At 46.0% G+C, this 57,671-nt stretch carries 36 protein-coding genes and 14 pseudogenes (1 of these 50 running past the window's edge); 12 read left to right on the top strand and 38 right to left on the bottom strand.

From position 1 onward, the window contains the following. The 11 genes and pseudogenes from Xind_RS13995 to Xind_RS13945 all read right to left on the bottom strand — a co-directional run. Window positions 1-376: the 5' end (the start) of a beta-ketoacyl-[acyl-carrier-protein] synthase family protein gene (locus tag Xind_RS13995; protein ID WP_047685771.1), read on the bottom strand. The gene continues 917 nt to the left of window position 1, outside the view; only the first 376 of its 1,293 coding nucleotides appear in the window; its start codon is at window positions 374-376; the stop codon falls past the left edge of the window. After that, complete coding sequence (locus Xind_RS13990) at window positions 373-1,467, bottom strand: beta-ketoacyl-[acyl-carrier-protein] synthase family protein (RefSeq protein ID WP_047685769.1); 1,095 nt, start codon at window positions 1,465-1,467, stop codon at window positions 373-375. Before Xind_RS13990 ends, Xind_RS13995 begins: the two co-directional genes overlap by 4 nt. A 3-nt stretch (window positions 1,468-1,470) precedes the next feature. Next, window positions 1,471-2,733 carry a beta-ketoacyl-[acyl-carrier-protein] synthase family protein gene (locus tag Xind_RS13985; protein WP_052189802.1) on the bottom strand — a complete coding sequence of 421 codons (1,263 nt, stop codon included), beginning with the start codon at window positions 2,731-2,733 and terminating at the stop codon, window positions 1,471-1,473. A 112-nt stretch (window positions 2,734-2,845) separates the two neighbouring features. Next, entirely contained in the window at window positions 2,846-3,310 is a 465-nt protein-coding gene (locus Xind_RS13980; RefSeq protein ID WP_047685767.1) for an acyl carrier protein, read from the bottom strand. A gap of 581 nt (window positions 3,311-3,891) precedes the next feature. Further along, a pseudogene (locus tag Xind_RS13975) lies at window positions 3,892-4,023 on the bottom strand (IS110 family transposase); the annotation flags it as partial. 11 nt (window positions 4,024-4,034) lie between these two features. Further along, window positions 4,035-4,172 (bottom strand): annotated as a pseudogene (locus Xind_RS13970) (transposase); the annotation flags it as partial. Between the two features lie 70 nt (window positions 4,173-4,242). Further along, window positions 4,243-5,991, bottom strand: a pseudogene (locus Xind_RS13965) (conjugative transfer ATPase); the annotation flags it as partial. A 59-nt stretch (window positions 5,992-6,050) separates the two neighbouring features. Next, window positions 6,051-6,452 carry a TIGR03751 family conjugal transfer lipoprotein gene (locus tag Xind_RS13960; protein WP_187650288.1) on the bottom strand — a complete coding sequence of 134 codons (402 nt, stop codon included), beginning with the start codon at window positions 6,450-6,452 and terminating at the stop codon, window positions 6,051-6,053. Beyond that, window positions 6,440-6,796, bottom strand: coding sequence for a hypothetical protein (locus Xind_RS13955; RefSeq protein WP_187650287.1), 357 nt, complete (start codon window positions 6,794-6,796; stop codon window positions 6,440-6,442). The genes Xind_RS13960 and Xind_RS13955 overlap by 13 nt, the downstream gene beginning before the upstream one ends. Further along, window positions 6,796-8,204: pseudogene (locus tag Xind_RS13950) on the bottom strand (TIGR03752 family integrating conjugative element protein). The gene Xind_RS13955 and the pseudogene Xind_RS13950 overlap by 1 nt, the downstream one beginning before the upstream one ends. Next, window positions 8,194-8,759 (bottom strand): annotated as a pseudogene (locus tag Xind_RS13945) (TIGR03749 family integrating conjugative element protein); the annotation flags it as partial. The pseudogenes Xind_RS13945 and Xind_RS13950, both read right to left, overlap by 11 nt. On the opposite strand from Xind_RS13945, the gene Xind_RS13940 reads away from it, so the two are divergent. The 3 genes from Xind_RS13940 to cspE all read left to right on the top strand — a co-directional run bounded on the left by Xind_RS13940 (window position 8,760) and on the right by cspE (window position 10,381). Further along, entirely contained in the window at window positions 8,760-9,329 is a 570-nt protein-coding gene (locus Xind_RS13940) for a condensation domain-containing protein (RefSeq protein ID WP_187650286.1), read from the top strand. After that, the gene (locus Xind_RS13935) at window positions 9,220-9,738 is read left to right on the top strand and encodes a condensation domain-containing protein (protein ID WP_187650285.1); all 519 of its coding nucleotides are present in this window, start codon (window positions 9,220-9,222) and stop codon (window positions 9,736-9,738) included. The genes Xind_RS13940 and Xind_RS13935 overlap by 110 nt, the downstream gene beginning before the upstream one ends. A 430-nt stretch (window positions 9,739-10,168) precedes the next feature. Beyond that, window positions 10,169-10,381 (top strand): transcription antiterminator/RNA stability regulator CspE, encoded by a 213-nt coding sequence (cspE, locus tag Xind_RS13930; protein WP_047769059.1) that lies wholly within the window; start codon window positions 10,169-10,171, stop codon window positions 10,379-10,381. Window positions 10,382-10,685: 304 nt separating this feature from the next. Here cspE and Xind_RS13925 read toward each other — a convergent pair. Continuing rightward, a pseudogene (locus Xind_RS13925) lies at window positions 10,686-11,015 on the bottom strand (integrase domain-containing protein); the annotation flags it as partial. A 1,291-nt stretch (window positions 11,016-12,306) separates the two neighbouring features. On the opposite strand from Xind_RS13925, the gene Xind_RS13920 reads away from it, so the two are divergent. The 3 genes and pseudogenes from Xind_RS13920 to queF all read left to right on the top strand — a co-directional run bounded on the left by Xind_RS13920 (window position 12,307) and on the right by queF (window position 14,682). Further along, complete coding sequence (locus Xind_RS13920) at window positions 12,307-12,957, top strand: helix-turn-helix domain-containing protein (RefSeq protein WP_246432551.1); 651 nt, start codon at window positions 12,307-12,309, stop codon at window positions 12,955-12,957. 17 nt (window positions 12,958-12,974) lie between these two features. Continuing rightward, window positions 12,975-13,832 carry a queuosine precursor transporter gene (locus Xind_RS13915; protein ID WP_187650284.1) on the top strand — a complete coding sequence of 286 codons (858 nt, stop codon included), beginning with the start codon at window positions 12,975-12,977 and terminating at the stop codon, window positions 13,830-13,832. A gap of 13 nt (window positions 13,833-13,845) precedes the next feature. Then, window positions 13,846-14,682 (top strand): annotated as a pseudogene (queF, locus tag Xind_RS13910) (NADPH-dependent 7-cyano-7-deazaguanine reductase QueF). Between the two features lie 50 nt (window positions 14,683-14,732). Here queF and Xind_RS13905 read toward each other — a convergent pair. Further along, complete coding sequence (locus Xind_RS13905) at window positions 14,733-14,948, bottom strand: hypothetical protein (RefSeq protein WP_187650283.1); 216 nt, start codon at window positions 14,946-14,948, stop codon at window positions 14,733-14,735. Window positions 14,949-15,084: 136 nt separating this feature from the next. Continuing rightward, a complete protein-coding gene (locus tag Xind_RS13900) occupies window positions 15,085-15,507 on the bottom strand; it encodes a hypothetical protein (protein ID WP_187650282.1) in 423 nt (140 codons plus the stop codon). A gap of 521 nt (window positions 15,508-16,028) precedes the next feature. On the opposite strand from Xind_RS13900, the pseudogene Xind_RS13895 reads away from it, so the two are divergent. Then, a pseudogene (locus Xind_RS13895) lies at window positions 16,029-16,199 on the top strand (IS66 family transposase); the annotation flags it as partial. Window positions 16,200-16,213: 14 nt separating this feature from the next. On the opposite strand, the pseudogene tnpC reads toward Xind_RS13895, so the two are convergent. Together tnpC and Xind_RS13885 are read right to left on the bottom strand one after the other, a co-directional pair. Further along, a pseudogene (gene tnpC, locus Xind_RS13890) lies at window positions 16,214-17,453 on the bottom strand (IS66 family transposase); the annotation flags it as partial. Further along, window positions 17,377-17,580, bottom strand: a complete 204-nt coding sequence (locus Xind_RS13885) for a hypothetical protein (RefSeq protein ID WP_187650312.1) — start codon at window positions 17,578-17,580, stop codon at window positions 17,377-17,379. The pseudogene tnpC and the gene Xind_RS13885, both read right to left, overlap by 77 nt. A gap of 422 nt (window positions 17,581-18,002) precedes the next feature. Between Xind_RS13885 and Xind_RS13880 the strand changes: the two genes are divergently transcribed. Continuing rightward, window positions 18,003-19,007 (top strand): IS110 family RNA-guided transposase, encoded by a 1,005-nt coding sequence (locus Xind_RS13880; protein WP_187650281.1) that lies wholly within the window; start codon window positions 18,003-18,005, stop codon window positions 19,005-19,007. Window positions 19,008-19,160: 153 nt separating this feature from the next. On the opposite strand, the gene Xind_RS13875 is transcribed toward Xind_RS13880, so the two are convergent. The 16 genes from Xind_RS13875 to Xind_RS13800 all read right to left on the bottom strand — a co-directional run bounded on the left by Xind_RS13875 (window position 19,161) and on the right by Xind_RS13800 (window position 49,276). Then, complete coding sequence (locus Xind_RS13875) at window positions 19,161-19,376, bottom strand: hypothetical protein (protein ID WP_156115342.1); 216 nt, start codon at window positions 19,374-19,376, stop codon at window positions 19,161-19,163. 270 nt (window positions 19,377-19,646) lie between these two features. Then, window positions 19,647-20,105, bottom strand: a complete 459-nt coding sequence (locus tag Xind_RS13870; protein ID WP_047680486.1) for a GyrI-like domain-containing protein — start codon at window positions 20,103-20,105, stop codon at window positions 19,647-19,649. A 15-nt stretch (window positions 20,106-20,120) separates the two neighbouring features. After that, the gene (locus Xind_RS13865) at window positions 20,121-20,732 is read right to left on the bottom strand and encodes a hypothetical protein (protein WP_047680481.1); all 612 of its coding nucleotides are present in this window, start codon (window positions 20,730-20,732) and stop codon (window positions 20,121-20,123) included. 21 nt (window positions 20,733-20,753) lie between these two features. Continuing rightward, window positions 20,754-21,788, bottom strand: coding sequence for a cupin domain-containing protein (locus tag Xind_RS13860; RefSeq protein ID WP_047680476.1), 1,035 nt, complete (start codon window positions 21,786-21,788; stop codon window positions 20,754-20,756). 9 nt (window positions 21,789-21,797) lie between these two features. After that, the gene (fabD, locus tag Xind_RS13855) at window positions 21,798-22,658 is read right to left on the bottom strand and encodes an ACP S-malonyltransferase (protein WP_052189461.1); all 861 of its coding nucleotides are present in this window, start codon (window positions 22,656-22,658) and stop codon (window positions 21,798-21,800) included. Between the two features lie 17 nt (window positions 22,659-22,675). After that, window positions 22,676-23,443 carry a thioesterase II family protein gene (locus Xind_RS13850; RefSeq protein ID WP_187650280.1) on the bottom strand — a complete coding sequence of 256 codons (768 nt, stop codon included), beginning with the start codon at window positions 23,441-23,443 and terminating at the stop codon, window positions 22,676-22,678. Window positions 23,444-23,511: 68 nt separating this feature from the next. Beyond that, window positions 23,512-24,735, bottom strand: coding sequence for a 3-dehydroquinate synthase II domain-containing protein (locus Xind_RS13845; RefSeq protein ID WP_187650279.1), 1,224 nt, complete (start codon window positions 24,733-24,735; stop codon window positions 23,512-23,514). Between the two features lie 30 nt (window positions 24,736-24,765). Next, window positions 24,766-25,131 carry a hypothetical protein gene (locus tag Xind_RS13840; protein ID WP_047680473.1) on the bottom strand — a complete coding sequence of 122 codons (366 nt, stop codon included), beginning with the start codon at window positions 25,129-25,131 and terminating at the stop codon, window positions 24,766-24,768. A gap of 14 nt (window positions 25,132-25,145) precedes the next feature. Next, on the bottom strand, window positions 25,146-26,489 hold the full coding sequence (locus tag Xind_RS13835) for an MATE family efflux transporter (RefSeq protein WP_047680471.1): 1,344 nt from the start codon (window positions 26,487-26,489) through the stop codon (window positions 25,146-25,148). A gap of 78 nt (window positions 26,490-26,567) precedes the next feature. Then, window positions 26,568-28,052: a 4-hydroxyphenylacetate 3-hydroxylase family protein gene (locus Xind_RS13830; RefSeq protein ID WP_052189457.1), complete on the bottom strand. Its 1,485-nt coding sequence runs from the start codon at window positions 28,050-28,052 to the stop codon at window positions 26,568-26,570. Continuing rightward, window positions 28,039-34,062, bottom strand: coding sequence for an alpha/beta fold hydrolase (locus tag Xind_RS13825; RefSeq protein ID WP_187650278.1), 6,024 nt, complete (start codon window positions 34,060-34,062; stop codon window positions 28,039-28,041). The genes Xind_RS13830 and Xind_RS13825 overlap by 14 nt, the downstream gene beginning before the upstream one ends. An 18-nt stretch (window positions 34,063-34,080) precedes the next feature. Continuing rightward, window positions 34,081-38,385 (bottom strand): SDR family NAD(P)-dependent oxidoreductase, encoded by a 4,305-nt coding sequence (locus tag Xind_RS13820; protein WP_047680469.1) that lies wholly within the window; start codon window positions 38,383-38,385, stop codon window positions 34,081-34,083. Between the two features lie 14 nt (window positions 38,386-38,399). Continuing rightward, window positions 38,400-46,238 (bottom strand): non-ribosomal peptide synthetase, encoded by a 7,839-nt coding sequence (locus tag Xind_RS13815; protein WP_187650277.1) that lies wholly within the window; start codon window positions 46,236-46,238, stop codon window positions 38,400-38,402. Window positions 46,239-46,363: 125 nt separating this feature from the next. Further along, complete coding sequence (locus Xind_RS13810) at window positions 46,364-46,792, bottom strand: OsmC family protein (protein WP_047680465.1); 429 nt, start codon at window positions 46,790-46,792, stop codon at window positions 46,364-46,366. A gap of 20 nt (window positions 46,793-46,812) precedes the next feature. Continuing rightward, on the bottom strand, window positions 46,813-48,471 hold the full coding sequence (locus Xind_RS13805) for a class I adenylate-forming enzyme family protein (RefSeq protein ID WP_187650276.1): 1,659 nt from the start codon (window positions 48,469-48,471) through the stop codon (window positions 46,813-46,815). 10 nt (window positions 48,472-48,481) lie between these two features. Beyond that, the gene (locus Xind_RS13800; RefSeq protein ID WP_047680461.1) at window positions 48,482-49,276 is read right to left on the bottom strand and encodes a class I fructose-bisphosphate aldolase; all 795 of its coding nucleotides are present in this window, start codon (window positions 49,274-49,276) and stop codon (window positions 48,482-48,484) included. 330 nt (window positions 49,277-49,606) lie between these two features. Here Xind_RS13800 and Xind_RS13795 point away from each other — a divergent pair, with 330 nt between their 5' ends. Continuing rightward, window positions 49,607-50,344 carry a DNA -binding domain-containing protein gene (locus Xind_RS13795; protein WP_047680459.1) on the top strand — a complete coding sequence of 246 codons (738 nt, stop codon included), beginning with the start codon at window positions 49,607-49,609 and terminating at the stop codon, window positions 50,342-50,344. Window positions 50,345-50,550: 206 nt separating this feature from the next. Here the strand turns inward: Xind_RS13795 and Xind_RS13790 are convergent. From Xind_RS13790 to Xind_RS13775, 4 pseudogenes are all read right to left on the bottom strand, one after another. Then, a pseudogene (locus tag Xind_RS13790) lies at window positions 50,551-51,575 on the bottom strand (conjugal transfer protein TraG N-terminal domain-containing protein); the annotation flags it as partial. Between the two features lie 9 nt (window positions 51,576-51,584). Then, window positions 51,585-52,160, bottom strand: a pseudogene (locus Xind_RS13785) (phosphoenolpyruvate hydrolase family protein); the annotation flags it as partial. A 169-nt stretch (window positions 52,161-52,329) separates the two neighbouring features. Further along, window positions 52,330-52,596 (bottom strand): annotated as a pseudogene (locus tag Xind_RS13780) (phosphoenolpyruvate hydrolase family protein); the annotation flags it as partial. Window positions 52,597-52,612: 16 nt separating this feature from the next. Next, window positions 52,613-53,819 (bottom strand): annotated as a pseudogene (locus Xind_RS13775) (Tm-1-like ATP-binding domain-containing protein). Window positions 53,820-53,821: 2 nt separating this feature from the next. On the opposite strand from Xind_RS13775, the gene Xind_RS13770 reads away from it, so the two are divergent. Then, window positions 53,822-54,142 carry a hypothetical protein gene (locus Xind_RS13770; protein ID WP_246432550.1) on the top strand — a complete coding sequence of 107 codons (321 nt, stop codon included), beginning with the start codon at window positions 53,822-53,824 and terminating at the stop codon, window positions 54,140-54,142. Between the two features lie 494 nt (window positions 54,143-54,636). Here the strand turns inward: Xind_RS13770 and Xind_RS13765 are convergent. Then, window positions 54,637-55,676: pseudogene (locus tag Xind_RS13765) on the bottom strand (IS256 family transposase). A 307-nt stretch (window positions 55,677-55,983) separates the two neighbouring features. Between Xind_RS13765 and Xind_RS13760 the strand changes: the two are divergent. Both Xind_RS13760 and Xind_RS13755 read left to right on the top strand, forming a co-directional pair. After that, on the top strand, window positions 55,984-56,943 hold the full coding sequence (locus Xind_RS13760) for an Ig-like domain-containing protein (protein WP_187650275.1): 960 nt from the start codon (window positions 55,984-55,986) through the stop codon (window positions 56,941-56,943). Window positions 56,944-56,956: 13 nt separating this feature from the next. Continuing rightward, entirely contained in the window at window positions 56,957-57,355 is a 399-nt protein-coding gene (locus Xind_RS13755) for a hypothetical protein (RefSeq protein WP_187650274.1), read from the top strand. 99 nt (window positions 57,356-57,454) lie between these two features. Here Xind_RS13755 and Xind_RS13750 read toward each other — a convergent pair. After that, the coding region (locus Xind_RS13750) for an autotransporter outer membrane beta-barrel domain-containing protein (RefSeq protein WP_187650273.1) at window positions 57,455-57,671 on the bottom strand (217 nt) is incomplete at its 5' end.

Below are 57,671 nucleotides of genomic sequence, written 5' to 3'. Positions count from 1 at the left end.
CACGCCATAACTGTCTATCATTCTCCGAAATTTCACTGACACCACTACATCCATAAATACCAATATGCTGTTCATTGATGTGTGGCAGTGCCAGTAATCCCGCATCCTCTAATGCCTTAAACGCTGAAATAAATCCCATGACTCCCCGCCGATCGGTAAGACCGGATGCGGGTAGGTAAGCTGAATTTTCAGCCAGTAGGGTATTGAAATCGATTCGGGCAGCATATTTGATTGGCAGGGTTCCGTTATCCTCAAATGTCAGAGGGCTGATAGCGGATTCACCTGCACAGAGTTTTTTCCAGACAGTATCAAGCTGAGTTCCGAAAGCACTCACAACGCCCATACCGGTCACAACAACACGACGATTGGATATCATGATAATTCTCTCCCGGGCATGTTCATATCGAGCAAAACAGCAATGCACTGTTTTTCCAGACCATGAACCAGTATCAGCACCTTTGGCGACGCTTGCTGACAGGTCAATCGGGTTTGGATGTGAGTATGGGTGTTATCTAGTACCAATGATTTTTGGTGCAATTCGATGGCAAGATTACTTGCAATAAAAACAGCCGCTGGCCCGGTGTATCCGATGGCTTTATCAAGATGAAACTGAACAGCCTCAGGAAAAATTGCGTATGTCAGCGGAATAGCGTCATGCTCTAGCCTGCCGACATGAATAATTTGATAGGGTGACCCGGCATTCAGTGCTTGCGACAGAAAATGCTGATAGTGATGACTGCTATGAATAATCGTGCGGTTAACATAGACCAACTCGCTATCCGCATTCCGGTCATCATGATGTAACGCAGTAAACGAAGCAGCTTCCGCAGGTAACCACGGCGTGTTCCCGATTAACCGCTCATAAGCAAGATAGTACCACGCTGAAATTTTCTGGGCGTTGCCACCACAAAGCACAAACTGGCTTCGTTTTTCTTTGATGCTGTAATAACCTTCCAGCAGAGCATGGCCTCCCGCATCAACTTGCGGGGAAAAGAAGGCATTATCACCCATTATGTTCAGATGTTGTGACAAATGGCTGGCTGTTGACGTATTCAATAACATCAACCCCATCAATGGTGGTCTTTCGACTAACGATCTGGAGACATAATCCCCATCATTTTTTGCATCAGAAGCAATAAAGTAAGCATTGTTATCCGCATCCGTAGTGCCTAAGCCAAGAAATAATCCCCGTTGTTCAGGAGGAAAATGCTCTCCGATACCCTTTTCCCAAGTTTTAATTCCCGTATAGAGTACCCACTGGCTTTGCGGATGGCTGGCTCGCCGGATTATCTTATCGACAGCAGGCATAACAAAATCCCCTTCTCTAATGAATCTTTCCCCTATAATCTGAGGCAAATGTGGTGTATTGCCGGATAAAACAGCACCTTTAATATTTCCATCAATAATATTGCTCATGCTCAGATTATCAGGCAATAAGGTGCAACCGCCGGTGATATAAATCGCCATGTGTTACCCCTCTGCACGTTTTAAGATCAGGCTGCTATTTTCTCCGCCAAAACCAAAAGAATTACTGAGAATATGGTTAGCATGTATGGCTCTTGCCGTTTTGTTGACATTGATAAGGCCATCCGTTTTCCCCGACTCAGAAAAGTTAAGGCTGGGGAGCAGTTGATAATTATTCAGCGTTTCGATGGTGAGTATGGCTTCCAATAATCCACTGGTTGCCAGCGAATGACCGATTGCTGATTTTGTGGAAATAACGGGAGGCTTATGTGGAAACAGGTCGTGAATCGCTTTACTTTCCGCCAGATCATTACTGACCGTTGAAGTACCATGCGCATTGATATGATCTATATCTTCAGGGCATAATTCAGCATCTTCCAGCGCCGCAGACATAGAGTTGAGATAATATTGCCCCGATAAATCCGTTGATGTCATTTTGTAGCCTTCAGACTGACGGGACATTCCGGCAATCTCAGCTAATATCGTGGCGTTGCGAGCAAGAGCATGAGAATAATTTTCAACCACAAGAAATGCGGAAGCATCTGCTAAAACACAGCCTGAGCGGTCTTTATCAAATGCCCGTGATGATTGATTTAATTCAGTAAATTCACCGTTATAAAGAGCTTTGACTTTTTTAAATAATGCCTGTGTGACAGGATGGGTAGCTTCTTCAGAAGCACCAACCAGAGCGATCTGACTTCGGCCGCTTTTAATTGTCCGATATGCAGAATAGAGTGCGGCCATACCTGCGGTACAGGCATCACCGTATACTCTTGTCTGCCCCGATAAATGGAAATGCTTAATCAATTCTTCAGAAATTTCATACGGACGGATCAGTGAGGCTATATTTTCAATATCAACGGACTCTGACAAAGACTGCTCTTTATTGAGATATTGACTCAGTGTATTACCATCAATAAGTATTTTATTATTGGCAAAAAATAATTCACATTGATATTGCATCAGTTCTTCACGGCTTAACCCTGCCATTTTCAAACTGTTTTTGCTGGCACAATATGCCATCAGAAAAACAAGGTTATTGGCAAAATTATCTGTTGAACTAAATTGATTACGCAGTTGGTTTATGTCTTCGGAAGTTAATTTTGCACTTGGAATATGACTTATTCCATTCTCTTTTAACAACTCATCTTCACAGATAAGTGATTTACCCTCCATTAATGAATGGAATAAAGTATGTGGGCAATTATGATTACGAACAATTAAACCATAACCGGTTACAACCACTCTTTCTGTCGTGATACCAGCCATTTTTACTACCACCTTAGTAAAAATATCAGATTTGACTTAAATTAAAAAAAATCAAATCATTAACGGAGAGTTAACGAAAAATTAGTATAACATTTAAATGGCTGTCATAAATTTATGATTTGGTTTTCATATTATGACAATATTGTTCAATTTCATCTAAAATGATCTTATCTGCATTTTTACTCTCTGATTCAAAAACGCTTTTACATAACGAAGCCCAGTTATGAATGTTCGTCTCACCAAATAAATCCCCTAGTGTATGGATAGCATCCAATTGTTTTTGTGTGTATTTATAACAACCAAAAGCAAGTAACCCTTTACCCTCTTCAGTCAGTACATCGCCAATAACTAGGTTATTGATAATATCTTCAGGCGCAGTTTCCATCACATGAGTGAATACACTCTTGGTAGGCATAGTAATTTTAAATTTTTTACCCAGATTAAAAGTAAGATCAATAATATCTAAAGAATCCGCACCTAATTCATTAATTAATGAAGAATCTTCATTAATCATATTTTTATCAGTAAGAGTAATAGAAGAGACTTCATCACATACCGCAGAAATATATTTTTCCATAAGCAAATCCTCAGCAATTTAATATAAAATATAGTTTTCATGGATGATGAAAAATCAAAAACGCTGTACTTTTTATCAGTAAATACGCATAAAAACCAGTGCAATATAATTATGATGATTAATAAAATAAATCACATAAATAAAAATAATGACGTAAATAAAACATAGAAGTTGAATATAAAATAATCAGAACATTTCAATTATTAGAATATTTGATCGGATATGATGAGTTATTTCAACTCAAAACTGATATGTAAGAGGATATCTACTGCCAGATTTGCAGGATTTGGTCCGACAGATTTAGCAAGACGGAGTGCTTTCAGAGCTTCATTATTCATCACACTGTTGCCGGAGAACTGAGTAGCTCTGACAACGGTGATCGAACCGTCGTCCTACAAAGTACAGTTAAGCCATTGTCGGCTATCCAGGCATAGTTAGAGTCGGCTGGAAGAACTCAGCCTGTTTTACATCTTCCTGTCATGATGAAGTAGCGGCCAGTATGACAGAAAGCACTTTGAATATTAGGAAAATTATCAAGTTTATAACGTCCGGTTCACGTCCTGAGACATTCGACAAGCTTTTTATTCTTTAAGCAAAGACGAATTTCGATCTTTGGGTGCCAGTAAGTATTTTGCTTCGTCGTAACAGGTTCTGGTTTTCCAACAACGGTAAATGATCCTGATCCATTTAAACGCCAGTGCTCGGATAGCGGATTAATGAGACTTAACTGGCGAACCCAAGATTCCATTGCCGATTTACTCACATTCATCGCCTTCGCGGCTTCTCTTATGCTGTAATGCTGGTCAAGGACTAGCTGGGCAGATTCCAGTTTAAATTCGGGGCTGAAACGTCTTTTCATCATGTCACCTATTTGCGTGTTGAAGTGAGAATATCACTTCTATAACGGTGACCAAAATCATTGGACCACATCAAATTTCCATTTCCCCTAGAATATCGCGCTGTTCATCGCCGTCTTCCTGTGCTGCATCGGTCTCCGGAATATCGGTTTCATGAATACGTAATTGTTTGGGACTGAGTTGCAGCAGTTGATGCGCATCGGCAAACAAAGCCAGACTGACGCCACAACCCGGTTTGATACCGATTTTATTCACGGTCAGCCCCAGACTGGCGTAATAGCCTGCCAACAGCCCAAAACTGTTCCCCGCTTCGACAATAAACAGGCGCGGTCGGTGGATCGCCATCAATTGTACCAGCGAGGCGCACAATGTAGCGGATTTGCCTGCGCCGGTCGGGCCAAACAGCAATAAGTGGGCATTCTGGGTGCGATCCTGTTTGTTCATCGGATCAAAGGTCAGTGGCGCTCCGCCGCGATTAAAGAAGCTGAAGCCCGGATGTCCGGTGCCGGTTGAACGCCCGGCGACCGGCATAAGTCCTGCCAGATGCTGTACCCACATCAGGCGACTGTACCCGTGTTTTTTGTCTTTCTGCGGGTTAAAGCACATTGGCAACGCCCGTAAATAGGCATTCAGCGGAGACACACTGAATTCCGGTCGCACAGGCTGTAATCCGGCACTCAGTAGTGTCGAAGATAACTGATGCACCCGCTGGTTCAGATTACCCAAATCCTTACCGCGCACCAGAAAGGTCAGTGCACTGCGGTACAGTTTATGCCGTCGCCCCAGTAATTCCTTCACCTCCTGTACATCCTGCCGGACACGCAGCGATTCGGTATTTTCTCCCACCGCGTTTTTTGCCAGCCGGGTAAAGCTCTCTTCCAGTGTATCCTGAGCCTGTGCCACAATGGTCAGCATGACCACGGTGCCTTCCGGCATCATATCCATCAGGGCATTGATATTGTCACCCCGTTTCACTTCCCCTGTCAGGGTGCCCGGCTCTGGCGGACGCCGCAGGCGTTCAACCGGAACGGCTTTATGTGGCAAGCCGTCAAACCACCAGAGACCGTTGTCGGGATCAGACACCGGCGGGGTAAACCACAGGCTTTCGGCAAAATCATTGTTAACCGGGAGATCGGACGATGCGGGCGGTTCATAACTTACCGTGCGGTAAAAATCGGCTTTTGCCATGCCCCAATCCGGTGCGGGATTAAAATGACGCAGTAACCAACTGTGGATCTACTCACCCTGTTGCCGGATTGCCACAATACCGGCTGATGCCAGTGAGGAAACCAGTCGTTCACAGACCTGATTGAGTGCCGCCACCGATGATTCCGTTTGGTGGTGAACCTTCGATTTATGCGCAGGCAACCAGCGGTAAACGACCATGCGGGTCTGGCGCTGCTGCCCCCGCCACGGCTGACCAGTAATCAGAGAATCCTGAAATATTCCGTCAGGCTGGGCGATATTGTTCAGGTGACGTTCTGATTCCGCCAGAAAAGCCTCGGTAAAGTCTGTACCCTGTGCCCACGGTTTCACGTAGTCCCGCAAGGTATTGAGATAATCGGCAGGATCATCGTCATCCTGACAAAAGAACTGCACCACCCACGGCGAAATATCATCCTCGTCCAGACTGTCCTGAACCGCATCTTCCAGTTGATCGCGAATTTCAATCAACCGTTTAGCTGGACGCCCTTCGGTAGCGACCGGTTCAATTTGATAAACTGCCCCCACGGACACGCCATTATCCAGCAACAGACACTGCCCGTCTTCCAGATATTCCACCCAAGGCAGGTAGTCGATAATGGACGGATTTACCCGGTAAATCGCCGCTTCATCCGATTAACGCAGTTTGCCGGGGCGCTGCAATGCGTTAGGATTGGTCATTACCGTGCCTCCGTGCGTTCACCCGGCAGGGCATACTGCACCTGCTGATAAAACGGGAACACCGTGTTGTAACCCGGTATCGGGGTCTTACCAGCAACCAGATGCGGATAGACATACATCACCATATCGGGGTTGGGTAAGAGGGGAAACTGCTGACTGATTTCATGTTCAGCCGAACGGCTGTAGCTGTCAGGCTCACTCAATGCCCGACTCCGTTCGGCCGGGGTTAAGGCCCGGCGCAAAATTTGCCTTGCCGAGGTTGTGCTATGCCCCGCGTTGCTTACCTGCCACATCGCCAGTACCGTCTGTTCTCCGGCCGGGAGCAACGTCTCTTTCGACGTCGAACAGCCTGCCATCAGCCCCGTCAGGCCTAATACGATAGCGCAGGTTATTTTTCGCATCCCTGAGCCTCCGTGCCACTAATAAGGGTAAACGTGGAAAATTCCGGGTGTACCGCCAGTTCCGATAAGGTAAAGGGCAGACGTTCCCACTGTTCAGGTGCTGGCGTGGCGTGACTTTCCACGACAGTCTGCCACTGGGTGTCGGTCAGACGAAAGACGGTAAAATCACCGTCATTCAGCAATCGGCTCTCATTGCTGCTAAAGAGAGTCAATTGACTGCCTTTGGTACGGGCAGAGCGCCAGTCAAGTTGAACCAATGTCGGTTCAGCCTGTTCCGTGATATTGATTTGCAGGCAATAGGGCGGGCTGGCACAAAACAGCCATGGAGAAGAAGTTGTTTCCATTAATCTAAGGCTTCCTGATGATGACGTTGAACTGGCTCACTAAAACCGTAACGCACCTTACGGCCTGTCGTTTCATAATCAATCGCCAGACGTTGTGTGATATGCACCACTAACTTAGCGCCGGGCGGGACGTAAACCGTATCGAACGTCTGGCTGTAACGCTGCTTGAGCCATTCGCTCATCTCATTCATGCCACCGGCCACAGCTTTGCCTAGGGTTGCTTGTCCGGCATTGTCGGTTAATGCGGACGTGATGCCGCCGGTACCGTTGGTTTGTGCGGTTCGCTGGCTTTCGTTCAGGGCATCGCCGGCAGAATTGGCGGACAGGGCAAACAACGTCGGCAGATAGGTGCTGGCATTGGATTTGCGCTCACCGCTGATACAGGGAATGCCGTTTTCATCAGACAGCTAGCCGATACCCTGCTGATGTTGCCCGCTGCCCGGCAACGTGCGCACAGTGCCATCCTGAAAAACAAAAGTGATGGAATTGGCCTGACCCCCGCACGCAGGACAGTGTCCAGTCACCACTGGCAGAGCCCGACACCACCGCTCCTTCCACCTCCGGCAGCTCGATACCGTTAGCCGTCAGGTTGTCTTTGCCGATAAGAATTTTGAACGGATACGGGTCAGTGACGGTGCCATTAATCGGCACGCGACCTAATAACGCGGTCATCGCCTGACTGCCTACCAACGTGGCATTTTCCGGCAGGGTATAAACCGGTTTTTCATGCTTTTCCTTTAGCGCCGGGGCATTCTGTACTTTTTGCCCGGCGGTGGATTTTTCGCTTAAAAATGAAGTCGGAAATGGCGGCGGGGTTTTGCTATTGCCGGCCGTTTGCATATCCGGGACTTTTTCATCGGCAGGGATGACCCAGATAAGCTCATCCTGCCCTCTGCCTGTTCCGGACGAATAGGAACTACCAGCCAGCCCGATGCCCAGCGGTATCGGATTATCCGGCGCAGACACAGGCGTTGAATGTAATCGCTCTGTCAGCAAATCAATCTGTGCCAGTAATCCCCGTTGGTCGTCCTGTAACTCGCGCTGGCGCTGTTCATCGTCCTGACGGATGGCAGCCACGGCTGCGTCTATCTGGCCTGCCACATCCTGACTCTGATTTTTTAACTGGTCATTTTCTTTCAGAATATCGGCGTTCTGCTGACTCAGCTGTTTCTGCTCTGCCCGCACTTTATTGAGTGTGCCCACCAACGTGCGCAGGGTATCTTCCGACGTGTCGCCACCCCCCCAGCGCCTGCAATTCCTCCGGGGACAGTGATGCCAGTGCATTATTCTGGGGCGTGTCGGGCGCGGTATTGTCTGTTGAGCTGCAACTTTTAATCCCGATAAACCCGCCAATCACCAATACGGTCGGCACCAGAATTTTCACCAGACTGTTGGATTTAATCTGCATCGCGGCCTCCCGGTTTTACCGAGACCGGCTCAGGAATAAACGCATTATCCGGCTGCCCTTGCGTGACGAGATACAGCACCATGGTATCTTCCGCTGTTCCGGCTTTTCCCAGCCAGCGATGCTGGAACGTTGCGGTGACAAAGTGTCCCTGCAAGGCGCGTGGGTCAAGCGTGATAGTGCGTCTGGCGGTATTGCGCAGTTTCAGGGCCATCACTGTGTGTGATGACCCAGTCGCCAGCCGGCCAGCGGCGTCACGTCAATCGGCTCTGACGGATAGAGGGTAGTGATGGATGAAGCCAGATGCAGGTTCACCGGCTAAATGCCGATAACCCGTTCGACGGTACGTAACGGGGCATACAACTGCTGGGCGGCATAACGGGTTAGCGCTACCGGCACGGGTGCAGATAACTGGGATTTGTTCTGGGATTGTGGTTCTTTAGTTGAATCGGTTGATTTTTCATTGGGATAAATAATCCGCACTGGCTCAGTGGCATCGGTTTTTCCCGCTGTGACATCCAGTAAGATAATTTTGCCGTTTTCACTGTCCTGCAATTGATGAGCGAAAATCCGTGGCTGTACCAAATCTATTTCGCTATTGATATCCATGGCAGCATGAATGAAAGCGTTGTTAACCATAGCGTGTCACGTATCCTTGAACAAAACTCAATGTTACGCACTCAGTTTGATCTTGATAGCAATCCGGTTTGTAGCCGAATTGTACCCGCATCAACGGTAAATATTCCTCTTCTGAATGCGGTATTGCCTGAAGAGCGCCCTTTACGTGACAGCGTGTTGCTTGAGATTGCGTGCCGTGAGTTAGCGAACTTTGAACAATTATCATTAGTAAATTTCTGGCTGCTTGAGAACACTCCGGATCATCATGTCCTCTTGTGCAGAATACATCACACCCTTTTCGATCATGATGCTATCACGCCTTTCTTTCAGCAGTTTGTCAGCTATTATCAAGCGTTCCTAGCTGGCGATGTCATGTATAGTATTAAAGCAGGCTGGCAATATGCCGACTATTCAACCAATTGGTATCCCGACTACAGATCGTGTCTCACAAGAGGATGCAGATACTCTTGGCTGTTTCGTCAATATGACCAGTTTCTTTATCGGTATTAATAGTGAAGAGCCTTTTAGCTATTTATTATCTCGTTGCAAAAAGCATGTGTTCTCATTGCTGGAAAACCGACAGTTATCTTATCAGGACATAGTTAATGCATTGCGGCATTCTCCTGATGAGTGCCTTTTGTATTTTTCGGTAGGATTTAATTATTTAACGACACTTCCCGAAATAAAACATATCAATAACTGTCAGTTAAGCATCATTGATATATATAGCCATTATTCTAAGCTGGATTTAACTTTACTTATCCAAGACGCCGAAAGCTTTACGCTGTGTTTTAATTATAATCCGCAGATATTCTATGAAAGTAATCTCAAAGCATTATCCAAAGAATATCTTGCGTTGCTGTTAAGGATAGGGAATTGGCTAGCAGATCGTGCAGAGGATCGTTGTAGTGACGTTTGAAATTAAGATAGGTTTTTAGGCGACCACACAGTAATGCCAGTAACGTCCATTCCTCGCGCATATCGGAAGACCTCTAAAATTGAATGGGCCGGTTTTGCAGGATACTTATAATATCTGTCGATCCCTGGGAGATTAGTGTCTGATATTGTCATGATCTGCAGCTAATGGACATCAGCTGCAGGGTGTTTAAGTAGTTTAATTGGTTAAAATAAAAAATATAAACGTTGCTAAAATAATTTATCTATGTCTTAATGTCGCCATCGGTTTGGAATACAGACCTTATGAAAGCAGTTTTAGTAAAGCAGTCCTCAGTTCAGGTGTTATCTACAGATATCCTTCTTCATGAGCCTCCTCCTAAGTGCCAAATAAGTAACTCGAATTACAGGCCATCATCGCCACTCTTAGTGGCTTATCAATAAAGGAAGTATCTATGTCTAATAAAATGACTGGTTTAGTAAAATGGTTTAACGCAGATAAAGGTTTTGGCTTTATCACTCCTAACGACGGCAGCAAGGATGTATTCGTACATTTCTCTGCTATCCAGAGTGACAACTACAAAACGCTTGATGAAGGTCAGCAGGTCTCCTTCACTATTGAAAATGGCGCTAAAGGCCCTGCAGCTGGAAACGTCACCGCGCTGTAAGCGTCGCTAATTATTAGCGACACTTACAATAGCGATGAAGGCAATAGTCTGAGCAGCTAAGCTCTGCTGATAATAAAATGAACCCGCCTTGTGCGGGTTTTTTATTACATTAATTTCGCGTGATAAATGTCCTCTTTTATTGCTGTCGACTTGGACGCGGGACATTTCAGAGTTAATAGTTGAATCACTACTGGTAACGTAGACACTTTGGACTTACACCATGTCCGCTTTTCGCTCATAGCTGACGGTCAAGTAGAATAGTAATTAATTCCGATAATTTACCTTTTATCAGGGAAAAATAGTGTTATTCTGCCTCATCTATCTGGTAATACACCTGTTTGATGTAGCGCCCGCGTCCATCACCATGCCCCAAATCCATTGATGCCAATGCCAGTGCTTCCCGCTCACTGAATCCCTGCGCTTTGTAATATTCACCGGACTGCAGGGCAAAATGGTAGCGCATACTGTGCGGGGCATTCTTACCCGCCAGTCCAGAGCTTCTGACAATATATCGGTAGCGGTCTATGGCCTGCGTGATCGTCAGTTTATCAATCAGTTTTCCACCCCGCTCTGCCTGCTCTCGCTCGGCATAAGCAATGGCATGTTGCAGCGCTGCCCGATCCAATATGGTCGTAAAGGCAGACCGAATGCGTTCTGGACGCTGACGCCCGGCGACGTCACTTGGTAATCGCTGCGCTTTAACGCAAGTGACGCCGCGCCATTTTCGGGACGTTTATCGTGATGAATTCAAAACGCAGATGAATGTTGTACCGATGAAAACGGTATCGTTTAACGTAAGACAGAGCATGTCCTGCTCGGTTATGTGGATAGTCGGTGGGAATCACACCGGGAGACTTTCATCATCAGACGGAGGGTTAGGTGTCCGAGGATATCTGCTTCCAAAAGTGCGCAGATTTACCGCAATGCTTGCACTCCCTTTCAGGCTACGGGAGTTTTGTTTCGCCGCTTAACGCTGATCCTTGCAGACGACAGATCATGAGTAACAGTTAAATACCTTATCGGTTGGACTGAGAAAGGTCAAACTTTTGTTCGATATTAAGGTGAGAAAGACCGTACCATTCTTTTTCTTGATGAACATAATTTCTCGTCTATTCATCCCCTTGATTAGGCTCTGTGATATATCCCGAGTGATGGCTCCACGACAAACCCGATAATCAGTTAGCGATCCTCTTAAAGAAAGATTTAACTCAAGCATAAGAAAATAATCATCATAATCGTGACAATACTCTCAAAATCAAACTGTTGTGATAGTCATGTCGAGTGCTTTAAATTATTAATAGACTATCTTTACGGGTATTACTCACACTTGAAATTAAATACTCAAAAAGGTAACCGCGCCGTACTACATATTTATCTAAATCCACACTTAGATATATAAATCACCACAGATACCAACTTAATAAATGTTAAGTTGGTATTTCCCGACATCTGATACTAAAAAAACATTCTGTCAGCAATAAAGTTTCCCTGATGAATATAAAATAACTCATTTTCATTTAGTTCATTAGTAAAGAACTAAAAATAAATAGATTATTCTCAATTTAAAACACTTGGATTCAACATTGCAGCATCACTCAAACTTAATGGTGTAAATCCCATCATAAAGAGTAAACCCATATAAATATCTCTCCTGAAATAATAGCCTGGTGTGGCTTCGCTAATAATTTTATATTGTAATTATTTTATTCATATAATACTTAATATTTTTAGTCTGTCAGATACTACTGCGAGTAATTAAGCATGTATCACTCAATAAGGTCAACATAAAAATGGTCAAAAAGTGCATGATATTGTACATTCTTTGCATACTGTCATGTTTTTTATGTTAAAAAAGATTGTTACAGACTATTCTTATAAAGCCACATATCGAAAAATATTATGGAAAGTAACAAGTTAATCATGTAATGTCCGAAAAAAAACTAACAACATTATTATTTTCCGAAATGAAAACATCAGGAATAAAAAGAAAATCTAATATTATTAGTAACATTGAGTACATGATGAGAAAAAACGGTGAGAATAAATCTTCACTGGCTATGCGCTCAGGTGTTACAAGAACAACGCTCTATAAAATTCTTGATGGCCAAATAAACAAAGTCCAACATTCAACTATCACCCGGATTGCCGATTTTTTCGGTGTCAGGTGCGATGTGATAGAACATTGCAACATCGAAGAACTGGATCGTATAGACAGTACCCTCTCTGTTGAAGGTAACAAAAACCCATCGGCTATTCCGCTTATTCCCCAGTCAGATGTGTTAGCCAGTATGGAGGATCGTATTGGTCAGCTTGTCATGAAATACCCCGTTATCTGGGCCTTTGAAGAAGGAACAAATCTGATTGGACTGACGGTAGAAACTGAAATTGATAAAATTTTTTTCCCTGGCGATACATTAATCATTAAGCGCTATGCCGCATCTGTAAAAAACCAGCCATCGCTAATATATGCACCCGAAAAAGGATTTTATCTCCACGATGTGTCTGATTGCACAAAAAAAGTGTCAATCATCAACGAGCAATTAATTGGAACCATCATTGAAGAACGCATTTCGTAAGCAAAGGAGCATTAGCTGTGTCAGGTAATCAAAAATATAAACTACTGGGTTTCAGTCGCTCTTCCGACGCGATAAGGGCAAATCTCATGATCCTGTCTACGGGGAAAAGCCTCAGTATCCCGTTAAAAGAATTGGAAAGCAGCCAAATCTCAGAGGATCTCAACAGGAATGAACTCAGGGAGCTCTATCGCCGAATTTATGGCAGTGAAGATACGGTAACCGCCTATGATCTTACAGATCGACATGAACGTTCCTGGTTTGCCTATCTGGTCATTGCGCTTTCCCTGGCCGTTATTTATATTTTTTGCACTGTGACAGGGATAAAACCCATCAGCATTCCCTATATTAATATGGTGATACCTGCGGCAATCTTTTTTTATCCCCTCACATTCATCCTCGTTGATATACTTAATGAATTTTACGGCCTTCGTCTGGCCAGAAAGGCAATTCTTTTTTCGTTTATTACCAATATCCTGTTTGTTCTCGGCCTGATGATCACAGTAGTACTGCCTGGCCTTAAAGAGTGGGGGCTGGCAGAAGCTTATACTGAGATTGTCCAGAGTATTACTGCTGTCCTTGTCGCCTCTTCAGTGGCTTATATTGTCTCTGAGAATGTCAATTCATGGCTGTTATGTAAAATTAAAGAACTGACCAATTCCCGTTATCTTTTTATTCGTATCATAACCAGCACAACAATAGCGGCCGCACTGGACAGTGTTATTTTTTGTACGCTGGCATTTTACAACACGCTTGACACTGACACGATTAAAACCATTATCTTTTCCCAGTTTATTATCAAAATGACCTACGCTATTGTCGGTGTTGGACCTATCTATGCTACCCGGGCTCTATTCAGAAAATATATAAATTCATAGGAGAGAAGCAATAATGGATATTCAAAAATCAATAACCCATCTTGGAACAAAAACCGATTATAGATGAAATTACTCTCCTGAATTACTTGAAACACTTCCGCGATCACTTGCGCGTGATGTTATCAATATCAGTGCTGATTCATTGCCATTTCAGGGTCTTGATCTTTGGACCGCGTGGGAACTTTCCTGGCTGAACAGTAAAAGAAAGCCGGTCGTTGCAATCGGTGAATTTATCATCCCAGCAACCAGCCCGGGACTGATTGAATCTAAATCATTTAAGCTTTATCTCAACAGTTTCAACCAGACTAAATTTGAAACAACGGATGATGTGATCCAGGCCATGAAAAAAGACCTGTCTCAGACAGCCGGCCAAACCGTGGAAGTGAAACTGTATCCTCACCTTGAAGGATACGGCCATAAAATCAACCAATTCTCAGGCCAGTCACTGGATGACCTGGATATCGAAATAGACGGGTATGACTTTGATGCGACAATACTGGCAAATTCCGTTTCGACAGAAGCGGGTAGGGTCTCCGAAACATTACACTCAAATCTCTTAAAATCAAACTGTCTGGTCACAAACCAACCTGACTGGGGCAGCGTTGTGATTCGTTATGAGGGTGTAAAAATTAATCATGAAAAACTGCTGCGCTACCTTATCTCATTCCGAACACATAACGAGTTCCATGAACAATGTGTCGAACGTATTTATAACGATATCATGCATTATTGTGGACCGGAGAAATTAACCGTATTTGCCCGTTATACAAGGCGTGGCGGTTTAGATATTAACCCTTTCAGAAGTCATTATGAAAGTGCTCCACAGACGGGACGGCTAATCCGCCAGTAAGCAGTGTCATTCAGAGTGAGACGTTACTTGCCTCACTCTGTTTCCCTCTGTCAGGATAGCAGTGATATCCTGCCCTCCCCCACATGCTGGCTGACTGTCGGCAATACCCTGCGCTTTGGTTCATTCAAACCCCAGACCAGTGCGTCCAGCCAGATCACCGACAACGCAATAAACAACGTTCCCATCACCAGCCACGTAATTAAATCGTCCGGGGCATTCTGACAGCCGGCTGGATTCAACAGACTGTGGGTTTCTGAACCGGACAAAGCGGCCAGCAGAAAGCTGTTTTGCCGGCGAACTACGCTCCATCAAAAGGTGAGAAAATTCAGCGAAAAAGTCTCAACGTCAGGGTAAATACGGTCTTCAACTCATAGTCCGTAACCTGCCAGGAATACCATTCCCTTATACTTTAATCTCTAAAGGATGTTTATATTTAATGCCGGTTAATTCTGACAAATCGACCTCTTTTCCTGTCGTGAGAAAAAGGTTTCTGCGCCTCAGGTTGTACAGGTGAAGGCAATGCTCACACATATCAGCCACATTCGCCGGATTTTTGATTGCTTTGAGTGTCCTGACTGCGTATTTACCACACCGGCACCGCACGGCATAAATGGCACTGTTTTTATGGTTACCCCGTTGCGATAAAGGACGACCCCCTAACACGGTAAAAAAGCCATATTCATAACCCTGGACCTGCATCAGTATGTTGATTAAATTGAGTTCTCTTTTATTTAAACGCAAATCATACGTCGTTTTGTAAGGAATAAAATGACTGGATCGTTTTTGAATTTTCTTTCTCTTATCATTTTTATCGGTATCACTCATCACTTTTCCTGATCCATTTGAGAATAGATTAAAGTTTTTTCAATTTAACTCTTTTTATTATTAATTCAATAGCGAAAAAACTAAATGTAATAGGCAGATCAGATCCAGAGCTGTGTATTCTCATCACCATAAACGGCGAAGCCTCAATGGCTTCGACCATTGAGGCTTCTATAAATTGTCTACTACCATAAACAAGAGAGTTTAATATAATAGAACATGACAAGTATAACACTTTTAGTGTAAGTCACCTTGAGTGAAATGGCATTAAGTCATTTAGCTTTTTGTGATACAGCTCATTAATATTAAGCTAATGCAATTCCAACATGAAATATAAAAAGACAGAAAAGGGATATAACCCCACCCTGAATTAATAAAAATCATAAATTAATTCAATAATACATTTTCGTTAAATAACTCACTTATCCACACCGTCAAGAATATTTATCTTATCTTTAATTACCGAAACAATGACAAACAGATCAAATAGGTTAAAAGGTAAACTTAATCGGCAAATTGGGTTAAGCCATACCCCGCGCGGTGCGCAGGCGAGTGCGATCCTCTACAGCGTCATTGATACGGCAAAAGCCAATGGGTTGATCTCCTTCTATTATGTCATGACCTGCCTGGATGAGTTATGCCAGCCCGCTCCGTATCGTAAACGTCCGGTGATCTCACCTTGCTTTATCAGATAAAAACAAAGTGGGATTTAGCTAAACGGGTTCTCAGGCCAGGGCAGGAGTTCATTCAACCGATTGTGCGGCCAGGTGGGTAACCGACGGAGGACATCACGTAACCAGACCCCGGGTTCATGGCTATTCGCGTGGGCCGTTTCCAGCAAACTCATCACCATGGCGGCCCGCTGCCCGGCGGCTAATGAGCCCGCAAACAGCCAGTTTTTTCGCCCCACAGCCACACCCCGGATCGCATTTTCCGCCCGGTTGTTGTCTATCGGCACGTGGCCATCATTCAGGTAGCACACCAGCGCCGCCCAGCGTTTCAGCGTATAGGTTATCGCCCTGTGTAATCCCGAGTGGGGCGCGGTTTTGGCCTGATAGGTTTGCAGCCAGGGGCGGAACTCATCCAGCCAGGGGCGCGCATAACGCTGCCGCCATTGACGCCGTTTATCCGGGGGCCGCAGTCGGATTTTTCGCTCTAGTTTATACAGCTCCCGAATACCGTCCAGCGCCTGTTTCGCCACCGGGCTTTGGCTGGCCTGGTAATAGTCAAAAAACTTGCGCCGGGCATGCAGGGCGTTGTAGCCGGCATAATCATCCGTGACCAGTGTGCCCTCGGGCCTGTTTTTCAGGCAAGACTCGGCATAACGCCCGCTGCGGCCGGGATGCAACTCATAGTACACCACGGCGGGGGCGTGATCGCGTCCACTCACATACGTCCACAGATAAGCCCGCTGTGTCTGTCCTTTCCCCGGCAGCAGAACCGGCAGCGGGGTTTCATCGGCATGCAGAATCGGCGACATCAGTAAGGCCTGTTTCAGCGCGTCGGCCAACGGTTACAGGGCCAGTGCCACTTGTCCCTCCCAGTCTGACAGCGTGCTGCGCGCCAGGGTCACTCCACTTGCGGGCATAGATTTGCTGCTGGCGGTAAAGGGACAGATGATCCCGGTATTTGGCGACCACCACCTGGGCCAATAAGCCCGGTTCTGGTCGGCCATTCTCAATAAGATGCGCGGGCTGGGCCTGGGCATGAATACCCTGGCAGGCCGCACAGCTGTACTGCGGACAGACATAGCGCCGGACGATAAACGTCGCCGGGCGGTATTCCAGTCGTTCGGTGATTTCATCACGCAGGAAGCGCAAGGGATAACCACAATCAGGACAGTTCTCCGTGTCCGGCTCGAACCGAACCGATTCACGGGGTAATGCCACTGGCAAGGGCTGACGTTTGGGCCGGGCCGGGGGCGCCTCTTCCATGAGATGCAGGCGTGAGCCTGTCAGGGTTCGGTTGTTCTTTGGCTGCGGCGTCACTTTCAGCGGTAAATCCGCAAAAAGTGACGCCTTGAGTTCTGTGAACGGACAGTAAAGGCCGTGCAAGCGTTGAAATGCCCGCAGGCACAGCAAAACGCCGCAAGGTTCAGTGTCAAACGGTAGTCATGAGTTAATAGTTTAGCGGTAGAAAAATTACCTGTTGCATAGTGCAAACAGGAATAGATAAAAGTATGAACGGATGCGCAAAAGCCATCCCGTTGTTCATTGAAGATAAAAGAAAATAGGAGTTATGTTGCTTTGAAAAGTCAGTGTATGAATCCACGGTCAATACACTTCGGTGGCAATATAAAATACCTTTTGGTGTACTTTTAGTTTAAGAGACCTTCATTGCCAGACGAGGGGTTAAGTGTCCTGACAATATCTGCTTCCAAAAGTGTGCAGATGTACCGCAATCATGCTCTCCCTTTCAGGCTACAGGAGTTAATGAGATGGTCTTCCCCACCTTGTGAACCATACTCTTTATAGAGTATTTTTTCTGGAGAGTCCATCATGCAAAACGTCACCCTTATTGGTATCGATCTCGGCAAGCATTCTTTCCATATCCATTGTCAGGACAAATTCGGCAAGACTATGCTGCGTAAACAATTTACCCGTCCAAAATTAATGGAATTTTTAGCTGGGTGTACATCGACTACCGTCGTGATGGAAGCTTGTGCGGGTGCACATTTTATGGCTCGCCGGATCGCTGATTTAGGCCATGATGCGAAGCTGATATCTCCGCAGTTTGTTCGTCCTTTTGTCAAAAGTAACAAAAATGATTTCGTTGATGCAGAGGCGATATGTGAAGCGGCATCACGCCCCTCAATGCGTTTTGTCCAGCCGAGAACGGAGACGCAACAGGCGATGAGAGCACTGCATTGTGTCAGAGAATCACTCATCAAAGATAAGGTAAAGACCACTAACCAAATGCACGCCTTTTTGCTGGCGTTTGGTATCAGTCTGCCAAAAGGCGAGGCGGTCATTAAACGGTTATCTCTGGTTCTGGCAGAACACGACGTGCCCGATTATCTGAGCCGTTTGCTGATGAAATTACATGCCCACTACCTTTATCTTGTCGAGCAAATAACCCCGTTGGAATTAGAATTAAAACAGTCCATCAAAGCGGACGATGCGACTCAACGCATGATGACAATACCGGGGGTGGGACCCATTACCGCCAGCCTACTTTCATCCCAGCTTGGTGACGGAAAACAATTTTCATGCAGCCGGGATTTTGCTGCTTCGATGGGGCTTGTTCCCCGACAATACAGTACAGGGGAAAAACAGACTCTGCTGGGTATCAGCAAACGCGGCAACAAAAATTTGCGCCGATTGCTGGTTCAATGCGCCCGGGCGTTTATGATGCGGCTTGAGCATCAGCATGGGAGACTTGCCGAGTGGGTTCAGGCACAACTGAGCAAGAAACATTCGAATGTGGTTGCCTGTGCACTGGCTAATAAGCTGGCACGAATAGCCTGGGCAATCACTACTCGGCAAAATGAGTATCAGGCCTAATAGAGGCTGACTGATTCAATAACTTGATGATTAAAAAGTGAAATACACGTTACCTATCTGGTTTTGCGAAGACTGATTATTGATGACATGAACGGCCAATCGGCCTGATGAATAACCTAAGAAACAAAATGGCTCATTGAAGCCGGGGAGTTTTTAAGGTTCATCAGGCGCAGAACTCATCGTGGCGCGGGCATCTATACTCATAGAGACGCCGGATAGATTTAAGCAAGCCAACCATACATCAAAATGAGTGTTGCAAAAACGGGGAAGACCATAGATTTGTTTCGCCACCCGATGGGTGATCCTTGCAGGCGATGGGATCACTGAAATAACAAGAAATAGGTTAATGATTGCATCAATCCCGGTCAACTTTTTGTTTTACCTTGTTCTTTATTTTTTACCGGATATTTTCAGTTCAATTAAATATCTGTTTCACCAAAACAGATAAAAATTATCAAACGGCAATATGACACTGAATTGTAATAGGTTCTTTATCTCAATCTTAAGTTTAAATTAACTCAACAACCACCGACTTTAGTCGGTGGTTGTTGAGTAATAAAGGAGAGACTGCTGGCATTTCAGAGCAAACAGTCCTTCATGTACTAATGAAATGGACAGTCCCTAATAAATGCATCATAATTATTCTACCCCTATAAATAACTCTATCTTCCCATCTTGGTGAAAGACTTCATAGTCCGTCTTCCAGCTACGCTGATGTGAGCAGTCGGGTTGTTCAAAATATTGCCATACCTGCTGCCATAGTTGGAAAACGGGATTATCCTCACCCGCCAAACCAGAGAAAATGACATATCGGCCTGCTGCCAGCTCGATCTTATTAAATGAATAATCTGCCAGACTGTTGTCATTTTCATGCTCTTTTACTCCGGCAATCACGTCAAACAGCCCGTTTGCACCAGATTCATAGTTAGAATAAACGCCATAGACAATATCGCCTGACAACCGCTTAGGATAGATATCCTGATAGAAATGTTGCCAAAGTGGCATAATTTTCGCTGTCGCAGCATCCATTTCATGAGCATTTTTTGTACGCGTAGATACCCCTACTAAAGACAGAGCTGGGCAATCAACAATTTTCATCTTAACAATCTCCTTTTATTTTGCTAATAAAGCCTTAGCATCTTTATAAGCTTGGTACGTTTTGGGTAAAGGACTCGCTTTCAGCTCAAACCATGCCTGTAGAGCTTCATTCTTACCACTTCCTTGGTTTTCACTGTCTGAGATGTAATCACTGATAAAGTTATTCATTCTGGCTGATGGGATTTGCGGTAACCTCCCCTGCGTTTTTTTCAGGTTAGCCAAGTGGACCACTAAATCACCGTAAGTAATTGTTTTTCCATCAATAATGCATTGCTTGCGCCAGCTATTAAGCCAGTACCATTGGCCGGATTTATCCGCTAATGCGCCAAACTGTTGCTTAACGGCGGCCAGTAAAAATGATTTGGTCTTTTTGTCACTAACATAGTTAACCACGGGGGTATCCAGCGTGAGTAAATCACGGGCTGCGCTATTCTTTCTATTAGGAACGGCAACGGGAAGCTCGCCAGAATAACCAAATAAATGTGCCTTAATGTGCAATTCAAGCTCATTTTTTTTCAGATTACCCACGGTAATGCCCAAAGTTTTAGCAAACGCCTTAAGCTCTGTAGCATAAAAATAACCACCGTCAAACTCTTCTTGACTCATCCCCTGATATAGCTTACTCACGCCTCTTCCTCACTGTTTTAACTACGCCGAAACAGCCTCGTCTTGTTCAATTGCCTCCAGTGTTAAAGTCGCAATTCGATCCAAGAGCAGCTGCATAACTTGCCACGCCTGTTCGCAGATTGCCTGTAATTCAATGCTGCGTTGGTGAGTGATATCTTGATAGAGTTCACTCCCCAGCAAAGCGTGCCCGTGATCTAACGTTGCATGTGCCTCTATATACTCACCAGGCTGCTCAGAAGTATTCTTAGCCAACCAATGGAAGGCATCTGCACACTTTTCTAGCACCAGATGAACGACAGCCAATTTTTCCACATTATCAAGCTGGAACATTTTTAACACAAACCAATTACCATATGAATCAATTTTAGCATCCCATTCTTGGCTCTTAGGTAATAATTCGTCATGGCCTAACTCTTCTTGAAAATGTTCAAGAAATAAAGATCGAAACGTAGGATCCACCACGGTAGATTGGCGCGCATACATGATGTACTGGAAAATTTCAGACCACTGCCTCAGACGGGTTTTAAAGAGAGTCATGTGGTGTTCAGTTTGGATCTGCCCTTCTCTAAATAGCGAAAAGAACTGTGTTTTTTCCACCTTTGCGCACCACTGCTCGTTAAAATTTAGCAGCGCTTGATAAGGAGTTAACTGAGGAGTAAACACAATATCAGCCTCTTTTTCAAACAGAGCCAACGGTTCATACTGCACGGATAAAGCATCTAACGGCTCGCCGAGATCGCAACAAAAGCCGTGCCAGCACCCGGCAGGAATACAGACTACATCACCCGTTTCAATCTTATCGGTAGCATCCCCCAGCAGCGTTGCCTTACCAGCCATAACGATAACCATACTATCTACACTGTGCTGATGCACCTGATGTGTTTCACCCTTTTCAAGACGTGTAAAACTAATGCTAAGTGGTTCGTTATCTTTTCTAAAATGACGAAAAATAGCGCTATGCGCTAAAGGCTGCACTGCGCCGATTTTGTGCTCTTTCCCTGCAATAAAAATGGAGTTAATTTCTGGAATAGAAGCGCGCTTGATAATATTGATCATAAAAATTTCCTAAATATCGTCAGACAGTGATGAATAAGCATCAAAGAGTGAGCCCATAAATTTAGATAGAACCGTTTTTGCCCCTAATTCGATAAAGAGCATGGGCCCCTGCCGGTAAACAAATTCAATGCATGACTGCCAATGAACAGGCTCAGTCAGTTGTCTGACTAAGTTCTCCGTTATACTTGTTGCTCTATAAGGCTGGCTGGTTGCATTAGCAATCACGGGGATTGACGGTGGGTTAAAGTGAAACTGCCCGAGATACTCCTCAAACGCAGTACTGATTTCTGCCATCAGCGGCGTATGAAACGGGCCAGATACGGCTAAAGGAACGTATTTACCCGTTCCCTGTTGTAATATTGCCTGTTCAATACCACGCATAGCCGTATTATTACCGGAAATCACCGTTTGCTCCGGTGAGTTCTCATTTGCAATATAAACACCAGAGTACTGTTCAATCAGTTGCTGCACAGCCGAGCGTTCAACATTCAAAATCGCCGCCATCGTTCCACCATCCCGAACACTGGCCATTAATTCAGCACGTTTTTTTACCACCGCAACCCCCGTGGCGAAGTCAAACACACCCGCAGCAAACAGCGCATTAAACTCGCCTAAAGAGTGCCCCAGCAAAAAATCCGCTTTTATCCCTTTATCCTTAGCTTCGAGATGGCTTAACGCGTTAACAACAAATAGGGCAACTTGGGCAAACTCCGTCTGCGTTAAACGTTTGCCTCCTTCGTTGCACAGTTCAGCCAGATCGTAGCCTGCAACTTCACTGGCTTCCTTTACCTGACGAGGGTAGCGAGCAAACAACTCTGCCCCCATACCTTTAAATTGTGAACCCTGCCCTGGAAACATAATGGTCAACATTGATTTTCATTCCTCTATTAAAAACGATCTTTGAAAATGACCGCGTAATGGTGAAGCAACCTTAACAACGCCTGTTTTTCGGTTTGAATAAAAAAATGTCCGCCTTTCAGCATGTGTAAATCAAATGAGCTGTGGGTATGGCGCTGCCAGGCATAGAGTTGCCCGATATCCGTTTCCGGATCGTCGATTCCCCCTATCACAGCGATCGGAGCCTGTACCATAGAATTAAGAGCGGGTCGGTAGCTTTCTAGCGCTTGAAAATCCGCAGATAACACCTTATAAAAGTGCTCAAAAACCTCAGGATTGCGCAGTACTGCCTCCGGTGTTCCCCCTAACTGGCGGACTTCTTGGCGCATTCGTTCTTGGTCAAAATGCCGCCGCCCTTCTGTTACAGAATGAAAAGCGGGTGCTTTACGCGCCGCCAGCAGCAATCCAACCGGAGATACCCCACAACGTTGCTCCAACCGCAGCGTTAGTTCATAAGCCAGACAAGCCCCCATGCTGTAGCCCATCATCAATAGCGGCCCTTCACTTGCCAGCCGGACGAGATCAGGGAAAATATCTTCAACTATCTCATTAAAATCAGTCAGTAAAGCTTCGCTGGCCCTGTCAGCACGCCCCGGCAACTGCAAAATATCGAGGGAAAGCCAATCATGCCCCGGCAAATCCCGCAGCCAAGAATGAAATGCCGTGGCATTGCCTCCCGCAAAGGGAAATACCACCATTTTCATTTGTTCGTTTTGAGCGTGACGAGACAGCCCAGCCCAAGCATGAGACGTAGACATTATTCTTCTCCATTAATAAGAATGTTTAGTTATCTACCGCCGTAGTTCACTACGGTGGGATACAGAGCTTAGACTTCTTCGATAAACTCACTCACCGGCACCCCGACGTGGCGGCCTGAATTCGCTTTATAGGCTTTCACCTTGACGCCGGGTTTAAGGTCGGTGAGATGCAGAGGCTTGCCTTGATCAGAGAAAATTCGTACGTGCCAGTCATCCTGCATCAAAATGCTGATCTCCTCACCGCTGGCAAAGCGAGCACGGATAATGCGTAGTGGGCGTTTTTCCAACTTCACTCGCCCAACAGGGATAGGTTTGGTCTGGCCTTTCATATCGACAACCATCGCGCTATCGCCGCTGCGTAGCTCTGAAATGTATTGCGTGCGGTTGCCGTTGGTAAACACGTAGCTATGAACCCCTCCTGCATTGATGCGGAACTCCCGTTTATTCATGTAGGGCATCTCAAAGACTTCCGGACAGCAGAGAAATCCACCTTGCGAGGTTGATCCGACTAAAATGCCCTCATCTTCATTAAACATCAGGGAAAGGTCGATGCAGCCACGGATACCATCGCCAACCGGACGTGTTTCAAAGATTTCTGCCGGTTCCAACGTAAGCTGGCCCATAAATACTTCCTCAACACGTTTAAACATACGATCGACAGTACTACTCTTCAGCGGGGTGAACAGAACTCCCTCCACGCCAAATTCCATCGTACTCATAGAATTAACGACATCATCAACGTGTTCATGATCATCAATTTCTTTAATTACCACGGTCTTGGTGTGTTGTAGTTCAGCAATCACCAGCTCTAGAGGAATATTGGTGGGATCTTTGAATTTAATTAGTACATAAGAATGTTGCTGACCGAAAGCAATCGCCTGATGCAAAGTTGCTTTATCATTTACAAAAATATAAAAGCAGGTTTTTATATTTTTACTCTTTGCCAACTGTAATATTTCATTCTTCTTGCTAAGAATGATTAGTTTCTCATTTGGCGTTTTCTCTAACTTCTTAAATAGCTCATTAAGCTCTTCTAATTTTTCTATTTTTATTGCAACCTCATGGCGAAAATATTTTTTACTTAAAAATGCGTCTGCTTGTGAAAGATTAATTAAATACCCTGAATAATATTGATGAAAAGTGCGATCAGCTACTGACTTAGTCTCTTCATCTTCTTTTTCAACAGCAGTCATATCATACCAAAGTAAAGGTAATAGATTATTACTACGATATTCACGTTTACTGCTTTTTTCCACAGCGCGCGTAGTCACATTAATAACATCAATTGCCATAATAATATTCCTTATTTAATAAAATGTAGATTACTGAACGATAAACAGCGGATAAAAACGTTTGCGATGAACATATATCAGCACCATATTAATACCGGCACCTATCGCAGCAAATAACACCGTTTCAGGTGCAAGAAAAAAATGAAAGAGTAATGAATGCACCAAAATACTGGCACTTAATAACAATGCTAATGGCGTCAATATATTAATAACTAACAAAGCGCCAGCGATAACATCGGTAAGCATAATAATCTCATTCATATATCCCGTTGCACGTAATGCCGACAAAAAATTCATTGCGTCAACCGGCCATGGTGGTTCAGGGAAAAAGTGAAACTGGTGATTTAAACCAAAAAAGATTAAAAATAAGCCAAAAAAAATACGTAAAATATTCATGTAATATTCCTTATTTACTCAGTTTCTAAATATTTCAGGTGAGAAGCCTTCCATTTCCCAGACAGCCAACGAGCGTTATTCATTGCACTCCTAAACACCTCATCACACAGTAATCCAATCCATAATCCCGCAATGCCCAACGATAAGTTAATGCCTAAAAAATAACCCAGAGGCACCGCAATACACCATGTACTGCCTACTGCTACCCAAGCCGGAAAATTGGCATCTCCTGTCGCTTTCAGGCTATATGAGATCACCATAGCGGCGCTGCGAAAAGGTTCAATAGCAACACATAAAACGAGCAATACCATCCCCGTATTAATGATATCTACATTACTGGTGAACAGCCCCAATAGAGGTTTACCGCACAGTAGGATTAACACGATGGCAAGCAGACTCCCCAGCATTGCTAACCGTAAATTGCGGTCTACCTGTTGCTTAATGAGATCATACTGCTTGGCTCCATAGAGATGAGAGATCATGATCTGGTTAGCAATTGACATGGCGGAAGACCAGCAAATTGTCAAAGTCAGCAGATTCATCACGAATATCCGCGACGCCATTGCTGTTTCGCCTAGGCTAATGGTAAATATAGACAATACCAGCATGCCTGCTTCAACGGTAATCGGCTGAACGGCGGCAGGAACACCAATCGCCAAGATCGGTTTTAATATTGCTGCCGGCTGAGCAAATAGCGCCTTCAGTGGAAATCTGGCCTGTAATTTCTGCGTCACCAGCAGAAAATAATATAAGCACACAACTGCCTGAGAAATAATAGTGGCAAAAATAACCCCCATCAGTCCTAGTTTGAAATAAATAACAAAGACTAAATTTAAAATAACATTTAACCCATTTGCAATTATTCCAGCATATAAGTTATATTGTGTTTTTCCCTGAGCCATGCAAATAGCACTGAGTGAAAACTTGATTGCCATAAACCATAGTGCAATAGAAATATATTTAAGATACTCACCGGCAAACAGCACTTCATTATTCTTTAACCCTATAGCCTCAGCTAAGGGAAAAGAACCGAAAAATAATACTAAAAAGACAATTCCGCCTAAGGATGCATTAATAATTAGAATGCCACTCCAATTAAGATCAAGCTTTTCTAATTTACCAGAACCAATAATTTGCCCACCTACGTTAATTGCTCCCTGAGCCATCATCATAAATAACAGGACAAAAATAACAAAGATGGGAATAATAGCGCCAACCGACGCAGCCATCGTCGTTGAAACATGACTCAAAAATAACGAATCAACAAAAAATATCGAAAATGATAATAACATATCGATAAATATCGGAATCGCCAAACTCCAAATAGAGAATGGCAATACAGATGACTTATTATCCATAACGAACTCCTACACTATATTTTAAAATATTATTTAGACGCAGCCCTAAAGGCCGCGTTAGCAACACCCAATATTCATTTAATAGATATCGATCAATTGCCTAATATGGTTTTCAATCTCTTCTCTTGCGCCAAGCGTTTTATAGAGATGGATACGGTTGCGTACAACATCGCCTCGATTCCATAACTCATAAATATCCTGTCGGCTACCAAAGGCATCCGCTACCATTTCCCAGGCAAAGCGAAACAGGCGTGATTTAAAATCCACGCTACATGACTTCCCTCGCATATAACGTTCGAGGAACGGCCGTAGCTCCGGTGTCTCCAGATCCCGAGGTGATGGCTGCATGATTATCCCTGCCCCAGAAATCGTCCGCACAATCTCATTGATACGACCGCTAATTTGCGCTGCAAATGTATCCGGTGCCAGTGTGGACGCGGGTGCCAATAACCCGGAATCAGTCACTCTGGCTTCGACATTCATGGCGATCAGAGAGTGCCGGATAAGTTCCAGATACGCACTGAGTTCACCGAGCTGATTCTGGATTTCCCTGAACTCATTCACGCCAATCGACTGACTAATCAGCGACGCAACCCCCAAGAACGTACGCAGACGGTGATAAAAACGGATCTGCCCGACGTACAGTGCCCAAGCGTTTAAACGGAAGAACCCTTCAAAGGCCGTTTCAGCTTCTTCAAGTAAAAAAATACGATCATTGGGAATGAAGACATCATCAAAGAACAGCATGGCATCTTGTTCATCAAAACGCTCACTCAATAGATGCTGGTGACTGCTTCCCCGCTTAACGTGAGCCTCACGGCACAGTATATGCAACCCGGGTGTTTCCATTGCTACGCTAAACCAGACGACGTAATCCTTGTGTTTCCGCAGCGCGTAGGACGGCGACATATAAATCAGTGCCTCATGGCAAAACGGTGCGAGCGTTGCCAAGTTCTTAGCACCTCTAACGACTATGCCATCTTCCCGTTTCTCCACCACTCGCAACCCACTTTCCGGGCACTCCTCCAGCGTTGCTGAACGATCAATCTGCGGGTCGCCTATCGCGTGAGTGAGGCTAATGTCATTTTCACGGCAATAGAGGTAATAACGTTCAATATTCTCCTTAAAGCGAGGATTAACCTGGCCTGCATGGTGGCGAAAGTCATATAGCCCCACAACCACATTCGACATAAAGTCCGGCACCCGCGGAACCATACCCAGCGTGTGCTCCATCCATAGATGGCTGTTGCGCCATTTGGCAGACAGTTCCTCCTGAGTACTCGGTGCCAGCCAAGAGTAGCTGACCGGGTTACCCGTTAATGGTGAGGTATATAACATCTGTTCACGCAGTTCCGGCTGATATTGCAGATCGTACAGGGCAGCCAGGTGATTTAACATGCTGACGAAGTCAGGATGTTCCGTCACTTCAATACGGTCACCGTCATACCAAACCTGTCTCCGATCCCGCAGGCTGGCCTTGTAACGCTCGCCGGACCAAGCACCTTTCGCGCCCACCAGTGACCAGGAATCCTGTAAATCAGACGCAATGTTATGCTGTTGCATCACTAACCTCCCTACGTGTCTCTGCAACAACAACCCACTGCTGTTCATGCTCATCCACAAATGCCTCCAACACAGGAATAAACTGCGTGTCATGAGTAAGATAAGGGAAATGAGCTGAACCGGGGATACAGGTCAGACGCGCATCCTGAATACCCTGGTTGAAATCGTGTGAATGACGCGGATTGATAATCCTATCCAAATCACCGAAAACACAGTGAGTCGGCACATGGATTTCAGGCAACCAAGGTAACAGCGAGACGGACATCATCTCATTCAGATAACGCAGAGCCACCAAGAAATTAACGTGCTGCGAATTCAGCAACAGATCCCGGCGTTGTTCAATACGTTGAATAGCCTCCTGCTCATTTTCGCCCAAAGCATCAATAATGGCCTGAAAATCCGCTCGCAAAGTAGCCACGGCTGAACTTGCCAGTGCCTCAAACTCCGCCGCACTCATCGTTGACGGATCGGCTACGTTCAAATCTGAGGTATCGTGGAATCCTCCTACCAGCGTCAATGACGCAATGCGTTGCGGTTCATTTTTTGCCATCAGCAATGAGGCCGCACACCCTAGGCAAGAGCCAACCAGATGTAACGGACGATCAATACCCAACTGCGTTAAAGCCGCAAACATGCTTCTGGCCGTACCCGCCATGTTAGAGTCGGCAATCGGCATACTGATACCATAGCCCGGTGGATGCAGAATAATAAACTGATACTTGTGACGTAAATCCGACTGTAGCAACGGCAGCCAGGTCGCAGCAGTTAACGCTACGGCTGGCATCAGCACCACTGGCGCACCTTGCCCGCAACTGAACACCTCTATCTCGCCCTCACCCGTGTTCACTATACCGTGCAACAACATTTCATCCATAGGTTCATTAGGATCTATCGTCACTGGCTGAACGTTGCGCAGCGTTTTACTTTGATAATACTCACCATACTGGATCAGAAAACGAGCTCCCTCATCCAGTGGCATTTTGCGCAGCCACAGGGCATCATTTAGAGGACTTTCCTCCCGCATGCTGGCTACCGCTACGGTGGCCTTAACGCTAACACTTTCAGCCTGAAGAGCCACTTGCATTAACCTGGCTGACTCTTGCGGGTAATCACGTAACATCACCTGAGCGATATCATTGATGGTCTGATTTTCCAACAGTAGACCAACACCGATACTCCCTGCCCGATTTTCAAGCTCGGTTTGAATATTCAGCACAATCAGAGAATCCACACCATAGTTAAGCATATCTTCGGCTGGATCGATCTCCTCAACGCTCAACTTCAGCACATCAGCAAACAACGTGACTAAACTGTCCACCAACGTCGATGGCTCAGGGGTTTTTCCGCCTTCATTCACGATTGGTCTGGCAGGTGCTTCAACAGATGGAACTGGTAGCACCATTGCCTGAGTCGTTGCCACCTCTTCATGGATTACACTGAACCCCATTTGGCGCAACACTTCAGGTTTAGCATCTATCGCAATCACGTTAGGCAGATCGTGACTCAGTACCCGCCGTATAATTTCAATGCCGCGGGCAGGGGTAATAAAACGTATGCCCTTGTTCTGCAACATGGCTACTAAATTTTCTTCCACACCCTCCCAGAATCCCCAACTGATGACATGAGCGGGAACACCCTGACTGCGCCAGTAGTTCACAGCCTGATTCTGATAAGCACACCCAGCCGCATAAGTAGACCAGCCAGCGCTGCCTACCCATCCTTCAGCAGACGAAAACAGCAACAGGAAATCCAGCTGGCGCGATTTGAACAACGCAACCAGGGAATCACTGCCATCCAGCTTCGCCGCCGTTTGCTGCCGTAACGTATCGTTATCCAACTGGTTAATTCGCAGGATCTGCCGAGTCATTGCCAGATGGAAAACACCATGGAACATCCCATGCTCTGCTTCCGCTAACGCAATACCCTCTGCCAGTGCAGCACTGTCCTGCACATCTACGCAGTAGTAATAGCATTGTCCTCCCAGCGCGTTGATATCCGCTATCGCCTGTGAGTGCAATTTATCGGGTTGTGAACGGCCAAACCAGACGAGTGTGACACCGTAATGCTTCGCCAGATAGCGGCTAATTTGTTGCCCCACCACACCGGCACCGCCTACCATCAGGTAAACGCCCCCCTGACGGAACGGCTCTTTAGTCTCGGCAGACAGCGTTTCTACCGGTACAATGTCCCTCCGTAGTAGACGATCCCCACGTAAAAACAGTTCGCGATTCTCCAGCCAATTCCCGTTTACATACAGATTGGTATATAGCTGGCTAAAGGCCGGGCTATGGTCAGACCAGTCCCCATCCAGCAAGGTTAACTCGGCTTTTGGATATTCTCTTACTAAGCTGCGGAAGTAACCGGACAGCGCTCCCGAATTAGACACTGCTTCCTCATCCAGCTGTACGTTCTCAGCGAGCCGGGTAAAAATACGCAGCTTCGTGTTATTCTCACGCGTTGCCTGTGCGAGTTGATGCAAAAGCGCCAATTCCTGTCGTGCTGATACCGGCTTCACACCAGAACCCTGCAATAATCCGATACCCCAGAATAGTACCTCATCCAGTCCGTTGATATGCTGGAGACAAAGCGGAATATCGGTGGGCTTATCTGCATCTAATAGCCACTCTTGGTCGCTCAATAACTGTGTCCTTTGGCCTGTAGAGTAGGCGATAAAATAACAGTCCGTCAGCCCCGCCTCTGCCAGATAAACTTTCAACGGAAAAGGGCATCCAGCGGGGTAAACTACTACACGTGTCGCCGCCGGCAGTGTTCTCTGAACCGATCCTGCAATGTTGATCGGCTGATAGCGGGGGCGATACAATAAGGATTCAACGTTTTCAACCTCCGGTACTACCTTCGGCTTTATGTCATCCCCAGCGCTTCCCCACAGTGTAAGCTGATGCTGGTCATTAAAGACGTAGACTTCTGCTACTCGTTCCTCACGCTGCCGAAGAACAATACTTCCTCTTTTTTCAAGGGGATGCAGACAATGGAACTGATTAAAGATAGGGCCTGATAAGTCACTCTGAGCGTTTAAACCGCTCTGCTCTGCAATAGCACTGATAACGTGCTGGTATATACCATCGATACTACCAGTCTGGCAGGTATATAGACTGGAACCGCTATTTTTACCATTCAGGAACTTTCTTACATCCAGCGTCAGCCGATCAGCAGGAATGAGCGGTGAAACGGTAAGCGTTGCCAAAGCCAGAGGAACATTATGTTCGGCATAACACGTCAGACGTATATTCCCATCCTTCTCAGGCTCCAGAGCAAGACTTAGCTTACCCAGCTGTTGCTCTAACACCGCTCGGTCAATATGCTGTAACCGTAGGGAATAGACATCGCCAAGCAGAGCGCCGCTTTCCAACATCTTGCCTAACAACCAGTTAAGTTTCTGCTGCTTTAACACGGGTGGGGGCTCGACAAAGAAATTCACACCTGCATGCCCGATAGAATCGCGCAGGTTTAGCGCTGCCAGTAGAGAAGATGAAGCCGCTGGAGCTGTATTTTGCATACCGGGCGACGACGGATGAGCCTGTTCTGCCCAACAGACTTCACGCGCGAACGGGTACAGCGGTAGCGCGGTGAGATTTGGACGCCGTGTATAGCTGCTCAGCCAGTCGATATTCTCCCCCTGACACCATAGCTGTGCGACTCTATTTAACTTATTCTGCTGCAATAACATGCGGATATATTCGCTGTCCTGCGCATTACGCACAGTAGTTACCCGCGTATCTCGGACATGCCCGCTGGTAATAGCGGGATCTTCCTGCCCGGACAACGCCTGTTCCAGCCGCTGCGCTAGCTTTTCTAAGCTATCTGCCACTATCCCCACACGACGCGCCATCGCATTTCGGCCACTTTGTAGTGTCCAAGCTATCGAAGCCAGCTTTCTTGCCTCGTCCTGTGGCGTAAATACACACTCTGGATGAAGCTGCTGAGCAATCACTGTCACGGCATCACCTACGGTATGGCAGTGTTTCAGCATGTCAGCCGTTATCAGTCGGTTAAAATGCTGATACAGCGTCTGGATGAACTGCTGGTGGATTTCCTCTCCCTTAAGCAGCGTGTCGAGCTGATCTTCATCCCCCAGTAGCTCAGAGCTAATGCCCGTTAACGCGGACAAACAAGCTAATACTCCCGTGGTTATCGGTCCGCTATTCGGTGGAACCATTAACTGCCGAACAAACGTCAAGTGAGATTGTAATAGTGCCTGCAGCGCAGCAGGGGTACGAGCCGAATAAATAAATACCCGCTCATCTGGTTCTACGTATGCCGTCGTTGATGCCGTATATTCTTCAAGGATCAGGTGTGCATTCGCGCCTCCGGCACCAAAAGCATTAATCGCTGCCATACGGGGCTTTTCGCGCTGTCCTTCGCTGCTCGCTAACAACTGTGAACGCCAAGGAGAGACTTCCGTCTGTAAGTAGAAGGGCGTTTTTTCAAACTGAATATTGGTGTTGACCTGTTCTAAATGGATAGAGGGAACCAGCGTTTTATGCTGGAACTGCTTCAACACTTTCACAATACTGCCAAAAGAAGCAGCTGATTCCATATGCCCAACGTTGGATTTCACCGAACCAATCGCACAGAATTGTTTATCTTCGGTGTGTTGACTCCACGCGGAGGTCAGTCCCCGCACTTCTATCGGATCTCCAAGAGCAGTTCCCGCCGCATGGGCTTCAACATAGCTGATATCCGCAGGGTTAATCCTTCCCTGACGCAGAGCATCAGTTATCAAGGACTCTTGTGACTGTGCATTGGGGACAGTAAAACCATTCACCCTACCGCCATGGTTGATACTGGACGCTTTAATCACTCCATAAATACGATCACCTTCCTGTTCCGCGAGACGTAACGGCTTCAACAGAAGCGCACCAACTCCCTCTGAAGGAACATAGCCATCCCCCTCTTCGCTAAATGGCTTACAGTGCCCCTGAGGTGAGGCAAAGCCTGTTTTGCTTAAAACGAAGTATTTATTAGGATGTGTCGTCAGATTAACACCCCCCGCAATCGCCATTTGCGACTCGCCGCGCCATAAACTTTCGCAGGCCAAATGTACCGAAGTCATCGAACCAGAACACATGGTATCCAGCGCAATACTCGGCCCCCGCAGATCAAAAAAGTACGACGCGCGGTTAGCGATCGAGGCATAGGACGCTCCGGCACTGGCATCCATCGCGCCGTACAACTGATACTGTCCCCACATGATGCCGACATAGAGCCCCACACGATACTCTTTCAGTTTCTCGCGGTTATAGCCCGCATCTTCAAAGGTATGGTGCACCGTCTCTAGGAATACCCGTTCCTGTGGATCCATGCCTTCAGCTTCTAACTTACTGATGCCGAAAAATAGAGGATCAAAGGTACGGTTATCCGATAAAAATCCCCCCCACTTCAGATAGGATTTACCGCTAACACCTTTACGCTCATCCCAATAATCCCGCCAGTTCCAGAGATGTTCCGGTACAGTAGTAATACAGTCGCGTCCGGCCAGCAAATTCTCCCAAAAAGCCTCAACATCATCGGCCTGTGGAAAGCGTCCCGCCAAGCCAATAATCGCAATATCATCATCGTTATAGGTTAAAGAGGCCACCTCGGGCACAGCAACCGTAACAGTCTCATTAGGAGGCGTTAGCGCCATCAATATTGGCGGCACAATCCCGCCTACAGGTGTTATTTCTTCCGTTATTGGCTGAGGGGTATCAGTTATCGCTACCGCTGGCATAACTAACTGCGGTTCATCCATGTTTTCTGTTGGCAGCTTTTCGGCAAATTCTTCGCTCAAATAATCCGCTAACGTTTTAATGCTTGGAAACTCAAACAATAAGGATTTACTGAGATCGCCAAGTGTATCTTCAAGTCTTCTGACAATGGCGACGCTCATCACTGACTCTATACCGTAATTATCAAACGCGGCATTATCATCCAGACTGGCGAGGGGTAGCTGCGTTTCCGCCGCTACAGCGCTTCTTACCAGTTGGTACAGAGTTTTCTTCGATTGCATGGTCTATTTTCCTTTAAATCAGACGCTCATAGAGAGATCGGGTAATAAAGCAGGTAAAGTCAGGCTACGAATAAACGGGTGGTACAGTCCGGGATCGCCGCAAGCAACGAGTTGTATCTCTTCTGCATCAGGCTGTAAGGCTGCCGTTACCAGCTCTGCCGCCTGCCGGTCATCCAGTGGTACAAACCCCTTACGACGGATAAAGGCCAGCTCATTCTCATCAATGACCATTCCCCCCGCCCACGCTGGCCACCCAATGGCGACGCTATGCCCGTTGCGTTGCCCCAGTTGCCGTAGCTTTTGACGCTGCTCTATAAATCCTTCTACGCTACGGTTGGCTAAGGCATAATCTGTACCGCCAACGTGGCCGGTCAGAGCCACCAGAGAGGAACAGGCAACGAAGAAATCCAACGAGTCATGCTGTGTCGCCCTATCAAGGTGGTAAATGCCCTTGAGCTTACCTTCCACTATATTTCGGTAACCCTCGGCCGTTTTGTTGATCAGTAAAGAAGCAGGCGGTAATCCGGCACAGTGCACAACGCCATTAATCGTGAAGTAGCGCGTTCTGGCATCAGCTAAAGCCCGCTGTATAGCATCGGCGTCAGTGACATCCACCGATTGGTATTCCCAGCCACCTTCCGGCAAAGTGGAACGTAACTCAGGCAAGACGCTATTGGCAGCCGTTCTGCCCAGAAGCAGCACGTTTGCTCCACGCACCATGAGGTAATTGGCAATAAACAGGCCAATGCGCCCTGCACCCCCGCTTATCACATACACTCCTGATGGACGTACCTGTACAGTGGAAGAAAGAGGGAGAGCGGCAAGGTGTATCAGATCTCGGGTTAGTAGCCGCCCAGATAACAAATCCAACCGACAAGAGGTTGCCTTGTCCAGAGCAGAGATTTGCCGTAAACGTTGGTCAATCTTGCGGTAGTGAGACTCACTCATTTCGCCGTGAACGCCATAGATCTCTAAGGTATTGACGCTATAGCGGGGAAACTCATGGCTCAAGCCTTTAGCGAAACCATCCAGCCCCGTTAGCAAACTACTGGCAGCGTTCTGCGGATCATTAAACCAGACCAGATTGACCACTATCTTCCCCGCCAGACGAGCCTTCACTAACCCTTGCAACAGGAAATAGAGACGTTCTAGCCAAGCGGTCACGCTCTCTAACGACCAATTCTGGCGGCTTAGAATAATATTCATCACCCGTTTGCCTTCGGCCGTAGAAAGCGCCTGCAACGCATTTATCCAACTCTGATCGTCTGCTTCCATCCAGGAAAGAGGCCAGCTTAAACCGCGCTGACAGAGGCGCTCTGCCACCTCATCTCCCTGCTGATAGAGAGCCAGTACGGGATAGTTTGCCTGCGGCAGAGCATCGGATTGCTCCTGCCAGCGCTGGGCAAAACGAGTCACTGTACTGGTTGTTGGCGCTGGCGCTTGATTCGTCAGTGGACGACCAACTGCGCCCTCCATGACCAACAATGGAGTACCCGCCTGATTGAACGCAGTGAGTGAATAAGAGACCAGAGAAGAGCCCATACGCTGATGCTGACGTACACGGACAAACAGATTCTCCGGGAGCGGAGCCAGTATCTTAATTGTGGCAATCGAAAACGGCACGCTGAGCATGTTACTCTGGCTGGCGTGGTGCAACAGCGCAGTTTGCAGCATGCCATCCAGCATGGCGACGGGTAACACTGGATCCAGATAAGGCATTTCCCGTTCTGGCAATCTCAGCTCACTCAACGCTTCATTCGCGGTAAGCCAAATTTTTTGTAATGGTTGTAGGCTTGAGCCAAACGATAAGCCCAATTGCGCCAGCCGGTGATAGCATTCCTCTGCGGTCATGCTCTGAGTAAAGTGTTGTGCTCCCTGCTGCAGACCGTCGATGTTGGCAGCAAATTTTTCGCTCTCCAATGTCGCGCTAAAATGCTTTATTTCTCCACGTCGGGAACTACACTCAACCTGCCAGCGGGTGCCAGACACGGCCGTCACTTGGAAAGAGAGGCGCAACGGCATGACTTCATCCAACTGAATCGGTGTCAGCCAAGTTAATGCATGGATATATAATATGCCGCGTAGCGATAGATGTTGACTCGCTAGCTGTTCCAGCAACATGACACTCGCTGCCGCTGGCAGAATGGTTACACCATTGACGCAATGATCGCGGATAAAGGGTTGATCATGGGTCAGGTTGATCTGCCAGCAATCCGCAGCTACCTGCTGTAGTTCGCCATCCAGTTTGCCGTAGCGGCTGTTATGTAACACCTCTGGCCAGTGATGTTGAGCGTTAAATGGATAACCCGGCACGGGTAAACGCTGCGGCAGCTCTCTTGGGTAGAGCACAGTCCAGTCTATTTCTTTTCCCTGTAACCAATCGGTAATGCTGGCCTGTTGCGATGCACTCAGTTGAGTGCTGTCACCATAACCGCCCGTTTTCACCTGTCCCGCTTTTTTATCGTTAATAAACGCCCACATCGCCACCAGCAATCCAGAGACGCTATCTGCCATGAATACCTGACGCACGGCAAAGTTTTCTCTGGCAGACTGGTAGGTAAACAACGCATGAGGAACACGCTCTTCGGGCTGCTGCATTAGCCAGTTTATGAGTTGCATAACGTATTGCTCTAGCCGTTCATCATTTCTGGCTGACAGCGGTAACACCAAGGGAACATTAAGCTGCGGCAGGGCAGGTTGCGGATACTCCTCCACAATCACGTAAGCGTTCACGCCACCAAAACCAAATGCGCTGACAGTTGCCGTACGCCGTATAGCTGCTTCTTTCGGTTCTGGCCAAGGCAAAGGCTGGCGGTTAAGCATGAGTGCCGTACCTGCCAGATCGATTCTTTCGTTAATCTGTTGTAACCCAGCCAAAGGTGGACGTACCCGTTCACGCAGGCACATAACGACTTTCAGCAAACCCGCCATACCTGCGGCAGCTTCGCAGTGCCCTATGTTGGCCTTGACCGAGCCGAGAACAATGCTCTCTGCGGTAAGTGTAGCCCCCTGACTGACTGTAATTTCACCTAAAGCCTGTTTGATCCCTTCTATTTCTATCGGGTCACCCAACTGCGTTCCTGTCCCGTGGGTTTCGATATACCCCAGTCCCCGTATATCTGCTTGATAAGCCTCCCAGGTTTGGCTGATCAGACTGGCCTGAGCGCTGGTTCTAGGTGCTGTCATAGCACTGGCTTGCCCACCGTGATTCACCGCGCTACCTTTGATTACCGCGTAGATGAAGTCACCGTCCTTCTGAGCCTGTGCTAGCCGTTTAACCATGACAATGCCCACACCTTCGCTACGAACGTAACCATTTGCCCGGCTGTCAAACGTTTTACAGCGGTTATCCTCAGACAGCACGTTAACCTGTGACAATGCAATCTGCGGCCACGGATCCATTAAAATGCTCATACCGCCAACGATCGCGCTGTGACAGGTGCCATCCAGAATGGCACGGTGTGCGCTATTCAGCGCAACCAATGAACTGGAACAGGTCGTATCAATGACCTCGCTCGGCCCATGCCAGTCAAACCAATAGCTGATTCGGTTACTTAAAAATGCCCGTCCTGTACCCGTTAGCGTATAACTGTCAACCTGATGCCCGGCCTGAATGAGCAGGTTGGCATATTCATCTCCGCTGGCACCAATAAATACGCCAATATTTTCTCCGCGCAGATCTTTCGGCCGATAACCTGCATCCTCCAGAGTATGCCACACCCCCTGTAGGACCAAACGATGGCGAGGATCCATAACATCCACTTCGCGAGGTGTCAGGCGGAAAAACTCCGCGTCAAACTGGTCAAATCCCCGAATAAATCCACCCTCATATGCGTAGGTGGTGTTGGGTGCTCCGTTTGGGATATCGTAATAGCGGCGCCAGTCCCAGCGGCTAGCGGGGATCGGCTCAATACATTCCTTTCCTGCCAGAATATTTTGCCAAAACGCGTTCAGATCGTCGGCCTGTGGCATACGGCAATGGATACCAATAATAGCCAGCGCCGTATCGTCCGAACCCGTCTCCTCAGATAACAAACTCGGCGTCACCGTTTCATGGGATGATATTTCGTTAGGACGTGCCAAAATCTGATGGCGAGTAACATAGTCAGCCAGCTTGTTCAGCGTGGGCAAATCAAATAGCTGAGTCGGGCTGATATCCTTGCGCAACATATCGCTAAGCTGCGCAGCCAGTAGCGCATAATGTAAAGAGTTAAATCCTATCTGCCCTAGCCCGGTATCAAGATCGAGCTGTTCTGGCTCAATATCCACGATTTCTGCCACTATTCGGGTAAGCTCGCTATGAACTGTATCTCCCTGTAACATCAGTTATTCCCTCCTCATTGTTGTATTGATTGCAGCAACTGTTTGCGATCCACCTTGCCGTTTTCTGTTACCGGAAAGGTGCTCAGTACTTGAATAAGATCCGGTAACATGTAAGCCGGTAGGCTATTGCGCAGTCCGGCTTCATCTGCCCCCTCATTGCCCAGACAAAAAGCTAGCAGCCGCTGCTGACCAGATACCCTTTGCTCAAGAATAATGACAGGATCGATATAGCCATGGCGTTTCATCACTGCAGCGATTTCCCCCAGCTCAACACGGTAGCCCCGCAGTTTCACTTGAGTGTCAGCTCGGCCCAGAAACTCAATATCGCCATTAGGGAAGTAGCGGGCCAGATCGCCAGTGTCGTACATTGTCTGTTCCGGTGTTAACCGATCCGCTACAAACGATTTAGCCGTGATCTCTGGGGCATTGAGGTAGCCTTCACTCAAACACTCTCCGCTGATAAACAAACGCCCCTGCTCCCCGACATCACACGGAGCACCATCCTCACGCAGAATGTAGTAACGGCTATTTGGCATAGGGCGGCCATATGGAATACTGCTCCATTGTGGATCGACGTGTGTCACCGGATAAGAATTAGACCAGACGGTAGTTTCTGTCGCCCCGCCTAAGGCAATCAGATCCGCAGCCGGTAAAACGTCTAAAATGCCCTGTGCCAAACTGAGAGGGATCCAGTCACCGCTGAGAAAAATCAGCCGCAGCGAGACAAGGGGACTTACCGATGGCTTACTGATAAACGGGAAAACCATCTGTAAATAAGCTGGAGCGGAGTTCCAGAAGGTGATCGGTTCATTACATAAAAGGTTGCGAATGGCGAGCGCGTCCAGCCGTTGTTTATTACTCACCAGCCTTAAACTGGCTCCCGTCGCCAGCAAACCAAAGATGTCGAAAATTGACAGGTCAAAACCGATGGCATTGACCCACAGGCCACGATCCTGTGAGGAAAAACCATATTCTTTCTGTAGCCACGTGATCAGATTGGTTACCGGGCGATGTTTCACCATCACGCCCTTTGGCTCCCCTGTGCTGCCGCTGGTAAAAATAACGTAAGCTAAATGACCTGCCTGCGCGCGATCGATAGGGTCACCGCTCTGCCACTGTGCCGTCTTACGCAGAGACTCTACGGAGATTAATTGGCAGCTTTGGTCCTGAAAATCAGCCAACAATCCGGCATCAGCAATCACACAGTCAGCCTGAGCGTGTGCTAACATTTTTTTCTGCCTTTCGAGCGCATCGTTGTCATTCAGTGGCACAAATACTGCCCCCAGACGCAGGATGGCATACAGGATCGCGACTAATTCCTTTGTACGCCCCATTTTAATAGCGACTATCATTCCCGCACCGGTGCCGCTTAGCTGTTGCAACGACCTGGCATAGCGGCAGCTCATGCTGTGTAACTGACGGTAGCTACATGTGCTTTCATCCTCAACAAGTGCCACTGCATCACCATAGCGTGCTACTGCAGCGTCAAACAGTGACACCATTGTGGCTTCACGATCGTAGGCCTGGGGGGACGGATTAAAGCGCAGCAGGGCTGAACGAGTCTCCGGTGAAATCTCAGACTCCCTCATAAGTGCTGATTTAAAACGAGCTAGTGTCCGCGGGAAGTTGACCTCTATCCCTATTTCTGTGGGCCAAGTCCACTCCACACACAAATCGTCGCCCTGAAAATAGGCGATACAATCGAGCAGCACTCCCTGAGTATTGGAATTCACGTAAACAGGCAGCACGTTATTTACCGTTTTAACGTCGTAATTCAGCGCATTGGTAAAGACGAGCGGGAATGCAACGCCAGTCCCCACAGGATGATGGAAACTATAACCGCGATCACGCATCATCTCAGTGGCTATCTCTTCAGCCTGTTGGGTTCGCTGTTCGGGCGTTAGCACGCAAAAGCTACTGAAATCACCCAGCGCAGAGTGCCATTGGGTATTCAGTTGGCGATGAACATAGTCCACGACCAGCAACGGCATTGGCCTCAGCGCAGGTTCATCCTGTAGCGCTCGGTTTAGCATAGCGATCAGGCAGGCATCCAGCGCTCTCCCTGCCGCGTATTGTTCCAGCACAACGCGGGGAAAGGTGATGATTTGTGTCTGTTTCTCGCTGCCGAACTTTATCCGTTCGGAAGAAGAACAGGCAGAAAGCTTTTCCTGCCAGTACTCCCGTGCACTATCAGCATTGCGGGTACGTGAAAATGCCTGCCGCCGTTGAGCATAGCGGAATACGGCGGTATCGCGTTCAGCAGAAATTTCATGCTTATCGTCTGATAACGTGAGTTGTAGCAGGCAATCACAAAAGCTTAAAGTGGCATATCCGTCAAACCAGAGGCATTGGAATCGAATAGCTAAATAGCTCTCCCCCCGCCATTCCAGTAGGAAAACCTGATAACCGGGCCAAACAGCATGTGGTTCATCGGATTTCTGGTTCCAACGCTGCTCCAGCTGCTGGCAGGCTGCGGTTAACGTTGTAGCCTCTTGATCCGTTATCACAACCCGTATGACTGGCGGTATTACAGACACCGCATTAGGTGTCACCATTCCCTTGGCCGTCATTAGCGTTGAAAGAATAGGATGCTCCCGATGCATCTGACGCAGTGCTCTCTGCCATTGCTGAACGCTCAGTCTTGACACCGGATAAACGCGCAACACCCAGGAAGACGGTGCGCCAGGATGTACCATGTGCTGATACAGGTAGTTTGACATCATCGGCGTTAACGGAAAGGACTCAACTCGCGCTGCTAACGGCGGTTGAACAGCTCGTTCAGCCGTGACAGAAAGAGAATGGCTTTCCATAAAATCGACCCATGACTGAAGATAACGCAATGCTTCTTCACGGTTTAAAGCACGGGTGTCGATATCCCAAGCCAGTTGCAGCCTGTCTCCCAGATCCAGTACGTGGCAGTGGAGCCGTACCCCGCTGGTTGCCATGTTTTCATGCACGACGTTATCGTACCAAGACGCTTGAGCACCATAGCGGGTAATACCGGAATAAACGATGGGAAGTACCCCCTGCGTGACTGGGAGAGAGCGTAAAGCTTCCACTGCTGAGACATGATAGTGGCGCAGATCCTGTTCTAACTGATCGTGCAATCGGCTGACATAGCGGGCGAAATCACCGGAAGATGCCTCTGCCAAAAAGAGACTGCTGGAGGTGAATGGCCCTACGACCTGTTCAATATCTGTATGCAACGGCGGACGGTTTTTTAGTGTCATAATCACACCAAATGTCTCCCCCTGCTGATATTGACTGAGCCAGTCCAAGAACAGGAAAAACAGCAGGTTTTGCGGGGAGGTGTGCAACTTCTGACTGGCTTCCTGATAACGTTTCGCTGTCAGGCGGTGAGTAAGCCTGAATACCCGGGAAGCCGAAGCTTCTGCCTGCCCAGGAGGAAGGGCTGCAGGTCGCCAAGCTACACCCAGTTTTTGCTGCCAGTAGCGTAGCGCCAGAGCGTATTCATCCGTTGTTTTATCTGCCTGATGCAGGACAACATCGCGGAAGTCAATCTCCGGTAAAGGCTGGAGAGGCATGTCATGGTATAGCGCATGCCATTGAGCCAACAGCAGTTGGGCGCTATGGCCATCAATCACGGCCGCATCCATACAAAAATGGACCAGATTCGTCTCGGCATTAACCTGCGTTACCTGAAGTTCATAGCGCGGAAAATCGTCAATACCAAACCGGCGGGTTGCCATTTTTTGGTTCACACTATCCAGATAACTTTCCACATCCTGACCCGTAAGATGTAAGGCCGTCACCGGGATCGTCACAGGGAGAACCTGATGTTCAATCTGCTGTTTGCCTGACTTCAACATCCTTACCGACAGCATGGGGTGTCGCACAACCAGTTGTTGCCAAGTGTGTTGCAGCTTATCAATATTTAAATTAGCAACAGCAAACTCCAGCCAGACGATGCTGCCAATACCATCCAGCCCCTTTTGCGTCATGCGACTGAATGCGTGGCTAGCCTGCAAATCTGTGAGGGGGAAAGGTTGATAGCGGTTATCTGGTGCTGCTTGTAATAAGCAAGATGCGGTAACCGCTGGCGTAATATGAGAATGGCTAAGCTGTGCCAGCAGATCGGCTATACTCGTTTCATTCATCAATGTATACAGATCGACAGACAGGTCAAAATACTGCTGTAGACCTTGTTGCAACGCCAGCATTTTCAGTGAATCGACGCCAGCCTGAGCAAACGTTATCGATTGTTCTAACGACGTTGCCTTTAAGCCAGTCATGTGGCTGATAAACTGCTGAACGGAGTATGACGCTACTGACGCAGAACGTGCCTCAATAACAGGCACACCTTTGTTAACGGCTAACAGTGGACGGTACAGAGAACCGGATTCCTGACTGACAGGCAATGGAACTTTACGGTATTGCTTGCCTGCAACAAATTGTGTTAACAGATCAGATTGGGTAAATGTCGCTATTTTACCTGCTGGCGTACAAATACCGTTGCCCGGATGTTGTTTCTGTTTCAGCTCACTGATAATCTGCTGAAAATGCGCCAAACTATCAGCACTAAAATACCAGCCGATGCGTTCAATTTCACGGTGAGCCAGCGTCCACGCGACATCAGATAACCTCCCTCCATCATCATGTAATGCTTGCTGCAAAGCATCCAGATATTCACTTAACCGTGCTGCTGAAGTTGCAGATATGACAATTTGCCGGCCTATCCGCTCCTCACTGTCGCGAGCGATATCATCGGGCACTGGCACAAACTCAATTAAGCAATGTGCATTAGTACCACTCATGCCAAACGCACTCACAGCGGCTCTACGCGTTGCCTCCGACCATGGAATCGGTGTATCAGGCAACTGGAATGTTTGCAGAAAACCACAATCAATCAAAGGATTAAGCTCGTTGAAGTGTGAGCACGGCGGCTTAATGCCAAATTTAGCGCTGAGCGTCGCCTTTACGACACCAGCAATGCCTGCCGCAGCAGTTAAATGCCCGATGTTGGCTTTCAGCGTTCCTAACACACAGGGCTGGGTTCTCTCTGTGCTGGCAAATACCTGCATAAGCGCGCGGGCTTCTATTGGATCGCCCAAATGGGTTCCAGTACCGTGCGTTTCTACATATCCAACCGTTGCAGGTGAAATACCGGTTTGTTGATACAGGGAAGCGAGTAAGTCTGCCTGTGCCTTGCCATTCGGGGCAGTAACAGAGGTAGAGTGCCCATCATGGTTAACTACGCTGCCTTTGATAACCCCCCAAATATGATCCCCCTGTTGCCGCGCTGCATAGAGAGGTTTCAGTAGCAGCAACGCCCCGCCTTCACCGTGGACAAAACCATCAGCCTGTGCGTCAAACGGTCGGCATTTGCCACGAGGTGAAAATACGTTTAACTGGCTGGTTTGTAGATAAAATTCAGGATGCAGAGTGAGTGAAATACCCCCGCATATTGCCATGCTGCTTTCACCACTCCGTAAACTTTGACAGGCGAGATGCAGTGCCACCAGAGAAGAAGAACAGGCGGTATCGACGACCATAGCAGCACCATGGGTCCCTAGATAGTGCGCTAAACGCCCAGCCAGCATTGCGTTATCCGTTCCCAGGAATGCGTTAGGTCCTTGATGGATGCCCGCATCACGCAATACCTGATGGTAAAAAGAGTCCCGAAGTCCCAGAAAAATGCCTACTGCATGGCCTTTCAACGCTGCACGGCTATAACTGGCGTCTTCCATCAGCATTCGCAGTAAGGCAAAGCAGCGCCGGTGTTGGGGATCTAATCCCAAAGCTTCATCGTCGGTAAAACCGTAGCGATTAGCATCAAATTGCCAGGCATTATCCAAGAATGCCCCCCATTTACTCCGCGAGGCAACTCCATCAGGAGAGTAAAAACTCTCGTCTAGCAACCAGCGTTCTGCGGGAATTTCACTAATTTCATCCGCTGCCGCCAATATTTTGTGCCAAAACTGTGTGATTGAATCTGCGCCGGGAAACTGCCCTGCCATACCGATAATGGCAATATCATCATCAACTGCGGGCGATAACTGCTCAGGATGCATGGATTTAGCTGCATGGCTGGCAAGAAGAGTCTCGATATCAGGCGCGTTATAGAGATCGATGGCAGAAAACTCAGGGCCAAACAGTGGTTTCATAGCCGTGGCTAACGCCACGATTGAGATTGAATCAACCCCCATTGCTGTCCAAGTTGCCCGCTGCTGCTGCTGGGCCAGAGGATAGCCCAAAACATGTTCAATGCAGTCCAGCACACGCTGTTCGACAGTTGTGTTACCCAGCTGTTGTGGCTCAGTCTGCCTGTTCAGCGTCTCTGCTAACGCCCGCCGGTCTACTTTACCGTTGCTCAATCTGGGCAATGTTTCGATCGGCTGAATGTGATGTGGCAGCATGAATGCCGGTACGCGTTGCTGTAGCAGCTCTCTTATCTTCTGGTGCTGAGGATCGGCAAGCGAATTCGCGGTAACCACCCAAGCATAGAGATGATCATAGCCAGTAGGGGTTTTGTCATACAACACAACGGCATCTTTTACTTCTGGCAACCGTTTAAGCTCATTCTCGACGGCACTCAGATCCAGCGATTGACCATTAATTTTGACACGGTCATCTTTCCTGCCTTTCAGAAGAAACTCACCGTTAGGCAACTTTATGCCCAGATCGCCAGTACGGTATACACGTACTGGCTGCTGATCGATGTTGATAGTGGGAAACGCACGGGCTGTCCGCTGCTCTTGCCGGTGATAACTTAAAGCAACACCGATGCCGCTGACGCAAATTTCTCCCACTTCGCCGTCAGCAACCTCCTGCAACAGGTCATCACACAGCGTCACCCGTAAATTCTTAATCGCTCTAAACGTTAATGCTTCTCCCGCCTGCCTGATACCTGCTGCAATAGTATTAACTTCTGTGGCACCGTAATCCTCTATAATCCGGCAGTCGGGGAACAATTGTTGGCACTGTTCAATCAACGAAGCATCATAAATTTCTCCTCCCAGTGTGATGAGCTCCAGTGCACATTCAGATCGCTGTAATGGTCTGTCGCAGGCCGCAAGCAACAAGCGTAATAGCGATGGAGTGAGCGTGATCCAATTAACACGACGTTGAACAAGAAAATCTTTTAAAGAGTGTGGATCGCTAAGCAATGCGTGAGGAAGCATGATGGTGGGCTGCCCCAGTAACAGTGCACCCAATAGCTCCCACATGGATGGCATAACACTGATATATGAACGGGATGCCGCAATAGTGGGAGCATGCTGCTCTAGCTCAGACCACATCCACGCTAAACGATTAAGTACCTGATGCTGAGCGTGGAGTACGCCTTTAGGTTCCCCTGTTGACCCTGAGGTAAACATCAAGATCGCCGGAGCAGAAATATTTCCCTCATTTAAGGGTTGATATTGAAACTGGCTAACAGCCTCAATGTCATGGGCGGATAGCACCGTGGAATTCGCTGCCCAAGCAGGCACTTTGCCATCTTCCGTATCGTGAAGAATCAAGAGCACATCGGCATATTCCGCTAACCGACGAAGATAATCCGCAGGCCAAGTGGGTTCTAGCGGGGTGTAAACGTATCCGCAGTGCCAAATCGCAAACATGCTGGCAAATAATAGGGGGGATTTATTACAATTCACTCCAATATGCGATCCAGGAGGTAATCCTGCCTGCTCAATTTTTACAATGACTTTTTGGATAAGCAAAGCAATTTCATTATATGTCGCTTTATTTTGTGCCTTATTACCATAATAAATTGCCACTTCCCGAGAGAATATCTGAGTTACTTTTTCAAATAACGCAGGCAAGGAAAGCCCTTTATTTATCGCATTCAATCCATTCTCTAAAATAATATTATTATGCAACTCACTGGACATAGAATTTCCTCAGGAGCAATCCTGACCTAATAAGGCCCTTAATGATTAATAAATAGTAAAACCCAATGCTGCACATTTATTTGAAATGTGCAGAGAATTTATAATAAAAATAATTTTGCAATGATTTAATTTAGCTGAGCTATAACCTCTACATTACCGCTTAGTGCAATACTAATCATACACCCTTTTTCAGCTTGTTTAATATATTTATCCACAGTTTCACGCGGTAAATCATGAGAGGATTGAATAGAAACAAAATGTCTAATTTCTTTTAATTTAGGTCCCATTGGAGTAATGGAAAAATCAGCTTCACTATTAACACTAATATTTTCATACTCTATTTTATTAAATTGAAAAATAGCACTCAATGTAATAATAAAGCAAGAAGTCGAAGCGCCGACAATTAAATCTTCTGGGTTGGTTCCTTTCCCTAATCCACCTAAATCCTGCGGAACTGAAATAATGCTCGCTAAGCTCCCCACATTTAACATTCCCTTGCCGGTAGCCAGGGTTCCTTGCCAATTACTTTCTGCGTGAAAAGTTTGAATCTGCACTCTTTTATCTCCTAATTGATTCAGTTAGCGCTCGTATGCTGCCGTAACTTAGCCAATAATGGCATTCGCCGCATTTCGTCGCGCAGTTGCCTTTTGAGCACCTTGCCGGTTATTCCTTTCGGGATATCCCTGTGCTGCAAAAGAACCAGTTGGGATAATTCAACCAATTTTCTATCCGTCAAACACTGGTTGATACGTTGTAGTAAAGCCTCTTCATCTATTACTTCAGCCTGTGGCTGTACAACGGCAAATAGCACTGGCTGAGCAAATTTAGAATCAAAAGACTCTCCCACAATAGAACAATCTTCCAGTTCTGCAAAATTCGATAAAATAATTTCTTCACTCAGCAGGCTATAACAGGGGCCGCCAGAGGTCATCACTACGTCAGAAATGCGATCAACGTGGAAGACCAACCCATTCTCATCTTGGTAAGCCAAGTCACCTGTTAGCCAGTACCCTTTAATTCGGCTCTGGTAAGTTAACGCTGAATTGTTCCAATACCCCGGCGTAATACTGGGAGATTTAATGCCTAAACAACCAACTTCACCTGCTGTGGCTTCACTCCCGTCAGCTCGAAAAATGCGTACCTGCACCCATTCTTGTGGTAGGCCAACACATCGGCCATAGTTGTTTGTATAGGGCGTATGGATAATTCGGATGCTGATGTGCCCCATTTCTGAGGAACCCAGCCCGTCGACAAACTGGGATCCTTCCACTCGGACCTTTCCCCTATAGTGCCATCCCTGACGAACCAAACGGCGGATGTGTGGTTCATGCGCTGCATCACCGCTGTTTATCCACGTGTTCACCGAAGAAAAATCACAACGTTCTGTATAGTTTGTCGCCAGCTCTACGTAAGTTTGAGGGAAAGCCACCACGGTAGAAGGATGCCATTTCTCGATTAATTCCGCGACATTCTGTCCCTCTCGTGAACAAGCCATAACGATTTTGCTGCCACTCAACGCACAGTGGATCAGAAACGCAATAGATGAATTATGTGATGACGGTAGCGCATTCAGATAATAGTCGTTGCCTTGCGCCTGAGGCTTGTTCAATAAGTCGCGTATACCGTGAAACCACTGTTGATGAGCCAGGATCACAGCCTTCGGTGTCCCTGTTGTCCCAGAACTGTGCGTGATCATGATAGGAGAATCGGCTTCATGCTGATAAAAATCGGCTTCTTTTAGCAATTCCGACGCTAAAGAGACTTTTTCAATCATCACCACCTCAATCCGCTTTTTTAGATGATTTTTCAGGACACTTCCCTGCTTTCCTGCTGAGACAACGAGGCACGCTCCAATATTAGAAAAGTGTGCGCCTGCGGTAGCGATAGGCATTGCCCCGTTGGTCAACGCGGGTACGGCTCCGAGCGCATTTAAAGCGGCATAATGTAGAATGTAATTAATGCCATCACCACAGTAAACCCCAACCACATCAAAAGGTTTGACGCCTCTGGCCTGATACCAACGAGCCCAGCGGAGAGCCAATTGATAAAGCTGTTGAATGGTTAACTGATAGACGTGTTCCTCAGCCGCGATTTGTGTTCCCTCAGGGATAATGATGCTTGCCTCGTCGTTTGCAGAATAAAAAGCCTGCGCAATAGGCAAGAAATTACCCGCGCCCAACGTTGGATTTAACTGTAAAGATTTTCGTTGTTCATCGGTCATAATTGTCGTCATTACTATCCCCTTAGAAAACCCCATTCAGAGAATAAGCTTCCTGCGTGGATAGCACTTGTTGCAGCCGATTCAAAAGCTGTGCCGGATTCTCACTCTGGAAAACATTGCGCCCGATGCACAATCCCTGCGCTTTTGCTGCCATAATGACAGAAGTAAAATCAACGATTTCATCATCACTGCTCCGCTCTCCCCCGGCAAACAGTAAGTTAATATCCTGAGTGAGACCGTCAGTAATCTCGAACAACAGTTCTGATCTGGCTGGTTTACGCAATTTAAGTGCCGTTACCCCCATTTCACTAAAAGTTCGGATATATTTTCGGTGACGTGTCACGTACTCTTTATCACTCAAATCCGACTCAATTAAACTGAACATCACTAATACTGGTATACCACGGGGTATGGTGTGTTGCATAACCTGACCGAGTTGGATCAAATTCTGGGCTGTATTATGCTGACTAAAGGGTAAATCTAAGCTAATAGCATCGGCACCTAACTGCATAGCAAGATCTGCATTTGACAGCAGTGGCTTAAAACTTGCGTCTTGGGCTAGGTGACTATTACCATTAATTTGTAAACACACAGCTGTACCGAGTAGCAAATTATGCTTAACAAGGTGATATAAGAAGCCTGGGTGAACGACGATACCATCAATATGTGAGCTATTTATCCAGCTCTCAACGGCAGAGAAGTTATTTATTCCCGCCATTGGCCCACTAGTTAAACCATGATCTATTGGAATAATTAACGAGCGACCATTTTTTTTATTAACAAACTTCGACCAGCGATGAGTTATACCAGTATTCATGACATTTCCTTATTGGCTAATTGATAGCTGAGTAACCATTATAAAGAGGGGACGTTATATCCTTTCATTCTCTCTTTTCATTTATTATCACAAATCTGAAATTCCTTCGAAATGGTGAAAATTTTGTTTCAGAAAATTCACCCTTCCTTGTTTAATTTAATTTAATTAGCATCAAAATAATTAATCAATCAATCACAACCAAATAATCACAATAAATTAATGTAAAGGCAGTAATTGATAGCGGAAAGTTACAGTAACTCAATGGATACAATTAATTTCAAATAAAAACACACCTGTCTATAAACATAACAAAATGTGGATTGTTGAATTATGAAATTTGGTAATAGAAATGATATATTTGATCTAGCTTGGGAATTTTTAAGGCGTAATGATAAATATATCGAAGATTGGGATAGAGTGAAAAAAATACATCCCAAAATAGGTAACCAAGAATACTATTTAATACAACATCCTATTGATAAAGTTGCAGAAAAAAAATGGGGATTATTAAAATATGCAGACCCTAAAAATACAATTCCTGCCTATATATTTTGGTCTCCAAAATACAGCGAGAAATGGATTAATGCCTTTATTGTACAAGCCTCAAGTAACAATAATAGTGCAATAAATTTATTTATAGACAACAACATTAGCTATGTAGTGATGAAATTATTAGATAATAAACATTGCATAAAAATATCAAGGGGAAATAAATATTTTCAGTTTTTTGTTGAAAATTATAGTCATGAGAAAAATATTAGTTTAATGCTATTTTTTCCTCTTTGTACAAAATTAAAAAACGTAAAATCAAAAATATCCGAAATTGAAGAAATATTAGACAGCAAATCAAGTAAGAAAAACATTGACTACTCTAAATTAGACCTGCTGGATATTCTTGATTATAAAAAAAAAGGGGCCTCACAGAGAGAATTAGCTAGTTTAATATTTAAAGATATTCCTGTCGAAAATTTATGGAATCCAGATAGCTCTATCCGTTCAAATATTAGATACAGAATAAAGAAGGCACAAAATATGGTTGAAAAAGGTTATTTAAAACTTATTTGCTAATGTAACACTCACAGAGTGAGAGCATGAAAGATAAGTTATTATCCATCGACTAAGTTAGATCATTTTATGAACAAAATGAGATTAGAAATCACCCAACCCAAGCTGCTATCTTAAACAGATTAATGAGCATTTTATCGACACTGTTTGAGTATGACTCTATCTGAATGAAATTTAGGCTTTCACGCTCTCGCCCTATCCCGGTTTGCCTACTTTCCTTTGGACATCATCTTCTGCATCACCAGCTGTCCGAACATCCCGGTGATTACCTGACCTGCCCTACACCCTGACTCATCATGCCTGCCATATCGTCCATGCGTACACCGGCCCACGCTAATGCCCCCAGCCAGACCATCGGCAGGACGATAAACAGCGTCCCCATTACCAGCTCCATAATTAAATCGTCCGAGGTATTCTGAATGCCCGCCAGATTAAACAGGCTGTGGGTGTCTGAGCCGTACAGGGCTTCCAGCAAATAGCTGTCCAGCCAGCGGGCGGTTTCCCACCAGAAAGTCAGGAAATTCAGCGCAAAAATCACAAACGTCAGCGTGAAGACGGTCTTAAACTCATACGCCGCAAACAGCAGGATCAACGGGATTAAGATATACAGCGCCATCAGGATCACCGCCTGCATCATCGACAGAGCCTGGCGTACCGCATCGAACATCGGCATACTGAGTAATCCCCCCAACAACGCCCCTGCGGAAGTACCGATGCAGTTAGCGCCATCCAACAAGCTGGGATCGGCATTGCCGCCATAGCCTGCGTAGACATAGCCCTCCTGAGAAACCGTCAGGTTCACCGGGCTGACCAGACGACGAATGACCGCTTCCTGATAAGCCCGTGTGTTTTTCCCCAATATTTTCAGTGTCGCAGACAGGCGCAACCACAGCCCCGGATCGGCCTGCGCCAGTACCCGGTCTTTCAGGCCGGTTTTAGCGGCTGACCACCAGGCTTTACAGGTCAGGTAACTGTTTGGCCCGGTATAAGGCCGCCCATTGTCCCGGCTCTCCTGCCACGGAAAGTCCGCGCGGGGTGTGCGGAATTGCAGCGTTTGGTAATCCCCGGCTAAAAACGTGCGGCTGCCCAGCCAGCTGATATCATTCAAAATAATCGGATCGGTGGTGTGCTCCTGATCGCGTTGTTTCCACTGATACAGTGCTAAGGCATAGCAATCGTGGGTAAAATCTTGCACCACCGCCCACCAGAGCGGCACAGCCGCCGTCTGATTATTGTATTGACGCTAAATTTTGTTATTCTTGCTTAACTCTTTTAAAGTTTGAACCGTGTTTTTGATGGCTGTTTCTGTTGGTAACCGTTCTATAGAGCTGGCACCGAAAAAACCGTGACAATCCGGGCAAGAAGACAGAACATAAGCGACATCTTCAGGTTCTGCAATCGGCCCACCGTGGCACAGAACAATGATATCATCACGGACCGTCTTAGCCGCCAGGATGCATTCATTAATCAGCGATACACAAGAATCCAAATCATGTGATGTATGAGCACCAACATCACCACCAGTAGTTAATCCCATATGCACAACGATAATATCGGCTCCAGCTTCTGCCATCGCCACCGCCTCTTCTGTGTTAAAAACATAAGGGGTGGTCAGCATTCCCTTTTTATGTGCCAGGCGGATTAATTCGACTTCCAGTTCATAACCCATACCGGTTTCTTCCAGATTTTGTCTGAACTTTCCATCAATAAGCCCAACTGTTGGAAAATTTTGCACTCCAGCAAATCCCTGAGCTTTCAGTTCATCCAGAAAAAGGGAAATATTACAGAACGGATCAGTACCACAAACTCCGGCCAATACCCTGTCTCTTATACACAACTTTGTATCCTGCTGTTTTTTTTATATGAATTATTTTAAACTTATCGAGACAGCATTGGGAAATATTTCCTTTAAAATCAGTTGGGTATATTTATCAAATTGCGGTCATTTTCTCGTAATTTGAGATGTGACTAAAAGACAGGGCCAATACCGGGGTTTTTTTAACTATAGGCAGTACTTCATTTCCCATTTCTCTGACGATTTGGTTTGCATTACCATATGGCATTAATCCGGCTAATGACCCTCTGCCAGCCATTCTGTAACGACCTGAGTTATATACAATAATGAGGTCTACCCCGCCCATTTCTTCACAACGGGCTGAGAGTCCAGTGCCTGCGCCTGCGCCTGCGCCAATAATGGGTTCGTTACGCTCAACTTTTTGTTTAATTATTCTAATTATCTGATTATATTGCTTCATAAAAAATTCCCTGGTGTTACATAATTTCTTCAAGCTGTTGTTTAGCAAGAGAACAAAACTGAGGTGAATTAATATGGAAAGGTGTTTTTATAATTTTCCTTTGTTCTGTCTGAACCATCGTTTTTTCCAGTCCATCACAAAAAGCCTGCGTTGCCGTGGGTAAGTAGAAAGGTTTTCCTGGACAGTCCAGTGCAGAAAACCCACCTTCAGGAATAATGAAACGGATGGAACCGTGACACTTGTTCAGCTTATTTCCTATCCAGACACCAAGCTGATAGTTTTCTTCTGGTGTGGTTCTCATCAACGTGACCTGAGCATTGTGTTCGACAAATAATCTATCTCTATAGCATTCAGGGATCGTCTCTTTTGAACCAAAATTAACCATATCTAAAGCACCCGCACTACCTACCCAAGGGATGTTCTTTTCAGCAATGACATCCAGACGAGTATCAGGGCAGCTCAACACGCCTCCAAATAACAGATCAGCAATTTCTGTTAATGTAATGTCAAGAAAACCTGATAGTTCTCCATTATTCGCTAATTTTTCCATGCTTGCTCCACCGTTATCGGTTGCATGGAAAGTCAAACAGTCATATTGGGTATCTAATTTATCGATGAGCTGGTTCACGCAAGGCGTTGTAACACCAAACATGGTCAACCCTAAAGCCGGTTTATTTGTTCTGACTGGTGGCACTGTATAACTGACAGAACCTGCCATCATATATGCAGCATTCGTTAATATTGAGCGGGAAACGCGGTTCAATCCACAGAGATCGGTGACGGTATAGAGCATAGCAATATCACTGGCACCCACGTAACCTGAAACGTTTCCTGATGCCATCGTTGATACCATTATTTTGGGTAATCCGATGGGGAGATCCTGCATAGCCGGAGTGATCAGTGCTGTACCACCCGAACCACCAATACCAATTATGCCTGCTATATCATCAATTGAATTACGTAGAAAATTCGTAAGTGCAATAGACATTGCAGTGATCGTTTTGCCCCTCTCACCACAAAAAACGAAATCAAAACCTTCTGGGTGATATTCTGCGACTTGCAACGGAGATATATCTATCTCCTCGTTCTGTTTATTTTCTACAGGTAGTAATGTCGATACATCAATAATCGTTGAATCAACGCCTGCGTGATGTAAACAAGATTTCAGCCAGACAAGCTCTATCTAATTTTGTATCTGCTGTTCCTATTATCCCTACAAACATTAATGAGAGATGCTCTGCGTATTTCTCAATTGCGCTGGCAAGAAACAGTATCCGATGAAAAGAATGGTGGCCAGTCTTCTATTCTAAAGAAAAATAACCGTAAGGAATCACTTACACTTGCCTTAGAGCCACTCAAGAATCAGCTTAACGATGATACAATACACAAAATTATTATGTTACTTTCAGTATTATATGGCACAGAAGCCATGGTTGTGCTGAAAGATAGTTTTTGCTTAGAAAATGATGAAATTGTCAATTTAATGACCTGGGCGGCAAAATTAATCATTAGACAAGCAATTATTGAAAATTCAGATAATGAGTAATCGATTTGGGTAAACTTACTTCATTCAGTTCCGAGTTGATCTATTTCATCAGTAACAGAGGGTCTAGGAAATGCCAACCTAGCACAAGTTAAGTTGGCATTTTTGGTGATTTTAAATATCTGAATGTCGTTCTAGATAAATATATGGTATGTGCGGTTACCTTTTTGAGTGCCCATTTTAAGTTCCGATAACACTCAACAATGAAATGTATTAATAAATTAAAGAACTCAATATTGCTATTCCTGCTGTTTTATTTTGTGATTATTATCACGGTTACTATGATTTTTTCTCTTTGTATTATTTCAATATAATACTTTGGAGTTATCCAGCATAACATATTGAATAATAATCAATACGGTCAACAGACATCTATTTTTTTGTGATTAATATCAATATGTAATTCAATAAAATACATGAGTAAATTACAATTTACATTGGTGTGGGGAGAGATAGAATGACCTTGTTTAGTATTTTGTGTAATCGCCATTTCATTTTTAAAGGTGGCCGTTTAGGCGGTCACCGAATTCAATCAGAAATCGACTCATCGTAATACGCCAATCTTGGATCGGCATCGTCCATTTTTTAGAGGCGGCCTGAATCGCCAGCCAGGCCACTTTTTTCACGGAATTATCTGACGGGAATATTTTGCGACGTTTGATTGCATGGCGGATCACGCTGTTCAGGGATTCTATTGCGTTTGTTGTATAGATCACTTTTCTGATTTCAGGCGGATAAGCAAAGAATGTTGATAAATTAGGCCAGTTTTCCCGCCAGCTCTTACTGATTTGAGGATAACGCTCATCCCACTGTTGGGCTAATGCCTCTAAAGCCAGTTGGGCGGCTTCTTCTGTCGGCGCCTGATAAATTTGTTTCAGATCTTTCACCACCGCCTTCGCGTCTTTCCAGGACACGTAACGCAGATTATTGCGGATCATGTGCACGATACACAGTTGAACTTTAGACCCAACAGCTCTTTATGTCCTTCAGTATTGATACCTAACGCGATAAAGACTGATTTATTGATACTCTGGTTATCCTGACGGACTTTGACCACCAAACAGTCGAGATAAACCATGGGATACAGGCTATCCAGTGGGCGATTTTGCCATTCCGTGACTTGCTCTTTCACCGCATCGGTCACTTTGGCAACCAATGCGGGTGAAACATCCGCATCGTACAACTCTTTAAACGCGCCCGCGATATCACGGGTCGTCATTCCCCGGGCATATAACGCTAATATTTGCTCATTCATACCTGTGATACGGGTCTGATTTTTCTTCACAATTTGAGGTTCAAACGTACTTTCCCGATCTCGGGGAATGTGTAATTCCAATGTGCCTTCGTCAGTCAGGAGAGTTTTAGAAGAGTAGCCATTACGGGTATTAGAGCCGGATTTTGGCTGATGTTTTTCATGCCCTAAATGCGTCGCTAATTCCGCTTGAAGTGCGGCTTCGACCGTCAATTTTTTGAGGAAACGGGAGAGCTGACTGAGATCTTCCGGGGTTTTGAGACTTTTAGCCAGCTCAGTCGCCAGAACTTGTCACTGTTTTTCGTCCATTTTATCACCTGTTTTAGTTGATTAGTTAAACATAATCGAAACAGGCAATTACACAAATTTAGAAACAGGGTCATTTCGTTCCAGCTATTTTATGGTCTGATGATAATAATGGTTACATAGGCTCTTAAATCTAAAAAGGAATCCCAGCCGCTGAGCTGGGATTTTTTTTAATCCGGCGGCAGTTTATATCGTCATAGGAATAAAGATTTCATGTAGTTTGCAGCCACATAAACTCCGTTCGGTAATATCAAAATAATTAAATTAATTGGTCAGAGGTGATTATATGCCTATAAAAAACAGTCTGACGGCCCCTTTTTTACCACAAAGTAGCAATGGTATTATTGATGAATCAGAACTAAGTCAACCCGTATTGGTGGTAGTAGTAAACCAACGTGAACACGCTCATATTGGCGATTATATTATTGTTCATCTGAATGGAGACGTAAATATATCGTCAAAACCATTTTATATCATAGAGGAAAATATTCATCTTCCTAACTATAAAATAATAATACCATTTTCTGATATTCCTCTCAGTAGCTATGATGTTTTCTATACTGTTACCGACTGGACAGGAAATCCGGTGTCATCTGCAACTAGCCATGTCACAATTAAAAAGTCAGATTATCCACAGCCTGCGGTCATCGCTTCTTTAGAGGCAAAGATTTTGGCAAATGGTATGCCAGCCAATAATTACACTCCGAATTCTGTACTCATTGTAGCTTTAGATGAAAAAAAGAAGATAGTACCCGGCGCATCAATACACATCGTCACCCATGACAATACGCATATTACGCCGTCTTCTGGTGTTACAAACCAGGATGGACAGGTGGTTTTTTGTGCGACTTCTGATACTTGCGGTCTTTCTTCAATACAAGTCGTATCAGGAAATATCAAGGATAAGATTGAACTGTATTTTTCTCCGGTTAATGAAGCAATAGTAATAATAACTGGCAGTGAAAAAATTGGTGAAGAATACGAAACAATTACAATCCAGGTTTTCGATAAAAATACAAAGGAACCAATTAAAAATTCTATTGTTCATTATAAAATAGACCAGGCTATAAGCATGAGTAACATATTAGAAATTTCTTTAAACCCCAAGACAATCCGGCCAATGATTACAGATGAAATAGGACAATTCCAAATAAACCTGAAAGGTAAGTCAGGAGGAAATTGTATTATAAGGGTTACTGCCAACAATTATGTCGGAAGCATAAACTATACCATGGGAAAACAGTAAGGAGATATTAACGATGGCAACGAAAACACTTTATTTTACAGGTGTAGAAAATAATTGGCATGTATCGTATTACTTTCTGACGCAAGCTGGTTATGATTATACAGTGACATTATTAGATAAGGATACTGGACAGGTTTACAAGACTTGGAGCAAACCAGATGACCCATCTGGCGACCCTCACAGTACGGCAGGTATCATTCTCTTCACAGGCGCACCTGGAAAACTTATATGTAAAGTTGATTGTCCCGAAAGCTCCAGGCTCGATGTTGACATGAGTAACAGTGACATAACGGCAAATGCGGGACAAATAACGCTAGGAAAGACCTATACCGCTGCCTTTGAGGATAACGGCGGCTCAATCGATTTTAATGACTTGTTTATCTCTATCGCAGGGTGGAAATACTACGAATAAGCTCAAGCAGCTATTTTGTCATCAGAGAAGATCTCTGGAATTCTCATCGTGGGGTATTATCCCCACGATTTCCTGTTAATTCCTGTGATCCTTACTTAATCACCACGTCATCCTTAGACCAATTTTTGCACTCAGTTCATAGCTGTCTGCAAAATTATTCAGGCTGGTGTTAACTGAAGTCTGGCCATAGACAAAAGAATTACCCTTATTCCAATTATAGGAACCCCCGATGCCTGTTTCACCCCAAGTGCGATCATTCCCACCGTGGAAGGTTACATTAGCCACATCAACCGCGTCATTACGCTCCAGAAGTTCC

Origin of the sequence: Xenorhabdus indica (assembly GCF_014467235.1) — a bacterium.
GTDB lineage: Bacteria > Pseudomonadota > Gammaproteobacteria > Enterobacterales > Enterobacteriaceae > Xenorhabdus > Xenorhabdus indica.
The sequence above is the reverse complement of the archived record's forward strand: the minus strand, read 5'-3'. Positions and strand labels throughout refer to the sequence as shown.

Excerpts from the sequence above, each read along its gene's own strand:
- Xind_RS13990 (WP_047685769.1), bottom strand. The coding sequence starts at position 1,467 with ATGGCGATTTATATCACCGGCGGTTGCACCTTATTGCCTGATAATCTG.
- Xind_RS13985 (WP_052189802.1), bottom strand. The coding sequence starts at position 2,733 with ATGGCTGGTATCACGACAGAAAGAGTGGTTGTAACCGGTTATGGTTTA.
- Xind_RS13980 (WP_047685767.1), bottom strand. The coding sequence starts at position 3,310 with ATGGAAAAATATATTTCTGCGGTATGTGATGAAGTCTCTTCTATTACT.
- Xind_RS13960 (WP_187650288.1), bottom strand. The coding sequence starts at position 6,452 with ATGCGAAAAATAACCTGCGCTATCGTATTAGGCCTGACGGGGCTGATG.
- Xind_RS13955 (WP_187650287.1), bottom strand. The coding sequence starts at position 6,796 with ATGGAAACAACTTCTTCTCCATGGCTGTTTTGTGCCAGCCCGCCCTAT.
- Xind_RS13940 (WP_187650286.1), top strand. The coding sequence starts at position 8,760 with ATGAGCGAAAATCCGTGGCTGTACCAAATCTATTTCGCTATTGATATC.
- Xind_RS13935 (WP_187650285.1), top strand. The coding sequence starts at position 9,220 with ATGCCGACTATTCAACCAATTGGTATCCCGACTACAGATCGTGTCTCA.
- cspE (WP_047769059.1), top strand. The coding sequence starts at position 10,169 with ATGTCTAATAAAATGACTGGTTTAGTAAAATGGTTTAACGCAGATAAA.
- Xind_RS13920 (WP_246432551.1), top strand. The coding sequence starts at position 12,307 with ATGTCCGAAAAAAAACTAACAACATTATTATTTTCCGAAATGAAAACA.
- Xind_RS13900 (WP_187650282.1), bottom strand. The coding sequence starts at position 15,507 with ATGAGTGATACCGATAAAAATGATAAGAGAAAGAAAATTCAAAAACGA.
- Xind_RS13880 (WP_187650281.1), top strand. The coding sequence starts at position 18,003 with ATGCAAAACGTCACCCTTATTGGTATCGATCTCGGCAAGCATTCTTTC.
- Xind_RS13870 (WP_047680486.1), bottom strand. The coding sequence starts at position 20,105 with ATGAAAATTGTTGATTGCCCAGCTCTGTCTTTAGTAGGGGTATCTACG.
- Xind_RS13860 (WP_047680476.1), bottom strand. The coding sequence starts at position 21,788 with ATGATCAATATTATCAAGCGCGCTTCTATTCCAGAAATTAACTCCATT.
- fabD (WP_052189461.1), bottom strand. The coding sequence starts at position 22,658 with ATGTTGACCATTATGTTTCCAGGGCAGGGTTCACAATTTAAAGGTATG.
- Xind_RS13850 (WP_187650280.1), bottom strand. The coding sequence starts at position 23,443 with ATGTCTACGTCTCATGCTTGGGCTGGGCTGTCTCGTCACGCTCAAAAC.
- Xind_RS13845 (WP_187650279.1), bottom strand. The coding sequence starts at position 24,735 with ATGGCAATTGATGTTATTAATGTGACTACGCGCGCTGTGGAAAAAAGC.
- Xind_RS13840 (WP_047680473.1), bottom strand. The coding sequence starts at position 25,131 with ATGAATATTTTACGTATTTTTTTTGGCTTATTTTTAATCTTTTTTGGT.
- Xind_RS13835 (WP_047680471.1), bottom strand. The coding sequence starts at position 26,489 with ATGGATAATAAGTCATCTGTATTGCCATTCTCTATTTGGAGTTTGGCG.
- Xind_RS13830 (WP_052189457.1), bottom strand. The coding sequence starts at position 28,052 with ATGCAACAGCATAACATTGCGTCTGATTTACAGGATTCCTGGTCACTG.
- Xind_RS13825 (WP_187650278.1), bottom strand. The coding sequence starts at position 34,062 with ATGCAATCGAAGAAAACTCTGTACCAACTGGTAAGAAGCGCTGTAGCG.
- Xind_RS13820 (WP_047680469.1), bottom strand. The coding sequence starts at position 38,385 with ATGTTACAGGGAGATACAGTTCATAGCGAGCTTACCCGAATAGTGGCA.
- Xind_RS13815 (WP_187650277.1), bottom strand. The coding sequence starts at position 46,238 with ATGTCCAGTGAGTTGCATAATAATATTATTTTAGAGAATGGATTGAAT.
- Xind_RS13805 (WP_187650276.1), bottom strand. The coding sequence starts at position 48,471 with ATGACGACAATTATGACCGATGAACAACGAAAATCTTTACAGTTAAAT.
- Xind_RS13800 (WP_047680461.1), bottom strand. The coding sequence starts at position 49,276 with ATGAATACTGGTATAACTCATCGCTGGTCGAAGTTTGTTAATAAAAAA.
- Xind_RS13795 (WP_047680459.1), top strand. The coding sequence starts at position 49,607 with ATGAAATTTGGTAATAGAAATGATATATTTGATCTAGCTTGGGAATTT.
- Xind_RS13770 (WP_246432550.1), top strand. The coding sequence starts at position 53,822 with ATGAGAGATGCTCTGCGTATTTCTCAATTGCGCTGGCAAGAAACAGTA.
- Xind_RS13760 (WP_187650275.1), top strand. The coding sequence starts at position 55,984 with ATGCCTATAAAAAACAGTCTGACGGCCCCTTTTTTACCACAAAGTAGC.
- Xind_RS13755 (WP_187650274.1), top strand. The coding sequence starts at position 56,957 with ATGGCAACGAAAACACTTTATTTTACAGGTGTAGAAAATAATTGGCAT.